Raw genomic sequence first — 42,785 nt, forward strand, 5'->3', positions numbered from 1 at the left:
AGCGCGTCGATCAGCAGTTCCGGTATGCCGCAAAGGCCAAAGCCGCCCGACGCAATCAGCATGCCGTCGAACAGCACGCCATCCAATGCCTCGGCAGCCGTGCCGTAGACCTTTTTCATGGAAAACTCCCCTGATATCTGGATCAAAGGAGTTTTCGCCGCCCTACAGGGAGAAGTCAACGCACCACCGGGGGTGTAAGCGCTAACATCAGATCAGGCGCACCTGTGTGCCGATTGGCGTAATCTCGAAAAGCTCGGCGATTTTCTCATTGTACAGGCCGATGCACCCGTCCGAAGACGGGCGGCCAATCTTGCGCGTGTCGTGCGTACCGTGGATCAGATAAGCCGGCCAATCCAGATACATCGCGTGCGTGCCCAGCGGATTGTCCGCCGCGCCGCCCTCGACGGGCTTCCAATCGGGAAAGCGTTCCATCTGCGACGCCGTGGGGGTCCACGACGGGCCAACTTTCTTGCGCACGATCTTTGTATAGCCACGCTTGGTCAATTCATCCGTTTTGGGCACCGAGGTCGGGTAGATCCGATAGTCGCTGCCGTCCGCGCTCCAGTAATGCAGGGCGCGGCTGGCGGTGTCGCAAACGATGCACCCCACGCCCAAGGCGTCAAAATGATCCCGCCAGTCCTGACTGGCAAAGCTCGACACGTTGCGACGGACGGCGGTTGCTTCCGCCCGCTCCTGCGCGCGCACCTGTCCCGGTACGATCCATGCCGCGCCGCCCGCCAGCAGCAGGCCGCGTCTGGAAAAATTGCCTGTCATGATGATCTCCATGCCTGTTTTCAGGCATGGATACAACTCGCTGCGCTGCGGCACCAATCACATATTATTTACAGGATGTGTCTCGGGCTCAGCCTGCCTCGCCAGAGGCCTTTTTCGGGGCTGCCTTCTTGGCGGCGGGCTTTTTGGCGGGGGCTTTTTTCGCCGTTGTTTTCTTGGCTGCGGCTTTCTTGGGGGCGGCCTTTTTCTTGCCGCCTTTTGAGGCCTTTTCATTCACCAGCGCCACCGCCGCCTCAAGCGTGATATCCTTGGGGTCGACGTCCTTGGGCAGGGTCGCATTGACCTTTTCCCACTTCACATAGGGTCCGTAACGCCCCTCAAAGACACTCAACGCGCCGCCGTCGGGATGTTCCCCCAACTCACGCAGGGCCTTGGCCGCCGACCCGCGCCCGCGTCCCGGATTGGCCCGCTTTTCCGCCAGCAATTCCACCGCCCGGTTCATGCCGATCTCGAAAACCTCCTGGAATTCCTTGAGGTTGACGTAGACCGGTTTCTCCTCATCAGGTTTCTGGTGCATGATGTAGGGACCAAAGCGGCCAAGGTTGGAACTGACGACGCCACCCTCGGGATGCATGCCGATTTCGCGCGGCATGGTCAGCAGGGTCAGCGCTTTTTCCAGCGTCATGCCATCCGGCTCCCAACCGGGCAGATATTGCCCCTTGGCCTTGGGCAGCGAGGCGCGCGGCGGTTTCTTGTTCTCGGGTGTCGGCTCGCCGCGTTGCACATAAGGACCAAAGCGACCGGCCTTGAGCCAGATCTCATCCCCTGCGTCTTCTCCCAGAACGCGCTCTTCCCCATCGGCCCCTTCCCCGGCAATCGGGCGGGTATAGGTGCATTCGGGATAGTTGCCACACCCGACAAAACCGCCGGTGCGCGACGTCTTGAGGTGCAGTTGCCCAAGGCCGCACTTCGGGCAGATGCGCGGATCGCTGCCATCCTCGCGCGGGGGATACAGTTGTGGCGCCAGCGCCTCGTCCAGCACGTCCAGCACTTCGGAAATGCGCAGGTCCGACGTCTCGCTGATCGCGGCGCTGAAATCGCGCCAGAACTTGGCCAGCAGGTCCTTGTAGTCGCTGTCCCCCGCGCTGACCTGATCCAGCTCGTTTTCCAACGCGGCGGTAAAGTCGTACTCAACGTAGCGTTTGAAAAAGTTGAGCAGGAAGATCGTGACGATCCGGCCCTTGTCCTCCGGGAACAGGCGGTTCTGTTCCTTGCGGACGTATTCGCGGTCCTGAATTGTGGTGATAACGCTGGCATAGGTCGAGGGCCGACCAATACCCAGCTCTTCCATCTTTTTGACCAGCGTCGCCTCGGTGTAGCGCGGCGGCGGGTTGGTATAGCTTTGCGTCGCCAATGTCGCGCCGTCGTCGGACATCACGGCTGGCAATCCGCGCTCGGTGCCCTTTTCCATCGCCTTGGCATGGTCAGATTTCAGGCTTCCGGCTGCAAATTTCGCCGGTTCGCCCTGCATGATCTGCGGCAGGCGCTTGTCGTCATCCTCTGCCGGTTCGTCGCGGCCTTCTTCGTAGACCTTGAGAAAGCCATCAAACAAAACGACCTGCCCGGTCGCGCGCAGGCCCACCTGACCGTCGTCGCTGCCGATGTCGACCGTGGTGCGTTCCAGCCGCGCGCCTTCCATCTGGGCCGCCAGCGTGCGCTTCCAGATCAGATCGTACAGCTTGCGCTGATCCGGTTCCGCCAGCCGCAGCGCCTCTGCGTCCTTGGTCATGTCGGTCGGGCGGATACATTCGTGCGCTTCCTGCGCGTTCTTGGCCTTGTTTTTGTAGATGCGCGGACTGCCCGGCACGTATTCCTTGCCAAAGCGGTCCTGAATCGCGGCGCGGCATTCCTGCACCGCCTCGGGGGCCATGTCGATGCCGTCGGTCCGCATGTAGGTGATGTACCCGGCCTCGTACAAACGCTGCGCCGTGTTCATCGTCGCCTTGGCGCCCATGCCGAACTTGCGGCTGGCCTCTTGTTGCAGGGTCGAGGTCATGAACGGCGCCGATGGGTTGCGTGAGGCCGGTTTTGCCTCGACGCTCATTACCTTGAGCGCGCGCTTTTCTATGGCGCTGACAGCCATTTCCGCGTCGGTCACATTAGAAATGTCGTAGCGGTCCAGCTTTTTACCGGCAAGATTGACAAGCCGTGCCTCGAACGTCTGCCCGCGCGGCGTGGTCAGCGCGGCGCGCACCTGCCAGTATTCACGCGGGTTAAACGCCTCGATTTCCTGCTCGCGCTCGACAATCAGGCGCAGGCAGACCGACTGCACCCGCCCCGCCGACCGCGCGCCGGGCAGCTTGCGCCACAGCACCGGCGACAGGTTGAACCCGACGAGGTAGTCCAGCGCGCGGCGTGCCAGATAGGCCTCGACCAGCGGCGCGTCGATGTCGCGCGGGTTCTTCATCGCCTCGGTGACGGCGGCCTTGGTGATGGCGTTGAAGGTCACGCGCTCCACCTTGGTGGTTTTCTTGATCGAGCGGCGCTTGGTCAGCGCCTCCTTGAGATGCCAGCTGATCGCCTCGCCTTCGCGGTCGGGGTCGGTTGCGAGGATCAGTTCGTCATCGGTCTTCAACGCTTCGGCGATGGCGGCAACGTGTTTGCGCGAATCGTTGGCGATCTCCCATTTCATGGCGAAATCGTGCTCTGTATCGACAGATCCATCTTTGGGCGGCAGGTCGCGGACGTGTCCGTAGGATGCCAGAACCGTGTAATCGGACCCCAGATACTTGTTGATTGTCTTGGCCTTGGCCGGGGATTCGACGACAACGACGGGCATGGGACTCTGCTACCTCGCGAATAAATACTCTGGCCTTGCGGGGCCTTGTCTGGGGCCGCGTATGGCGGCGCAACATGTGGGGTGCAAGGCCGTTTTGTCAATCAGGGGTGCCGCGAAGCGGCGGAACAGGCTTCTCGGCGGGTGGTTCTTGCGCTTACTGTGACAGCATTCCAAGGAGGATTTGCCGTGTTCCGATTTGCCGTGACGCTGACCGCCGCCACCCTGACACTTGTCCCGCTGACCGCCTCTGCATGGGAGACGCCAGCGCGGGGGTCTGCCCTGCGGACCCAGTTGATGGATTCGATGCGACCGATTGCCGAATGGACGCTGGGCGCGCCAGTGACCTTTGTCGTCTCCGATCTGCGGGTCAGCGGCGACGTCGCCTTTGCAAGCCTGCATCCGGTGCGGCCCGGCGGGGGCGAGATCACCGCAGACGAAATTCCGCAGCGACCGGGATGGGACAACCCCTTTGACTGGGATGGGGTCGATATTCAGGCGCTCTACCAGCGGTCCGGCGACGCATGGGTCGCGGTGCATCATGCGATGGGGGCCACCGATGTCTGGTGGGCGGACCCGCAGTTCTGCCCAATGTGGGGTTCGGTCATCCCCGAGGTCTGCTGACCCACGTCAGTTGCGCGGCACAAGCGACAGAAGGCCGCCGGGCTGTCGCCGGATCTGGCCGTCAAGCTCCAGATCGGTCAAGGCCGGAGAAACCTTGCCCGCCGATGCGCCAAGATCCCGGATCAGTTGATCCTCGGCCAATGGTGACGGCCCCAGCCGGTCGAGGATTTGCCGGTGCAGCGCCGCGGCTTCGCGTAGAGTGCCTTTGCCCGCGGGCGTGTCCGGCCTCGCGGCGGGCGGCGCGGCTTGCGGTTCGGGAAGGTCGAGTCGGGGTTGGCGATCAGGCGATGCGGGGGCCTCTGCTGGCGGCAGCGCCTCCAGGATGTCGTCTACATTGCGGATCAGCCGCGCGCCGTCCCGGATCAGGATGTTGCAGCCGCTGGCGCGGGCGTCCATCGGATGACCAGGTACAGCCAGCACCTCACGCCCCTGATCCAGCGCGGTGCGCGCGGTGATCAGGGACCCCGACTTGGCCGCCGCCTCGACCACCACAACGCCGCGCGACAGGCCCGAGACGATGCGATTGCGGGTCGGAAAGTGGCGCGCGACCGGTTGCATTCCAATGGGTTGTTCGCTGACACGGGCACCGCCATTGGCGGCGATCTCGTCGGCCAGCTTGGTGTTCTCCGAGGGATAAAGCACATCGACCCCGCCCGCCATGACAGCGATTGTGCCGGTGGGCAGCGCGCCCAGATGCGCAACCGTGTCGATCCCGCGTGCCAGCCCGGAGACCACCACATGGCCCGCAGCCCCCAGCCCCTCGGCCAGACGCCGCCCCATGCGGATGCCCAGCGATGACGCGCTGCGCGCGCCGACCAGCGCCACCTTGGCGCGGCGCAATACGGCGCGGTCACCGACCCCCCAGAGGATCGGGGGCGCGTCGGAAATATCTGCAAGGTCTTCGGGGTAGTCCGGCTCTCCCCGGCAGATCAGCCAGGCGCCGATGCGCCGTCCGGCGGCCAGCTCCGCCTCGACCACGCCAATTGGACAGCAGTCGTATTTGTCGACACCGGCCGCGCGGGCGACCTCGGGCAACGCCTCCAGCGCCGCCTTGGCGCTGCCGTGTTCGGCCAGCAATCTCCAGAACGTCGTCGGCCCAACCCGACGCGAGCGCAAGAGACGGAGCCAGTCCACACGATGATCTTCCGTGGTGGGTGGGAGTGGGGGGTGAGTGGAAGAGTGAGTTTCGTCGCGCATCCGGACCCCGTCGTCTTGCTTTACAAGTCATAGCGTCAGGCTGGTTAACCAGAGGTAAATCGTCCCACGATTTCCTTGAGAGCAAGGCGCAGCCCTACGAATTCTAGGAAAATCAGGTGAAAAGTCGTGGCGCATTGCAACATCCACCACGCAGCCGGCCATCGAATCGATGGCTTGCCCCCGGCCTCAAACCTGTGCGCCGCGCCACTTTGGGCCGATTGGCGGGCTTTGTGCCGGTGCCCGGCCTTGCGCCGACCCGACCGACCCGTCAGGCCTGCGCGCCGCCGACGGTCAATCCGCCGATCATCACCGTCGGCTGCCCGACGCCCACCGGCACCCATTGCCCCTGCTTGCCGCAGTTGCCCATGCCGGGGTCCAGCGCCATGTCATTGCCCATCGCCCGGATCTGTTGCAACGCGGTGGCGCCGTCGCCGATCAACGTGGCCCCCTTCACCGGCGCGCCGACCTTGCCGTTCTTGACGCGGTACGCCTCTGTGCAGCTGAACACGAACTTGCCGTTGGTGATGTCGACCTGCCCGCCGCCAAAGCCCACCGCCCAGATCCCGTCTTTGAGATCGGCGACAATATCCGCCGGATCGGCGTCGCCGCCCAGCATGTAGGTATTGGTCATGCGCGGCATCGGGATATGGGCAAAGCTCTGCCGCCGCCCGTTGCCCGTGGGCTGAACGCCCATCAGGCGGGCGTTCTGGCGGTCCTGCATATAGCCCACCAGCACCCCGTCCTCGATCAGCACGTTCTTGCCGCTGGGCGTGCCCTCATCGTCGATGGTGATAGAGCCGCGCCGGTCGGGGATGGTGCCGTCGTCCAGAACCGTGACACCTTTGGATGCAACCTGCTGGCCCATCAGCCCGGCAAAGGCCGAAGACCCCTTGCGGTTGAAATCCCCCTCCAGCCCGTGACCGATGGCCTCGTGCAGCAAGATGCCGGGCCAGCCCGGTCCCAACACAATATCCATGACCCCTGCCGGGGCTGGCTCTGCCTCAAGGTTCACCAGCGCGATGCGCAGCGCCTCGCGCGCCTTGGACTGCCAGTCCTGCGGGGCCAGCAAGCCGTCCAGCGAAACCCGACCGCCACCGCCCGCCGTCCCGGATTCGCGGCGACCGTTCTGTTCGACAATGACACTCACGTTGACGCGGGTCATCGGGCGAATGTCGCTGACAAGCGTGCCGTCCGCCCGCAGGATAGAGACCTCTTGCAGGGATGCGGCGATGGTCGCCGTCACCTGCACCACGCGCGGATCAAGATCGCGGGTATAGCCGTCGATCTCGCGCAGGGTCTCCAGCTTGACCGGAAAGCTCGCGCCCTCGATCGGGTCGGCGTCTGTATAAAGCGTGCGGTTGGTGCCCGCCGGGGGCGGCGACATGATCCCGCCGCCGTCCCCAATGGCAAGCCGCGCCGTGTCGACCGCACGTTTCAGCGCGCTTTCGCTGATTTCGGTGGCATGGGCATAGCCTGCCACCTCACCGCGCACCGCGCGCAGGCCGAATCCTTCGGACGAATCGTAACTGGCGGTCTTGACCCGCCCGTCGTCCAGCACCAATGATTCCGAGCGCGACCGCTCCAGGAACAACTCGCCATCCTCGGCACCGTTCAGCGCCTCACGGACCAGCGCGGTAGTGCTTTCAAGGTCCAGATGGGTGTCGAACGGGCGAAAGGCAGCGGGGGTCATGGGCGTCTCCGGCTTGATCTGGATCAAAAAAGCGGCGGTTTGCCGCAAGGGCCGAGCTTTCCCGGCATACCGGAATATGATTTTAAGCAGGGCAGAACGCAATGGGAGGTGCGTAGACCGTTCGGGTCTGCCGCCGTGGCCCTCCCGTGGACCACACTCGCAACCGATCAGGGTGAGACATGCAACGCAAATCGATGCTTCTGGGCCTTCTGAGTGCCTTCGTCGCGGCGCCAGCACTGGCGCAAGACCTTCCCGTGCTGGGCAAGCCGCACGCTGGCGGGATGGGCTTTCAGCTCGCCGCTACCGAACTGGCCGCCGATCTTCAGTGGCTGGACGGGATGGTTCTGGTGATCATCACCATCATCACCCTCTTCGTGACCGGGCTTCTGGCCTTCGCGGCCGTGCGCTTCAACCGCAAGGCCAACCCGGTCCCCAAGGCCTTTACCCACAACTCGCCGCTCGAAGTGGCCTGGACCATTGGCCCGATCGTCATTCTGGTTTTCATCGGCGCGTTCTCGCTGCCGGTGCTGTTCAAGCAGCAGGAAATCCCCGAGGGCGACATCACCATCAAGGTGACAGGCTACCAGTGGTACTGGGGTTACGAATACGTCGGCACCGATCTGGCCTATGACGCCTACATGATCGGCTCGCCCGCCACCGGCGGCGACAACCGGATGTCCCCGGATGTCGAAGCACAGCTGGTCAAGGCCGGCTATGACAAGAGCGATTTTCTGCTGGCCACCGATACCGCGGTTGTCGTGCCCGTGGGCAAGACGATCGTGATGCAGGTCACTGGCGCGGACGTGATCCACTCGTGGACCATCCCCGCTTTTGGCGTGAAACAGGACGCGGTGCCGGGCCGTCTGGCGGAACTGTGGTTCACTCCGCAAAAAGAGGGCGTTTACTACGGTCAGTGCTCTGAACTCTGCGGCATTGCCCACGCCTACATGCCGATCACCGTCAAGGTTGTCAGCGAAGCCGCCTATGAGGCATGGCTGGCCGCCTCGATCGAAGAAGGTGGTTACACCGATGTCCGTGCGGTGCTGACCAACTGAGCCTTGGTGGGTTGAAAACCCACCCTACGCCAAATCCGTAAGGTGCGCCGTAGCGGCGCATCTTTTGCCAAGGGACCCACAATGAGCGACGCAAGCCTGCATTCCGACGCCTATGAGAACGAGGCCCAGTTCGGCGATTATTTCGCCCTGCTGAAGCCGCGCGTCATGACGCTGGTGGTGTTCACGGCCTTCGTGGGCCTACTGGCGGCACCGGTCGCGGTGCATCCCTTCGTCGGCTTTTGCGCGGTGCTGTTCATCGCCGTGGGCGGCGGTGCCTCTGGCGCGCTCAACATGTGGTACGATTCGGACATCGACGCAGTCATGAAGCGCACCGCCAAGCGCCCGATCCCCGCGGGCAAGGTCACGCGGGACGAGGCGCTGGCCATCGGCCTGACGCTGTCGGCCTTTGCGGTGATCTTTCTTGGCCTCGCGACCAACTGGGTCGCGGCGGGCCTGCTGGCCTTCACCATCTTCTTTTACGTCGTGATCTACACCATGTGGCTCAAGCGGCTGACACCGCAGAACATCGTGATCGGCGGTGCCGCCGGGGCGTTTCCCCCGATGATCGGCTGGGCCGCCGCGACCGGCGATATCTCGACCGCCTCGGTGCTGATGTTCTGCCTGACTTTCCTGTGGACGCCGCCGCACTTCTGGGCGCTCGCCCTGTTTGTCCGCATGGACTACGACAATGCCACCGTGCCGATGCTGACCGTGACCCACGGCCGCCGCGCGACCCGCCGCCATATCCTTGCCTACACCGTCCTTCTGGCGGTCTTTGCCATCGGCCTCGGCTTTACCCAGGTCGGCGGGCCGGTCTATCTGGCCACCGCGCTGGTGCTGAACGCGCTTTTCCTCAAGGGGGCCTTGCGGATCGCACGCCGCGACGAAGACGCCGCAGAGGCGGATGGCTACAAGGTGGAAAAGAAATTCTTCAAACTTTCGCTGCTCTACCTCTTCGCCCACTTCGGTGCGATTCTCGTGGACGCGGGCCTTGACCGCATGGGGATCTGGGCATGAGCCTGAGCAAGCAACATGAGCTGCACAAGCGCCGTCAAGGCCGCAACACCGGTGTCGGTCTTGTGCTGGCCGCCTTTGTGGTGATCATCTTGGGATTGACCTACGTGAAAGTCACGCAGGGCGGCCTTCAGATGCAACCTCAGCAGGGAGTGTCCAGTGGCGATTGACGGAAAACAAAAGACCCTTTTTCAAACCGTTGGGGTTGTGGTCCTGATGGGCGGTCTGGCATGGGCCTCTGTCCCCTTTTACAACTGGTTCTGCAAAGTCACCGGCTTCGGCGGCACACCCAACGTGGCCTCCGCTGCGGGCGACATTCTGGACAAGACGATCAAGATCCGCTTTGACGCCTCGAAAGAGCGCGGCATGCCGTGGGAGTTCAAACCCATGGTCCGCGAGATGACGCTGCGCATCGGCGAAGAAGGACTTGCCTTTTACGAGGCGTACAACCCGACCGACCGCCCGGTCGCCGGGCAGGCCAGCTACAACGTGACCCCCTACGAGGCGGGCGGTTTTTTCTACAAGATCGACTGCTTTTGCTTCGAAGAACAGGTATTGATGCCCGGTGAGCGGGTCCAGATGCCGGTCAGCTTCTTCGTCGACCCGGAGATCGTGACCGACCGGGATGCCAAACATACCGGCCACATCACGCTAAGCTATACTTTCCACGAGATCGACCTGCCCGAAGAGGCGCAGGCCGCTCTTGACGCCAAAAGAGACGCGGACGCGTCCGTCAACTAACGCCAAACGAGGGAACGAACTGACATGGCGCATGCAAAGAACCACGACTACCACATTCTGAACCCCTCTCTCTGGCCGCTCCTGGGCGCAGTCTTCGCCTTTGCCATGCTGTTCGGCGCGGTGGCCTGGATGTCGGGTGAAATGACCATCCTGTTCAAGTCGATCACCCTGAGCGGCCCCTGGCTGTTCCTGATCGGCTTTGTTGGCGTGCTTTACGTCATGTTCGGCTGGTGGTCTGAAACCGTTGTCGAAAACAAGGTCGGCGATCACACACCGGTGGTGCTGATCGGCCTGCGTTACGGCTTTATCCTGTTCATCATGTCCGAGGTGATGTTCTTCTTCGCCTGGTTCTGGTCGTTCTTCAAACACGCCATGTACCCGATGGATCCCGCCGGCAACTCGCCCATCGTGGACGGTGTTTGGCCACCCGCCGGGATCGAGACGTTTGACCCGTGGCACCTGCCGCTGATCAACACCCTGATCCTGCTCTGCTCGGGTGCCGCGGCCACATGGGCGCACCACGCGCTGGTGCATGAGGACAACCGCAATGACGTCAAGAACGGCCTTATCATCGCCATCCTGCTTGGCATGCTGTTCACGGCGTTTCAGGCCTATGAATACAGCCACGCGGCCTTTGGCTTTTCGGGCAACATCTACGGCGCGAACTTCTTCATGGCGACGGGCTTTCACGGGATGCACGTTCTCATCGGAACGATCTTCCTGTTCATCTGCCTGCTGCGCGTTTACCGCGGCCACTTCACCCCCGAAAACCACCTCGGGTTCGAGGCGGCAGCATGGTACTGGCACTTTGTCGATGTGGTCTGGCTGTTCCTGTTCTGCGCCGTCTACATCTGGGGCGGCTGAGGGCTTGCACCCGCCGCGTCACGCGATAAACCAAGGCGCGCCCACTGGGGCGCGCCTTTTTCGTTCCGGAGGCTGGTCTTGAACCGCTACATCGCCCCCCTCGCCCTTGGCCTGACCGGCATCGCGATCCTCGTGTGGCTGGGGACATGGCAAATTCAGCGGCTGGAGTGGAAGCGCGGCATCCTCAACGAGATCGAAACTACCGTCTCCGGCGACCCACGGCCCCTGCCCCGCCTCATCGACCCGGAGGCGCAGCGCTATCAGCCGGTTGTCCTGACCGGTGAGATCGGCAGCGACGCTTTGGCCGTTCTGGTCTCCGTCAAGCAGCGCGGCGCTGGCTGGCGATTGATCTCGGCCTTCCAGACCGAAGACGGGCGGCGCATCCTGCTGGATCGCGGCTATGTGCCCGTCGAACAGAAAGGCCAGCCGCGCTACGCCGGTCCGGCCACGGTGCGGGGCAATCTGCACTGGCCGGATGATCGAAATTCCTCGACCCCCGACAACGACCCCGCCGTGAACATCTGGTACGCCCGCGATATCGGCCCGATGGCCGAGGCGCTGGGGACAGAACCGCTGCTGGTCATCACCCGCGATATGTCGCCCGCGGACACGGGCGTGACGCCCCTGCCCATCGACACCGGCGGCATTCCCAACGATCACTTGCAATATGCCATCACGTGGTTTTCGCTCGCCGCGGTCTGGCTCATCATGACAGGCGTCTGGATCTGGCGTCTCAAGACAGGCAAGGAGTCCTGACATGCGTTACATTTCGACCCGAGGACAGGCCCCCGCGCTGACCTTCGAAGAGGCCATGCTGTCCGGTCTGGCGCGCGATGGCGGCCTGTACGTGCCCGAAACCATCCCGCAGATGAGCGCCGCTGACATCCGCGCCCTGCACGGCCTCAGCTATGAAGAAACCGCTTTTCGCGTGATGCGGCCCTATGTGGGCGACGGCTTTACCGATGAGGTCTTTGCCGACCTGATCGCCAAGGCCTACGCCGGGTTTGACCACAACGCCCGCGCGCCCCTGGTACAGCTTGCGCCGGGGCATTTCCTGCTGGAGCTGTTCCACGGCCCCACGCTGGCGTTCAAAGACTTTGCCATGCAACTGATCGGTCAGCTGTTCCAGGAGGCGCTGGAACGGCGCGGCGAACGTGTGACCATCGTCGGCGCCACCTCCGGCGACACTGGCAGCGCCGCCATCGAGGCCTTCAAAGGCCTCGACAACGTCGATGTCTTTATCCTTTTCCCGCATGGTCGCGTGTCAGAGGTGCAGCGCCGCCAGATGACCACGCCGTCCGAGGCCAATGTTCATGCACTGGCGATGGATGGCCATTTCGACGACTGTCAGGCCCGCCTCAAGGACATGTTCAACCACTTTGAGTTCCGCGACACAGTGCGGCTGGCGGGTGTAAACAGCATCAACTGGGCGCGCGTTCTGGCGCAGGTGGTCTACTATTTCTCTGCCGCCGTCAGCCTTGGCGCGCCGGACCGCACCGTCAGCTTCACCGTGCCCACCGGCAACTTTGGCGATATCTTTGCTGGCTACATCGCCAAGCGCATGGGCCTGCCCATCGACCGGCTGGTGGTCGCCACCAACCAGAACGATATCCTGCACCGCTGCCTGTCATCGGGTGAATATGCCACGTCCGAGGTGCATCCCTCGATCAGCCCCTCGATGGACATTCAGGTCAGCAGCAACTTTGAACGCGCGCTGTTCGACGCCTATGGCCGCGATGGCAGCGCCGTGGCGCAACTGATGGACGAACTGAAATCCGGCGGCTTCAACGTCAGCCAAGGCGCGCTTCAGGCGCTGCGCGAACATTTCGACTCTGGCCGCGTGTCCGAGGAACAGACGCTGGACACTATCCGCAGCGCCAACGACTCGATGGGTGAACTGCTCTGCCCGCATTCGGCCATCGGCGTGCGCGTGGGTGAGGACATGCGCGACCCGGCAACGCCGATGATCACGCTGGCCACCGCCCATCCGGCCAAGTTCCCCGACGCGGTTGAAAAGGCCAGCGGCATTCGCCCGCCTCTTCCAAATCGCATGGCGGACCTTTATGAGCGTCCGGAGCGGGTGACACGGGTCGCAAACGACCTGACCGCCCTAGAGACCCTCATTCAGGAGCGTATTGCCAAGTGACTGTTAAACTCGCCACTCTCTCCAACGGATTGCGCATCGTGACCGAAGATATGCCCGGCCTGCAATCTGCGGCTGTCGGGCTCTGGGTCACGGCGGGTGGACGGCATGAGCGGGTCGAGCAGAACGGCATTGCCCATTTCCTCGAACACATGGCCTTCAAGGGAACCAAGCGGCGCAGCGCGTTGCAGATCGCCGAGGCGATCGAGGATGTGGGCGGCTATATCAACGCCTATACATCGCGTGAGGTGACGGCCTATTACGCCCGCGTTCTGAAAGCTGATGTCGGTCTGGCCGTCGATGTTCTGGGTGACATCCTGCGCAACCCGGTCTTCGATCCTTCGGAGATCGAGGTTGAGCGTCATGTGATCCTGCAAGAGATCGGTCAGGCGCATGACACGCCTGACGATGTGATCTTTGACTGGTTGCAGGAAAAGGCCTACCCCGACCAACCCATCGGGCGCACCATCCTTGGCGAAACGGCGCGGGTGCAGGGATTTGACCGCGACGATCTGGCCGCCTTTGTCAATGAACACTACGGCCCGGATCAGATGATCCTCTCCGCCGCCGGTGGCGTCGACCACGACGCGCTGGTGAAACAGGCCGAAGAACTGTTCGGCGACATGGTCCCGCGCAGCGCGCTCAGCGCCGATGCCGCCCGTTTTCACGGCGGTGAGGCGCGACGGACCAAGGACCTTGAACAGGCACATCTGGCGCTGGCCTTCGAAGCACCGGGCTATCGAGATCCGGATTTCTACGCCGCGCAAATCTATTCCGTCGCCCTCGGCGGCGGCATGTCCTCGCGCCTGTTTCAGGAAATCCGCGAGAAACGCGGCCTCTGCTACACCATCTTTGCCCAGAACGGGGCCTATGCCGACACCGGCATGACCACGATCTACGCCGGCACCTCGGGCGAGGAGATGCCCGAGCTGATCAACCTGACCATAGATGAGATGAAGCGCGCCACCGAGGACATGAGCGACGCCGAGGTCGAGCGCGCCCGCGCCCAGATGAAGGCCGGTCTGCTCATGGGTCTCGAAAGCCCGTCCTCGCGCGCCGAACGCAGCGCCCGCATGATCCAGATCTGGGGAGAGGTGCCGCCAATCGAAAAGACCGTGGCCAAGATCGACGCGGTCAGCCGCGCCGACGTGCTGCGCTTTGCCGAGGAACAGGCCGCAGAGGCCGCCGCCGCGCTGGCGCTTTATGGCCCGGTGGACAAGGCCCCCACGCTGGCCGAACTACAGGCGCGCCGGGCGGCATGATGCTGGCGTTCAGGCGCAAGGTGAGGCTTGAAACAGAGCGGCTGACCCTGCGCCCGCCGATCCATTCCGACTATACGTCGTGGTCGCTCCTGCGCCGCGAAAGCGAGGACTTCCTGACCCCGTGGGAGCCGTCCTGGGCGGCGGATCATCTGACGCGCAAGTCCTTTACCAACCGCGTCTACTGGGCCTCCCGCTCGATCGGGTCCGGCAGCGCCTTGCCCATGTTCATCATCCGCCGCGAAGATCAGGCGCTGCTGGGGGCGATCACGCTGGACAATATCCGCCGTGGTCCGGCGCAGGCCGGAACCCTTGGATACTGGGTCGGTGAACGCTACACACGGCACGGCTACATGACCGAGGCCATCGCCGCCATGGTCCACCATGCCTTTGAACATATGGGGTTGAGCCGACTGGAGGCCGCCTGCCTGCCCGAGAACGTCGCCTCGCGCGGGTTACTGGAGCAGTCGGGGTTCAAATACGAAGGCGTCGCGCAAAGCTATCTTCAGATCAACGGACGCTGGCGGACACATGTGCTTTACGCGGCGCTGCGGATGGATCGTCGTGGCCGTACCGACATCGGCTGACCCATCCGCCTGCCCCCGGCTGCGGCCCTGTCACGTCCCTTTTTCCGGTATCGTCAACCTGCCGTGGTGGGATCGATCATGGTCTTGATCTCGGTGATCGTGGTCGCGGGAAAGCCGCTGAGCTCCGCATGTTCCTTTACCGCCGTCTCGTCTTCGGCGAGGTAGACGCAAAACGTCTTGTTGTCGGCAACGTAGGAATGTTGCCATTGCACCCTCGGGGCCAGCTTGGCCAGAGCGTCGTTTGACGTGTTCGCGGCGCCGCACAGTTCTTCGCCGGACATACCGCCGACACCGGGCAGATCGCGTTCGATCACGTATTTCTTCATTTGTCACACCTCCTCGTGCGCAGGAACTGTAGCATCGGGACACAAACCGGGCCAGCGGACGGCCTGCGTGTTATGCGCACGGGCCGTCACACGCAGATGTGAGCGGACATCCCTGCCCGCCCGCGCCACGAATCGCGCTACGCTGGCCGGGGCTCAAACACGAGGTGCTCCGGTCATGCTTCGACTCGCCACGCTTTTTCTTCTGATTGCAACCGCGGCGGCCTACGCGCAGGACCAGCGCCGCCCCAGCCATTGCATCGCCATCGCCGACGCCGCACCGGGGCTGGAATACCTGCACAAGGCCAGCTGGACCGCTCCGATCCCGGACTACAGCGTGCGCATTCACTACATCGCCCACGCATCTTTCATGATCCAGACCCGTGGCGGGCTGGAGGCGGTGACCGATTTCAACGGCTTCATCGGCAACACGCGGCTGATCCCCGACATCGTGACCATGAACCACGCCCACACCACCCACTGGACCAATGCCATAGACCCGGCGATCCCGCACGTCCTGCGCGGCTGGGGGGCCGAGTTCGGCAGCGGGATCGAACACCATCTTGATCTGGGCGAAATGCTGATCCGCAACGTCTCGACCGACATCCGGTCGGCCTATGGCGGCGATGAGCCGAACGGCAACTCGATCTTCATCTTCGAGGTCGAGGGATTGTGCATCGCCCATCTGGGCCACCTGCACCACGAACCCACCTCCCGGCAATACGCCGCCCTCGGGCGCGCCGATATCCTGATGGTGCCGGTGGATGGGGGCATGACCATCCCGCTGTCGACCGTGGAACGCATCGTGGACCGGCTGAAAAGCTCCATCGTGATCCCGATGCACTGGTTCTCTGGCTACGCGCTGGACCAGTTCCTGACCAATGTGGACGACACCTTCGCCATCGACCGCCGCGACGGCGCCACGCTGGAGGTCTCGCTGCGCGATCTGCCCGCGCGGCCCACGGTGATCGTGTTGCAACCGCGCTATCTCAGCGATCCGGATTGACCGGGGCGCTTCCTTGCGCTTCTTCTTTGTCGAAATCCCCCGGGGAGTGTGAGGGGCTGGCCCCTCACCCCTGCGCGTGCCACAACCACGTCCAGTGATGCGAGGAGGATCCGATGCCGCTTGCCCCTGCCGATGACGCTTTCTCCGGCCGTCTGGCCCAGAGCGTGCCGACCGACACCCTGCGCCCGGCAGAGCCGCGCTTTCGCGAAGAGCCGCGCGGGCGCTGGACCGGCACCGCAGGATGGGTGGCCCTGCCGCGCAGCACCGAAGAGGTGGCAGTCATTGTCAGGGCCTGCGCCGCCGAAGGTGTCGGGATTGTCCCTTATGGCGGCGGGACCGGGCTTGTCGGAGGGCAGCTACAGCCCGACGGCCCCGCGCCTCTGATCCTGTCGCTGGAACGCATGGCCGCGATCCGCGCCGTCTATCCGCAGGAAAACGTCGCCGTGGTCGAGGCCGGAACCATCCTGACCGACGTCCAGCGCGCGGCAGAAGAGGCCGACCGCCTGTTTCCCCTGTCGCTGGCCTCCGAAGGGTCGGCGCGGATCGGCGGACTGCTGGGCACCAACGCGGGCGGCGTCAACACGCTGCGCTATGGCAACGCGCGCGATCTGGTGCTGGGGCTGGAGGCGGTGCTGCCCGACGGGTCGATCTGGCACGGGCTCAAACGGCTGCGCAAGGACAACACAGGGTATGATCTGCGCCACCTGCTGATCGGCTCTGAGGGGACCCTTGGGATCATCACGGCGGCCAGTCTGAAACTCGCGCCCCGGCCCGCCACCACCGGAACCGCGCTGATGACCGTGACCTCCCCCGAGGCGGCACTGGCGTTGCTGGCGCTGGCGCGCGGACACCTCGGCGAGACGGTCAGCGCCTTTGAGCTGATGCATCGCATGGGGTTCGACTTTCTGGCCGAAACCCTTCCCGACCTGCGCCAGCCTTGGGCCAGCCCGCCAGAATGGGCGGTTTTGATCGAGATCGGACTGGGTGTGGGGTCCGATGCGGCCACAGCCCTGGAGAGCCTCTTTGCCGAGGCCTTTGAGACCGGACTGGTGACAGACGGCATCGTGGCGCAATCGGTCGCGCAATCCCGCGACCTCTGGACCCTGCGCGAACACATCCCCGAAGCGAACCGGCGGATCGGCGCGGTGTCGAGCCATGACATCTCTGTCCCGCTGGGGCTGATCCCCGAATTCATCACCCGTGGCGGGGCCGCGCTGGCGACGCTGGGCGACTGGCGGATCAACTGCTTTGGCCACGTCGGTGACGGCAACCTGCATTATAACGTCTTTCCTGTGCCGGGGCGCAGCCGCGCGGATCACACCGATCAGCGCGACGCGATCAAGACCTGCGTGCATGACCTTGTGCATGACCTGGGCGGGTCGATCAGCGCCGAACATGGCATCGGGCGGCTGAAGGTCGACGATCTGGAACACTACGGCGACCCGGCCAAACTGGCGGCGATGCGGGCGATCAAGGCGGCGCTGGACCCCAAGGGCATCATGAACCCCGGCGCGGTGCTGCGGGCCTGAGCCAAGGCGAGGTCCCGGATCGTGTCCGGGACGGGGTCGCGCTACGGTGACATCACCCGAAAGACGCAGCCGTCCGAGATCAGTTCCGGCGGGGTCAGGCACAGGCCGCGCGCGACGCTGAAGGCGGCCAGCACCTTGGGCACATAGTCGCGCGTTTCGGCATAGGGCGGCACGCCGCTGTGCTGCCCGATGGAATTCTCACCGGCGTTGTACCCTGCCAGAACAAGGATCGGATCGCCCTCGAACTTTTCCATCAGGAAATCGAGGAACGCCACGCCGCCACGGATGTTCTGCGTCGCGTCGAAGGCATCCTTGACGCCGAAACGCTCTGCCGTGGCGGGCATCAGTTGCATCAGCCCCTGCGCGCCAGCCTTGCTCTTGGCGCGCGACTCTCCGGCGGATTCCACCGCGATCACCGCCAGCGCCAGCGCGGGCGACACGCGCGTCCCCACCGTTTCACGCAACAGGTCGACGCCGTGCGCCTGCGCGATCTCCTGCAAGCCTTGCAAACGCGGCGCGCCGACGCTTTGGCCCTCGGGGCCTTTTGTCAGGGTGGCCAGCGCCGGGCTCAGACGGCCCGGCCCCGTGGCCGTGACCTCGGGTGAGACCGTATTCCAGAACCACGCATAACTTCCTAGCGGGACCGCGGGCGCGCCAGCGATCGCGCCCGTGACCACACCGGCCTGTGGTGCGGGCTGCGGCGGCGGGGCAGAGGCAATCGGTGGCGCAACCGCTGGATTCGCGCGCGGCGCGATCTGCACGGTGATCCGTTTCTTGGTGCCGGATTCGGGTGGCTTGACCCGTTTAAAGGTAAAATCCTTGAAAGCCGGGGGGGAACTGCCCGCCTCCTGCGCCTGCGCGCCCGACGCACAGATCAAAATGGCCGCAATTGCGGCGCTCATACGTGTTCTGACGACCATGGGCCTGCTCGATCCCCGTTTTTCGGTCCTTATTATTCTTATTTTGGCACAATCCGGCCAAATTATCCATCAGTGTTGCGCATTGGAAAACCATCGTCACCCAAAGCGCGCAGCGCCGCGCCGAAACCCGGCCCCGCTTGCGTCCTGCCAAGAATTTTTCTCATTAAAAAGCAGCCGCTTAATCAATTCTAAGCCAAAAAAATGCAACGCTCCAAAATCACACCATTCGAGACACACTCTCGCCCCAAACCACCGGCAATTTACAGTCATACCGACGACGGACAGGGCAAGTTGAGAGAGGCCCGCTACGACCCCGAGACGGTGAATGTGAACAACGCACAGATCTACGGAGAGAGAACAATGATCAACTTCATCAAGAACTTCCGCAAGGACGAAGACGGCGCCGTTACAGTTGACTGGGTCGTTCTGACCGCTGCTGTCGTGGGTCTGGCCGTGGCCGCCTACTCGACCATCGAAACCAACTCGCAGGCGCTGATCGACGCAGCCGCCGCACGTGTGGCTCTCGAAAACGACTTCTAAGTTGTCTGATCGCTTGACGATCACCTGAAGACCAGGCGCGCGCTGCGGCGCGCGCCTTTTTCAAATCCGCATGTTTTTATGTGCGGCCCCCCAGCCCCGGAGTTTCACCATGCGCGTTCTGCTCAGTGCCTTTCTAACGAAGGAAGATGGTGCCGTGACCGTGGATTGGGTCGTTCTGACTGCTGCCATCGTGGGTCTCTGCATCGCTGCCTATACCGCTGCGGAAACCGCCACGCTTGGCCTGCGCGACGGCGTTTCCGCCGAACTGGTGCGCCAGAACGATTTCTGACCCCTGCTGCCACGCAAACCGTGGGCGGCCCGGACTCCGGGCCGCCTATCGGTGTGCAGGGCCGATGTGCCGTGTCGGCGCGTTGTGGTCCAATTGCCGGAACAGGGGCGGGCCGTCAAAGCGCCCCGCCCCTGTCCCGTTCTTGCCGCAATCACATGGCACTGTGATCCAAAGCCGGACCGCCGGCCAATGTCGTGACATTCCAAGTGAGGTGACCCATGCGACTCGTATTCGGACTTGTGCTCATCGCCGGCCTCGCCCTGGCGGGCTTTGCCGTCTACATGGCGCAGAACTATATCGGCGCCTACGAAAGCGCGCTGGCACAGGAACGCGCCAAATCAGGCACCTCGGTGCCGGTGGCCGAGGTCTATGTGACCACACGCGCCATCAGCTATGGCGAAGAAATCAAGAAAGAGGACGTGGTTCTGGCCCCTTGGCCCAAAACGGCCCTGCCAGAGACGTTCTTTGACGCGGAAAACCCCCTTTTCGTCAGCGGTGAGGGCGCGCGCCTTGCGATGCGCCCGATCGAAAAAAGCGAAGTGCTGATGGCCGTCAAGGTCTCAGAGCCGGGCGGCGATGCGGGCCTGACCTCGCGCCTGTCCCGCGGGCAGCGCGCCTTTGCCATCAAGGTCGACGTCGCCTCTGGCGTCTCGGGCTTTCTGCGTCCCGGCGACCGGGTCGACGTCTACTGGACCGGCCGTCTGCCCGGCGAGATTGGCGAACGGTCCTCTGGCGAAGTGACCAAACTGATCCAGACCGGAATCAATCTGATCGCCATCGACCAGACATCGGACACCGAATACAACACCGCCACCATCGCGCGGACCGTGACCGTGGCCGCCAGCCCGCAGCAGGTTGCGGCACTGGCGCAGGCGCAATCGACCGGAAAGCTGTCCCTGTCGCTGATGTCGCAACTGGACGATACGGTTGCCGAGGCCATCGAGGTCGATCAGCTCTCTCTTCTGGGCATCGTCGCCGAAGAGCAGGTCGAAAAGAAAGTGTCGAAGTCCTGCACCACCCGTGTGCGCCGCGGTGCCGACGTGGTCGAGATCCCGATCCCCTGCACCAACTGAGCGTCGTTTCAACGGGCGAATTCAACCGCTTGACTCACAGGGCCCCCGCCGGTGCGGGGGCCTTTTTGTTGGCGCTGAAATCCCGTCTGTTGCGGGTTATCCACATAAGTGCCCCCCCTGAAGCCATTGATTCTTGCATAAAAACAAGAAATGCCGCATGTTTGGGAAAAGGCAGGCGCTAGACCTGCGACCGAGGCGTGATCGAGAGGCAGGTCACATGAAAATTGACAGATTCCTTAAGGCGGCCCTGCTGGGCCTGTCGCTGACGGCCGCGCCGTTTGTCGGTGAGGTGCAGGCGGACACGCTGCGCATCCTGCGCAATGGCACGCAGCCGATATTGAATGTTCCGATGAACCGCGCGCTGGTTGTCGAAAGCGATCTGCCCTTTGCAGAGCTTTCCATCGCCAACCCCGCCATCGCCGACATTTCATCCCTGAATGACCGCAACATCTATGTGCTGGGCAAGTCGCCCGGTACAACGACGCTGACCATTCTGGATGCGGCAGGTGAGCTGATCACCAACGTCGATATCCGGGTGTCGCCGGATGTGTCCGAGTTCAAGGAACGTCTGCGCCAGATCCTGCCGCAGGAAAAAATCGAAGTGCGCACCGCCAACGACGGCATCGTCCTGTCGGGCACCGTCACCTCGACCGGGCGGATGCAGCGGGCGCTGGAACTTGCCGAACGCTATGCTCCGGAACGGGTGTCAAACCTGATGTCGGTGGGTGGCGTCCAGCAGGTGATGCTGAAGGTCCGCTTCGCCGAAATGGAACGCACGGCGGCCAAGATGCTGCGCACCTCGCTGGCAACTGGCGGCTCGGTGCTGGACGGCAATCTGGGACTGGAACTGGGTACCGGAAACGCCGCCTCTCTGGCGGATGTGGACGCGGTGGCCGACAAATTGTCGCCCAAAGCCCTCGATGTCGAGGGCGCGGTGCTCTTCGGGTTCAACGCGGGGGGCCTCGAAGTGGGCATCCTGCTTGAATCGCTGGAACGCAAAGGCGTTGTCCGCACCTTGGCAGAGCCGAACCTGACCGCCCTGTCCGGTCAGGAGGCCAAGTTTCTGGCCGGCGGCGAATATCCGATCCCGGTCAGCCAGCAGAACAACACGATCACCATCGAATACAAACCCTTCGGCGTTGAGCTGAACTTTATCCCGCGGGTGATTGACGGCGATCTGATCAACCTCGAACTCGAAGCGGCGGTCTCTTCAATCGACTCCGGCAACGCAATCGTCTTGTCGGACATCTCGGTCAACGCCTTCAAGCGGCGCGAGACCTCGACCACGGTGGAACTGCGCGACGGCGAAAGCTTTGCCATCGCGGGTTTGCTGATGGATGATTTCACCGACGCCAATGCCCAGCTTCCCTGGCTGGGGGACGTGCCGGTGCTGGGCGCGCTGTTCCGCAGCGCGGAGTTTGAGCGCTCGCAATCGGAACTGGTGATCATCGTGACGCCGCATCTTGTGACCCCGACTCGGGGCGAATATTTCGCCCTGCCCACCGACCGCGTTGTGCCACCGACCGAACGGGACTTGTTCCTGCGCGGCAAGGTGGCGGGCAAACCCGGTGGCGGCGTGCCGAAAACCGGGGCCGCGGGCGAAGTGGCCAAGCAGGACTTCACCGGGTCCTACGGATATGTGATGGACTGATGCAGAGGCGCAAGATGACCAGGTTACCGATAACCGCCGCCCTGGCAATGGGCCTTGTGATCGCCGGATGCAGCAAGACGCCGGACGGCTTTGACCGTCAGGCGGGCGCGCTGATCGACACAGGTCATTTTGGCAATGCCACGATGAACAACCACCAATTGATGACCGGCGAAAAGCAGATCATCTACGATCTCTCGCAGCGCTTCGCCTCCGAGGTGATGACAACGGTCAATTTTGCCTTCAACAGCGCCGAACTGGACCACGGGGCGCGCGACACCCTGCGCGAGCAGGCCCAGTGGATCCGGCAGTTCCCCGAAATCCGCTTTCGCGTCTACGGACACACCGACAAGGTCGGCGGCGACGCCTACAACAAGCGGCTGGGCCTGCGCCGGGCGCATGCGGTTGTGAACTATCTCGCCAGTCAGGGCATCAGCAAGTCGCGGCTGGAGGCGGTTGTCTCCTACGGCGAAACCCAGCCTTTGATCGTGACCGAAGGCCGTGAACGCCGCAACCGGCGCACCGTGACCGAGGTTTCGGGCTTTGTCGCCCGGCATCCCACGGTGATGGACGGCAAATATGCCGAAGTGATCTACCGCGAATACATCCGCAGCGCCGAACCCAAGACGGTGCTGACCGGCCAGCAGGGGCAAGATCTGGCCGTTACCCAGTAACGGACCCGACGGATCGCAGCACAAACGACAAGGGGCCTTCGGGCCCCTTTTTGGTGTTTGCCTCATTCCTGTCCGCACATGCCCCGATCCTTGCGCCAGTCCTGTGCTTTCCGGGGGATTCCCGCGCCCTGCGAAACGATACACGCCCAAATTGTTCCCAGATTTTGGTTGACCGCCAGAGGGTCACGTTTGCGCCGCAAGGCCCGGATTCGGTCGCCGTTCACCGCACAATTTCGGTTTTTTGGCCCAAATGTTGCCTCGATTGTGGGGGAATGTCCCCTTGGAGAACCAGTGCGTGCCGCGACCCGAGTCGCGCACCGCGGGACCGGGGGACACGTCTTCGCCACGTCACCCGAGCCGGCAAATTTAGAGGACGACAGGTATGACGAACGCGACATCACAGCAAATGGAGCCAGCGCCGATCGTGGCCTGCACGATCAGCCGCGATGTCCAGAACTTCGACCTGCTCATTGACGACATGGAGGCCCTGCTCGGCGAAGGCTGGGGCGATCTGGGGTTCGACGAGGCCGCGACCTTCCTGCGCCAGCCCGACGCCCGGTCGCTGGAATTTGTCGCCATGGCCATCGACGCCATAGATGAGCCGGACCTGCCCATGCTGACCAGCGTGATCCGGGCGGCCAAGGAAAACGGCGTCAAGGTGATCCTGATCGCCGAGGATGTCACCCCGGCCTCCCTGCACCACCTGCTGCGCGACGGCGCGGATGAATTTGTCCCCTACCCCCTGCCCGAGGGCGAACTGGCCGGTGCGCTGGAACGCCTGCGCAAACCCGCCCCGGCCCCCGCCACCGCCGAAGCCACGCCCAGCGCTGGCACCGAAGGGGTCAAGCTTTCGGGCGGCGGCGATGGCGTCCTGATCGGCGTCCACGGGCTGGCGGGCGGGGTCGGCGCGACCACGCTGGCGGTGAACCTGGCCTATGAACTGGCCATCGGCGGCAAGGACAAGCAACCAAAGGTCTGCCTGATCGACCTCGGCCTGCAATTCGGATCGGTCTCGACCTATCTGGACCTTCCGCGCCGCGAGGCGGTCTTTGAAACCCTGTCGGACATTGAATCGATGGACGGCGACGCCTTTGCCCAGGCGCTGGTCAGCTTCGAGGACCAGTTGCAGGTGTTCACCGCGCCCGCCGACATCCTGCCGCTGGACATCATCGGCCCGCCGCAGGTCAAGAAGCTGCTCGACATCACGCGCGAGCATTTCGACTATGTCATCGTCGACATGCCCACAACGCTGGTGCAGTGGACCGAAACGGTTCTGGCCGAGTCGCAGCTGTATTTTGCGCTGATCGAACTGGACATGCGGTCGGCCCAGAACACCCTGCGCCTGAAACGCGCGCTGCAATCCGAAGAACTGCCCTTTGAAAAGATCCGTTTCGCGCTCAACCGGGCGCCGAAGTTCACCGATCTTCAGGGCAAAAGCCGGGTCAAACGGCTCGCCGACAGTCTGGCCATCGCGCTGGACGTCCAACTGCCCGACGGCGGGCGGACCGTGATGCAGGCCTGCGACCACGGCCTGCCGCTGGCCAACCATGCCGCAAAGAACCCGCTCCGCCGCGAGATTGTCAAGCTTGCACAACAGCTTAATGCCATCGGTGCCAGCGATGCCGAGGCCGCCTGATTACGAGGACCGTGATGTTTTCGCGCTATAAAAAACCGTCCACACCCGATGCGACCCCTGTCAAAGCCGCGGCACCCGCCGCTGCCACGGCGGCCACCGCCGCCAAACCCGCCGCGTCGCGACGCAAGGTGGCGCCGAATCCCGCCGCTCAGGCCGGGCCGGTGGACAAGGAGAAAAAACGCAAGGAGCGGTTGGGCGAAATCAAGCTGGAACTGCACCGCGCGCTGCTGGAAAACCTCAACCTGTCGGCGCTGGACAAGGCGTCCGAGGGCGATCTGCGCGAGGAAATCAGCTCTATCGCTCAGGAAACCCTGCAAGACAAAGGCGTCGTACTGAACCGCGATGAGCGGCGCGCCATGATGGCCGACCTCTACGATGAGGTCAAAGGCCTTGGCCCGCTGGAACCGCTGCTCAAGGACGAGAACATCTCGGATATTCTGGTCAATGGCCCGCACCAGATCTTTATCGAACAGAACGGTAAGCTGACCCTGTCGGACGTGACGTTCAAGGATGAAAAGCACCTGATGCGGATCATCGACAAGATCGTCTCCGCCGTCGGTCGCCGCGTCGATGAATCCAACCCCTATGTCGACGCCCGTCTTCAGGATGGATCGCGTTTCAACGCCATGGTTCCGCCTGTCGCCATCGACGGCTCTCTGGTCTCGATTCGTAAGTTCAAGAAAGACAAGCTGGCCATCGACGATCTGGTGAACTTCGGCGCCTTCACCGAGGAAATGGCCGTCTATCTCCAGGCGGCCGTGGCCACGCGTCTGAATATCATCGTGTCTGGCGGTACAGGCTCCGGTAAGACAACGACGCTCAATGCGCTGTCCAGCTTCATCGACGACGCCGAGCGTATCCTGACCATCGAGGATACCGCCGAACTTCAACTACAGCAGAGCCATGTGGGCCGGATGGAAAGCCGCCCGCCCAACGTCGAAGGCAAAGGCGCGGTCACCCCGCGCGACTGCCTCAAGAACGCGCTGCGGATGCGCCCAGACCGGATCATCGTCGGCGAAACGCGTGGCGAGGAAGTCATCGACATGTTGCAGGCGATGAACACCGGCCACGACGGATCAATGACCACGATCCACGCCAACAGCGCCCGCGACGGTGTGGCACGTCTGGAAAACATGATCGCCATGGCCGGCATTGAAATGCCGCTCAAGGCGATGCGCAGTCAGATCTCATCGGCTGTGAACCTCATCGTGCAGGCCAGCCGCCTTCAGGACGGCTCGCGCCGGATGACCTCGATCACAGAGATCACCGGCATGGAAGGCGACGTGATCTCCATGCAGGAAATCTTTCGCTTTCAACGTGTCGGCCTGACCCCCGACAACAAGATCCTTGGCCATTTTACGGCCACCGGCGTGCGCAGCGCCTACGCGGAACGGTTCCGCATGTGGGGCTATGACGTGCCGGCCTCGATCTACGAACCCTTCAGACCGGAGTAAGGCAGATGCTCAGCGCAGAACCGATTATCTACGGGGGGATCTTTCTGGGGGTCCTTATTCTGGTCAACGGCGTCTATCTTGTCGCCTTCGGCAAGTCGATCAGCCTGTCCAGCCGCGTCAACCGCCGTCTTGAAATGCTCGACAAGGGCGAACGCCGCGAGGATGTTCTGGCCAAGCTCCGCAAGGAGATGGACCAGCACATGCAAAGCCGCTCGCTGCCCATCTACTCGATGCTGGCAAGCAAGGCGCAGAAAGCGGCGCTGGCCTTTACGCCGCAACAATTGATGATGGTCATGGCTGCGGCTTCGGCCTTTGCCTTCATCGGCCTGAGCGTCGGCACAGAGGCAGGCGTGGCCGTGCGGGGTCTGATGTCTGTCGGCATGGGTGTCGGCGGGGTCTATTTCTGGGTGAACCAACGCGCCAAGAAACGCCTTGGCATGATCGAGGAACAACTGCCCGATGCCGTCGAACTGATGGTGCGCTCGCTGCGCGTGGGGCACCCGTTTTCCTCGGCCATTTCCATCGTCGCCAAAGAGTTGAAAGACCCGCTTGCCACCGAATTCGGAATCATCGCGGACGAGTCCACCTATGGCCGCGACGTGGGCGAGTCGCTGAAACACATGGCCGAACGGCTGGACATGCAGGATTTGCGCTTTCTCGCCGTGGCCGTGGCGATCCAGCAGCAGGCCGGCGGCAACCTTGCCGAAATCCTCGAAGGTCTGTCCAAGGTGATCCGCGCACGTTTTCGCCTGTTCCGCCGGGTCAAGGCCATCACCGCCGAGGCACAGTGGTCGGGCAAGTTCCTGTCGGGCTTCCCCATCGGCGCGCTGATCTTCATTCAGGTGGCCAAGCCGGATTACTACGACGAGGTTCTGGACCACCCGTGGTTCATTCCCGCCTGCTTTATCGTGGGCATCATGCTGGTCGCGAACATGCTTGTCATGCGCTGGCTGGTGGACATCAAGGTCTAAGGAACGCTGCCAATGTTCGATAGTATCAATACGACGATCACAGAACTGCTTGGCCCCGCCGGGCCGCTGATCGTCGTCGCCGGACTGGCCGCTCTTTTGATCGTCGCCACCATTCCGATGCTCCTCAATTCCCGGCCCGATCCGCTCGACAAGCTGAAAGAGAGCGGCCAAAGGCGGATGGACGCCGAAACCCGTGCCGTCCTGCGCGAGAAAAGCAAGAACGACAAGCTTAACAAATACGCGCAGTTTCTGGAACCGCAGGACGCCAAGGAACTGTCCGAGATCCGCACCAAGCTGATGCAGGCGGGATACCGCTCCAAGGACGCGGTGCAGATCTATTACTTCACGCAATTCGCGCTGGGGATCGCGCTGCTTTGCGCTGGCGTAGCCTATTACCTGACGCTCGTCGATCCCGAAACGGCGACGATGCAGACCAAGGTCATGTCCATCCTCGGCCCCGGTGCCTTTGGCTACATGGCGCCGAAATACTGGGTGAACAAACGGGTCAAGAAACGTCAGGAACAGATCCAGCAAGGCTTTCCCGACAGCCTCGACATGATGCTTGTCTGCGTCGAGGCCGGTCAGTCGATGGACCAGTCCATCGTGCGCGTGGCCAAGGAACTGCGCACCTCCTTCCCCGATCTCGCCGACGAATATGAGATCATCAGCTACGAAATGAAGGCGGGCAAGGACCGGGGGCAGGTTCTCAATGACATGTCTGATCGCTGTGGCCTGCCGGATATCTCGTCCTTTGTGACCGTGCTGAACCAGGCCACCTCTTTCGGCACCTCGATTTCCGACGCCTTGCGCGTCTACTCTGATGAAATGCGTGACAAAAGAGTCATGCGCGCCGAAGAAGCGGCCAACAAACTGCCGACAAAGATGACGCTGGTGACTATGATGCTGACAGTGCCGCCGCTGTTGATTATCCTCGTGGGCCCGTCTGCGGTTGGCATCTCTGAAATGGGTTCGCTTGCCGTGGGTCAATGACCGTATGAAACAGGCTCTCCGGGCCATCCTGATCCTGACACAACTGGCCGCCTGCACCGCAGGCGGCCCGTCTGCGCTTGGGCCCGATCCGGATGCCTCGCCCTATGCGCCGGGGCTCGATCCGCGCGGCGAGGCGGTCGATGGCCTGACTGTCGGGCACCGGCTGATGGCCTCCGGACAATTCGAACTGGCGCTGGAGGCGTTTACCCGCGCCGCCGCCGATCAGGGGCTGACCGGCGAGGTGCTGATGGCGCTGGGGTCCGCAAACCTCGGGCTGGGGCGGCTGCACCAGTCCGAACCGCTGTTGCGCCGCGCGGTCAAGGCCGAGCCGGAATGGGCCGAGGCATGGAACAATCTGGGCATCGTGCTGATCGAAAAGGGTGAGACCGCCGAGGCGACAGAGGTCTTTCGCCGCGCCTATGCGCTCGACAATGGCCAAAGTGACTCAATTCGCGACAATCTGCGCTTGGCGCTCGCAAAATTGGAAAATTCCGTTTATGGTCCGGAGCTAGAGCAAGAATACAAGATCGTTCGCCGTGGTCACGGAGACTACCTTATCCGGAACACCGGCACCTGACGGTCACCCGTCCCGTAACATCGGGGCACAAAAACAACCGCCGAAAAGGCGGGACAGAGGCAGAGCAGCACAAGGACGCAGGCAAAATGCGCCATCCTATTCTCGTTTCCATATGCGCGGTCGGCGTGGTCGCGCTTTCGGCCTGTGAAAAAGACATCAAAAGCGCCGAAATGGACCGCAAGTTCCAAGGCGTGAACGTCGTCGATGAAAGCGACCTCAATGAGGTCATGCTGACCGTGGGCGACCCGAATGAGGCGGTTGCCTATTTCCAGCGCACCGCCTCTGAAAACCCCGACCGCATCGACGTGCTGCGCGGTCTGTCGCTCTCGCTGGTGCGCGCCAAGCGCATTCCAGAGGCCAAGGTGGCCTGGGCCAAGGTGGTCGACCACAAGGACAGCAACGATGGCGACAAGGTCCAGCTGGCCGATACGCTGATCCGCGCCGGGGACTGGGATGCGGCGGAAAAGGTGCTGGACGCCATCCCGCCGACCTTCGAGACTTTCAAACGCTATCGGCTGGAGGCGATGATCGCCGACGGCAACGAAGAGTGGAAAAAGGCCGACAGTTTCTATGAGGTGGCGGTTGGCCTGACCACCAAACCCGCCTCCGTTCTGAACAACTGGGGCTATTCCAAACTGGCACGCGGCGACTTGCCCGCCGCCGAAAAGCTGTTTGTCGAGGCGATCCGCCACGACGAAAAGCTGTTCACCGCCAAGAACAATCTGGTGATGGCGCGCGGCGCGCAGGGCAAATACGAACTGCCGGTGATCCCGATGACACAGGTCGAACGCGCCGAACTGCTGCACACCCTTGGCCTTGCCGCAGTCAAGAGCGGCGACGTCAAGACCGGCAAGGCGCTGCTGCGCGAGGCTCTTGAGACGCACCCGCAGCACTTTGACGCCGCAGCCCGCGCGCTGGCCGCTCTCGAAGAGGCCTGACCCGGTGTCGCTGAGCGTTCTTGCGGCTGCGTGGTTCCTGCCCTTCGCGCTGCCGATCTGCATCTATATTTGCTATACCGACATGAAGGGGATGCGCATCCCCAACCATGCGGTTGTAGCGCTGTTCATCGTCTATCTCTTTGTCGGTGTGATCGCGCTGCCGCTGGATGCCTATCTGTGGCGCTACCTGCATCTGTTGGTTGTTCTGGTGGCGGGAATTGCGCTCAACGCTGGTGGGGCGATGGGCGCAGGCGATGCCAAATTCGCCGCCGCCGCCGCCCCGTTCATCCACATCGGTGACCTGCGCTTTTTGATGGCGCTCTTTGCGGCCAACCTGCTGGCCGCCTTTGTCGCGCACCGGCTGGCCAAGCGGACGCCTCTGCGGCGTCTGGCCCCGGACTGGCACAGCTGGGACGTGGGCTCCAAGTTCCCGATGGGGCTGGCATTGGGCGGAACGCTGGCGATCTACCTCGGGCTGGGGTTGTTCTACGGCCAGTCCACGCCCTGACCCTGCGCCCGCCCCGGTCCGCGTCTTTCCTCACCGCCGCCGTTGTCGCGCCACAATCCCAAGGCACCCTTGACGCAAAGCAGTTGAGGGCAGACCCGACATGAACATGGAGACCGGCGCCGTCATGGCCCCGCCGCCACCCAAGCGCATCGAAGAGATGCAGCTTCCGCTGGTGATGATGCGCGATATCATCCTCAAGACGATGTTCCGCAAGAACACCAACATCGTGACCGATCTTGCGCAAACGGTCTGCCTGCCGGTGACCGTCACGCAGGAACTGATCGACATGTGCCGCGCGCAGGGCCTGCTGGAGGCCATGGGCACCATGGGCCCTGCGGGCGAGGTGTCTTCGGAGATGCCCTATCAACTGACCGACACCGGCAAGGCGCGGGCGCTGGATGCGCTGGCGCAGTCCGAATACTTTGGTCCGATGCCGGTGCCGCTGGACGTCTATGCCGAACAGGTCAAGCGCCAGTCGATCCGCAATATCCAGATCACCCGCGACCAGCTGACCGGCGCCATGGGCCACCTTGTGCTGCCCGACGATCTGATCTCGAACCTTGGCCCTGCGGTGTCCTCGGGCCGGTCGATCCTGATGTACGGCCCGCCGGGCAACGGCAAATCCTCTATCTCGAACGGCATCCGCGACGCGATGGGCGACCGGATCTATGTCCCGCGCGCCATCGAATATTCCGGTCAGGTCATCACCGTCTATGACCCGATCGTGCATTCCAAGGCCGAAGGCGACAATGAGAACCCCAATGCGCTGCGCCGCACCGCCCGGTTCGACCGCCGCTATGTGCTGTGCCAGCGGCCCACGGTCATCACCGGGGGTGAACTGTCGCTGAACATGCTCGACCTCGTCTACAACCCCACGGCGCGCACCTATCAGGCCCCGCTGCAACTGAAATCCACCGGCGGCATCTTCATCGTCGATGACCTTGGCCGTCAGGCCGAACCGCCGCAAAAGCTGGTCAACCGCTGGATCGTGCCGCTGGAGGAAAGCAAGGACATCCTTGCCCTGCAATCGGGTGAAAAATTCGAGGTGCCCTTTGACACGCTGGTCATCTTCTCGACCAACTTCCACCCGAACGAGATTTTCGACCAGGCCGCCCTGCGCCGGATCTTCTTCAAGATCAAGATCGACGGACCGCACCAGCAGGACTTCCTCAAGATCTTCAGCCTCGTGGCGCGCAAGAAAAAGATGCAACTGGATGAGGCCAGCCTCGTCCACCTGCTGCGCAACAAGTATCCGACGATCAAGAACATCTACGCCAACTATCAGCCGATCTTCCTGATCGACCAGATGATCTCTGTCTGCGACTTCGAGGGCATCCCCTACAAGATGACGCCGGAACTGATTGACCGCGCATGGGACAACATGTTCGTCAAGGATGAGCATATCGTGAAATAACGGATGGGGGCGCGGAACCGCGCCCTATCCCCCGCCAGACAGGGCGCTGTGCGCCTTGCTCTGCACCCATTGCGCCGCAGCCGGCCCGGCACATAGCGGCAACCATTGTAAAACGCTCAGGTGTGGTCTTTGCCTGATTTCCCCGGTTTCGACATACGGCGCTCTGCACTATACCCCCGAAAGGACGGTTTTTTTCGGAGGGTATCATGCGGGCAGTTGTTTTCCTTGGGCTTGCGCTTGCTGTCTTGGCCAGCCCTTCGGTCGCTGAGGATATCCGCTGGAAGCCGGAAACCCTCAAACCCGGTGACTATACCAGCATCAAGCAAAGCCAGGGCGGACTGATCCACCACGTTTTCCGGGGCAAATCCGGGCGCTTTTACGTTCTCGACAGCTATCGCGGTGCCGCGCCGTCAGGCAAACCGGTGTTCACCACCTACCTCGACAAAGACGGCAATCAGGTGCGCTGGGTCCGCAACGACGGCTTTGAGCTGAAATACCCCCCCCATGATTGCACGCGCACGCTGGGGCGGTGCCAATACACTCAGGTCGGCTCCGACAAAAAGAGGGAAACCCGGCTTCGGATAACAACCGCCACAGGGACCGGTTTCAAGTTCGACGAATACAACGCAAGTGGTCAGCGTCTATTTGGTGGCAAGATGGAATTGGACGCGCATGGCAACGCCGGCAGCGGCTTGATTTCCGGAAAGCAAGGCAAGCAAAGATTTCGCCTTGTCGGACACTCCTATCAATAGTCGACCACATCGTCGCAGACCGACCACAGCCCGGCAATCGCCCGCAACGCGCCGGAAATTCTCGCAGACCTTCGCGCGGGCGATGACCTCAGAACCCTCCGCTGCACCATGACTTTAGATACTGGCACAAGCGGCGCGGCTGCGGCTTTCAGATTCGTCACGCCTGCGCGCCGCTGACGGACGGCAGACCCGCCACCGAGGCGGTCATCGCCCGAGGCGTCAACACCTCGTCCGATTTCAACCGCAAGCACCTGCGCGTGACCGGTCGCCCGCCTCTGTCTGGCGTGACCGCCCTCCTCCCGCGACGACCTGCGCGTCACCTGCCGATTTTGGCGAAATACGGCTTGACGCCAGCCCGCAGCTTCCGTATCCGACCCCCCACTGCATGGCGCGGTAGCTCAGTTGGTTAGAGCGAACGACTCATAATCGTTAGGTCGGGGGTTCGAGTCCCCCCCACGCCACCACTCCTCCCTCTCACGCACGACAAACCGCCCGAAACCCCGCTCAGCGGCTGCCGGTGCCCCTGTGCCGACATGAAAAAAGGGAGGCGCAGCCGCGCCCCCCCCTGTCATTGCATCAATGGGATTGCCGCGCTCAGGCGGACAGGTCCATACCGTCCACTTCGGCCCAGATGTCGCCCCAGACCGCGTTGGCCTTGCCGCGATGCTTGACCGCTTTGGCCGCGTCCAGATTGTCCATCATGCCCTCGCCCTTGACGATGATCAGGCCAACCATGCCGATGGCATAGTGCGGCTGGCACTGGTAGCCGTAGAACCCCGGCGTATCCAAGGTCACCTCGATCTCTTCGTTGATCTTGCCCTTGAACTCGGCGGCGCCTTCCGGGGCCATGCCGTCGGACGACTGGGCGTTGTGGCCCTTGTCGGTCGCCAGAAAGCGGACCGTATCGCCCGGCGCGATCACCGCGATACGCGGGAAAAAGATCTGGCGCAGCTTGCGGTCCTCGGGGTGCTTGTTCAGCATCTGCACGTCATGGGTGGTCGCCGCCAGAACGCGGGCGGGCAGCGACAATGCAAGCGATGCGGTCGCGGCCGCTGAAAGCAGAGCGGTGCGGCGGGTGATGAATTGAGTCACGATTTCCTCCATCGGGTTTGCTGTCCGGTCGTAACTTGGGCCGGGGCGCGATAGGGTCAAGGTGGGGCATGGCGCGGCGGATTGTCCAGCGCGCGGCGGGCCGGTCAGGCCCGTCTGGCATTGCCATTTGGTCGTGGTTTAGCGCTAAACAGCCCCCATCGGGCCGCTTTGTCGCAGGTCCGTGTCGTCAGGGCCGGATCAGATCCGACGCAGCGCACGCAGCGCCACGAGGCCGGACAGGACAGCGGCGGCCAGACCGATAGCCCACAGCGGCAGCCCGCCTTGGCGACCAAGGATCAGCGGCTGACCGGAGTCCAGATGCAGGCGTGTCGGTGCGCCCGTGTGCCCCGGCCCGTACTCGCGGACCGTCACCGACAGCCGCTCACCCGGCGCTTCCGGCAGGTCGAACCGCAAAGGGGCATCGGCGTCCGGCGGATAGGCGACAAAGCCCGCATAAAGATACAGATCGTCCAGCGCGGGCGGCGTCTCCGGCTGGGCCACGCCGCAGACAGAGATCGCGGTCAGCCCGTCGAACGGGGTTTGGAACGGCAGTGGCTGGTCCTTGAGATGCACCATGAGGGAGGTCGCCTCAAACCCGGCGGGCGCATGGCCGATCCGGACATCGACGCCCGCCAGCAGCGCATCGCCAATGTCCCATGTGCCGCCGCTGAAGTCCGCGAAATTCACCTTTCCGTCCGGCCCGGTCAACAGCTCCGGGGTCAGACCAAAGCGGGTGACAGCGGTGCGGGCCGGCATGGCAAGGAACATCTCGATCCCGCGCATGCCGCGATCCACGATCACCTCGATCTGATCCGCCAAGGCCCCGGACGGCCCCGCGCCGCCAAGCATCGCACCCACAAGAGCCGCGCATAGCGCTGGCCATTTCCGCCACAGGCCGCTCATTCGTAGCCTGTCATTTCCAGATAGCCGCGCCCCGCGTGGCTGCCGCTGACCCGCACCGGACCTTCCCAATAGGCAATCGACAGGTCCATCCATGCATTGTCATTGACCGCCTCAACCGTCACCTCCAGCCCCTTGTCGGGCAGCGTCACCGCCCAGCGCACCGGCATCTTGCGCCCCGCCACCTCGGCCCTCTCCAGCGGCTCGGCCCGGAATGCGCCGTCGCCATAGGCCTGCGTCGCGCCATCGGGGCCAATCCATGTGGCCGAACTGTAGCTGCTGCCATCGGTCTGGCGCAGCAAAAACCCCATCAGCTTGGCCCCGTCATCCAGCGACAGCGAAAACCAGTCCCAGCCGGATTGCGTGTCCGACAACGGTTGCGAGGACCACTCCCGATCCAACCAGGCACGTCCCGTCACCTCAACCGGCCCCTCCGGCAGGTGCAGCGTCCCTGAGACGCTGTAAAAGGGTTGTGAATAATAGTAACTCGCCTGCCCCTCGGCGGATTTGACCGAAAAACCGCCGTCGCCGTGGAACACCAACGGTCCCTCCGCCGCCAGCCGCATGTCATAGCGAAACTCCGGTCCACTGGCACTCAGGTCCAAGGCATCGAACGTCGCCCCGGCCATCCGCCAGTCGTCGATCCATGCCTCGAACGGCGCGGCGTGCACCCCCGCCTGCCCGATCCCGCCACGGGCGAACCGTTCGGCGACGTGATGCGCATCCGGGGTTGTCACCGCCGCATGGGCAAACCAGACCTGCGGAGAGGACCAGCCCGCCGCCTCACCGGGGGCCAGCGCCGACCGGAACAGCGTCCATTGCAGCCCGTAGTCGGTGCCGTCCGCGCCCATCAGGTTGGCGGTCAAATACCACCATTCGATCCGGTAGTCCGGGTGCGGTCCGTGGTCGGCGGGAAAGTCAAAGACCGGATCGGGACGCGGCACGGCAAAGCCCTCGGCATCCGTGCCCAACCCGGCAAAGCCCTGCGCCAGCGCGCCTTGCGCCCACAGCAGCAGGATCAGCCCCCACCTAACGCTCATTGGCAAACACCCCCAGCAGTTGCGACACCGGCGTGCGCGCCATCCGCAGCGCGGGCCACAGCGCGGCCAGCCCGGCGGCGGCCAGTGTGAACAGCCCAAGCCGCGCGTAATCCAGCGGGAACAGATACATCGGCAACCGCCAGCCAAAGGCCTCGACGTTGACCACCGCCAGCAGCACCCACGCCAGCGCCAGCCCCAGGGGCAGCGCCAGCACCGCCGTCAAGGCCGCCAGCACCAGCGCGCGCAGCAGGTCGACTCGCGCCAGCGTGCCGCGCGTCAGCCCCATCGCCCAGACCGGCGCAAGCTGCGGCAGACGGATCGCCGCCAGCGTCAGCAGACTCATCAGGATCGCGAATCCCGCCACCGCCAGCGTCAGCACGTTCAGCGCCGCCGTCACCGTGAACGTCCGCTCAAACACGCCTAGAGAGAACGCCTTGACCACGCTCTGGTCGACGATGCTGCTGGCGGGCAAGTCGAACGCGGCCCCAAGCGCGCCGCGCAGCTCCTCTGCCGTGGCCCCCAGCACACCGAATTGCCGGGGGCGTTCCTCTGGAAACAGTCCGGTGAACAGCGTCTCTGACACAACGGCCTGACCAACCGGGTTGCCATAGTCGCCGTAGACCCCGGCCAGCGGCAGGCGTGTCTCGCCACCCAGATCCAGCACGTCGCCGACCCACAGGCCCGCGCGCCGCACCAGTTGTTCATTGGCAATAACCGCCTCGCCCGCCGCGACCTGCTGCCATGCGTCCGGCACCGCCGCGAAAAATGTCCAGTTGGCGACATAGGCCGGACCGACCCGCGCGCCCATCAGCTCGGACGGCACGCCCGCCAGCCGCGTATCGACGGACAATAGCGGCAGCACATCGTACCCGCCCGCCGTCAGAAAAGCCTCGATCCGGGGCGCGCCGTCGCGGTCCAACCCGCGCACATAGGCATCAGCAAACAGCCGTTGGTCGAGGAAATCAACAAAGGTCAGCCGAAAGCTGGACACCATGGTCGACACCCCCACATTCGCCGCCATCGCCAGCAGCAGCGCCATCAGCGCAAGGCTGAGGCCCGGCAATTGCTGCCGCGTATCGGCCCAGAACCAGCCCGAAATCACCCCGCGCGCCCGCGCCTGCCCCAAGGCCAGCACCGCGCCAAGGATCAGCGGCAGCGCCAGCGCGGCGCCGATCATCAGACAACCCAGCAAGACAAAGCTGGCCAGCAGGCCCAGATCAAGCGCCCCGATCAGCGCCGCCAGCGCCAGCAGCACCACCGCCAGACCGCCCTGCACCTGCCGTCCGCGCCCCGCCACCATGGCCCATGCACGGGGCCGCGCGCTGGCCAATATCGGCATCCGTGCGATCCGCCACAGCGCCCCCGCCCCGGCCAGACCCGCGCCCAGCACCGCAATCCCCAGCCCCGACAGCCACCAGATCGGGCGCAGTTGCAGCCCGCCCGCCACCTGCGCGCCGTAGAGCCCCTCCAGCGTCGCCGCCACATCCGGCAGCAACAGCGCCGCCACGATATAGCCCAGCACCACGCCGACACCGCCCGCCAGCAGCGACAGCGCCAGCAGTTCCGCCGCCATCAACACCATCAGCCGCCGCAACGGCACCCCCAGCGTGCGCAGCGTCCGCACCATGCCGCGCCGTTGTTCGAACACCAGCCCGATGGTGCCATGCACGATGAAGATACCGACAGCGAAACTCAGCAACCCAAAAGCGGTCAGGTTAAGGTGAAAACTATCCGTCAACTGCCCCACATCGCTGGAGCTTTGCGCCGCAATGCGCATCAGCCCCGGCGCAACATTGTCCAGCGGCGGCAGGTCCATCGGCTGCCCTGTCGCCACGATCAGACGGCTCAGCCGCTCGGGCCGGTCCAGCAGCCTCTGCGCCACCCCCACATCCGTCAGCACCGTATCCGGCGCCACCGATGTATCCACCACCACCGCTTGCGGAAGCTCCGCCAAGCGCGCCGCCGTGGTCGGATCGGCAAACAGCACGCCCACCGTCAGAAAGGCATCCAGATCAATGTCCCGCGTCCCCGCCACCGGGCTCAGCCCGCCGGGCGTTGTCAGCGGGTCCAGACCGATCACCCGCACCGCGCCGCCGTCCAGCCGCAAACGCCCCTCCACCACTGGCGACACCTGCCACCCCGCGCGGCGCAGCGCGATGTAGGTGTCCTGCGCAAACCCCTCACCGGCTTTGGGCAGCAACTGGTCAAACCGCCCCTCGCCCAGCGTCGCCGCCGCCGCATCATAGCTGGCCCGCGCCTCGGCGTTGATCGCCTGCACGCCGGACCACAGCGCCGTCGCCAGCGCCAGACCGGCCAAAAAGGTGAACAACTGCAACGGATTGCGCCGCCAGTGCGACCACAATGCCTGTAGACAGGCCCGCGTCATGCCAACCGCCCGCCACTCAGGTGCAACTGTCGGTCCATCCGCGCTGCCACGGCGGGCGAATGCGTGACCACCATCAGCGCCGCGCCGGTCGCCGCCACCAGCGACAGCATCTCGTCCAGCACATCCGCCGCCGTCGCCTCATCCAGATTGCCGGTCGGCTCATCCGCCAAAATCAGCCGGGGCCGCACCGCCAGCGCCCGCGCGATGGCGACCCGCTGTTGCTGACCGCCCGACAGTTGCTCGGGGTATTTGCGCGCGTGGGGGCCAAGGCCCAGCACCTCGATCAGATGCGCAACCCCTGCCGGGTCTTCACGCCCTGCCAGCCGCGCCTGAAAGCGGATGTTTTCCGTCACATCCAAGGACGGGATCAGGTTGAACTGTTGAAAGATCACGCCAACTTCGGACCGGCGCAGCGCCGCGCGCCCGCCCTCGTCCAAGGCCGCAATATCGCGCCCGTCAAACAGGATCTCGCCACTGTCCGCCGTGTCCAGCGCGCCGACGATATGCATCAAGGTGCTCTTGCCCGACCCGGATTCGCCCTGCAACGACAGCGTCTGGCCAAGGTCCAGCGCCATATCCACGCCCGTCAGCACCGGCACCGGCCCATCCGCCCCGGCAAAGCTTTTGGCCACATTCCTGACATCCAGCAGCATCCGTCGTCCTCCGTCCGGCGCACCACACCTGACAGGCAGGTAGCAAATCCGCCGACCGCGCAACAGATGGGTGGATCAATGGTCGCACTCCGTCGACCCTCCACCAAAACGCGGCCCCGGCCAACAGGACCGGGACCGCGCGCATCGCACAAACAGGCTCAGCCCGGCAGGACCTCACCCACCGCCTGCGCCACCTTGCCTGCGATCTCATCCGCCTCGGCGCGGGTCAGGCAGAAGGGCGGCGCAAAGCCCAGAATGTCGCCCTGCGGCATCGCCCGCGCAATCACACCCTTGGACAGCAGCGCCGCAGAGATGCGCGGCCCCACCTTGTCGCCCGCGTCAAAGAACGTGCGCGAGTCCCGGTCGGCGACAAATTCCACCGCCGCCAGCATCCCCTCGCCGCGTATCTCACCGACATTGGCATGATCGCCCAGCGCATCGCGCAGCGCACCTTGCAGATAGGCCCCCACCTCACCGGCGTTCTGGATCAGGTTCAGATCGTCCAGAAGCTTGAGGTTGGCCACCCCCGCCGCCGCCCCGATAGGATGCGCCGAATAGGTCCAGCCGTGGCCGATGGGGCCGTTCTCATCCGTCCCCTGCTCCAGCACCTTCCACATGCGGTCACCCACGATGGACCCGGACAAGGGCGCATAGGCCGATGTCAGACCCTTGGCGATGGTGATCAAATCCGGCGTCATGCCATAGTGATCGGAGCCGAACATGCTGCCCAGACGGCCAAACCCTGTGACCACCTCATCCGCAACCAGCAGGATGTCATGCTTGCGCAGCACCTCCTGAATGGCGGCCCAATAGCCCGGCGGTGGCGGCACAATCCCGCCCGTCCCCAGCACCGGCTCACCGATAAAGGCCGCGATGGTCTCCGCGCCCTCACGCGCAATCAGCGCCTCCAGCTCGGCCACGCAATGCGCGGTGAACTGCTCCGGCGTCTGGTCCAGATCATCGCGGCGATAGTAATACGGCGCCTCGGTGTGGACCACCTGCGCCAGCGGCAGATCGAACTTCTTGTGGAACAGCTCCAGCCCCGTCAGCGAACCTGTCACCAGACCGGACCCGTGATACCCGCGCCAGCGCGAGATGATCTTTTTCTTCTCGGGCCGGCCAAGGATGTTGTTGTAATACCAGATCAGCTTGACGTTGGTCTCATTCGCATCCGACCCCGACAGGCCGAAATAGACCTTGGACATGCCCGCAGGCGCGCGGTCGAGGATCATCTTGGACAGGGTGATCGATGCCTCTGTCCCGTGGCCCACATAAGCATGGTAATAGGCCAGTTCCCGCGCCTGTTCGGCAATCGCCTCGGCAATCTCGGGGCGACCATAGCCCACGTTCACACAATACAGACCCGCAAAGGCATCCAGCAGCCGGGTGCCGTCGCGGTCGGTGATGTGACAGCCCTCGCCGGTCTTGATCACACGGGTCGGCGTTTCGCCCCGCGCGTGCTGCGCCAGATGGGTCGAGGGGTGAAAGAAATTCTCGCGGTCCCATTCCGCCAGTTGGTCATTGGTCTTCATCCATGGCTCCTGTGTCGCGGCGGCGCGCCGCTGTTGTCTGGAAAGGAGGCCCCGGGTCACGCGCGGATCGGGTGCCAAAGGCTCCTCGCCCCCCGGCAGCAGCGCGCAATGCCTTTATTGCAGGGGGTAGCGCCTGCGTAACGGATTCCGGACGCCGCGACCAGTGGTCAAGGCGACGGCAAAGCGTCGTTTTCCGCCATTTGCCTGCCGGGAATCTGGCTGCACGAAAATCTTGCGCCGCGTAAGACCTTAACCTGTTCCACCCCGAAAACTCTTGAAGTCCCCGCCCCCCCGCACCTAGGGCTGGAGGGATCACCACACAGGCAGCAAGACCATGACCGCACCGCATCTCCCCTTTACGATGGCCGAATACGCCCGCCGCATGGCCTTGGTCGAGGCGCGGATGCAGACCCTCGGGCTGGACGCGCTTTACGTGCAAGACCCGTCGAACATGGCATGGCTGACCGGCTATGACGGCTGGTCCTTCTACGTCCATCAAGGTGTGATCGTCATCCCCGGAGAGCCGCCGCTGTGGTGGGGCCGCGCGATGGACGCCAACGGCGCGCTGCGCACCGTCTGGATGGAACCGGAGCGCGTGCTGGGCTACGCCGACGACTTTGTCCAATCGACCGAGGTGCACCCGATGCAGGATCTCGCCGCCCACCTGCGTGCGCGCGGCGTCGGCACGGGCCGCATCGGCGTCGAGATGGACAATTACTACTATTCCGCCCGCGCCCATCAGACCCTGCTGACCGAACTGCCCGACGCCACCTTCCACGACGCCACGGCGCTGGTGAACTGGCTGCGCGCGGTCAAATCCGGTGAGGAAATCACCTTTATGCGCCGCGCCGCGCGGATCTCGGAAAAGATGGTCGATGGCATTCTGGAGCGGGTCGAACCCGGCCTGCCCAAGAACGAACTGGTGGCACAAATCCTTGGCGACGCGGTGCGCGGCGCGGATGGCCACTGGGGCGACTATGCCGCCATCGTGCCGCTGCTGCCCTCGGGCGTTGACGCCTCTGCCCCGCACCTCACATGGGATGGCCGCCCGTTTGAGACCGGAGAAGCGACATTCTTCGAACTCGCAGGCTGTTACCGCCGCTATCACACGCCCTTTTGCCGGACCGTCTTTCTAGGCAAACCGCCGCAATACTTGCTGGACGCTGAAAAGGCACTGGTTGAGGGGCTCGAGGACGGGTTGCAGGCCGCCCGCGCGGGCAACACCGCTGGCGACGTGGCCCGCGCGCTCTACGCGGCGCTGGCCAAGGGCGGCATCCAGCGCACCGGGCGCTGCGGCTATTCCATCGGCCTCAGCTATCCGCCCGACTGGGGCGAACGCACCATCTCGATCCGCACCAGCGACGACACGATCCTGCAACCGGGCATGTGCTTTCACTTCATGCCCGGCCTCTGGATGGACGACTGGGGGCTGGAGATCACCGAATCCATCCTTATCAAAGAGGAAGGCGCCGCCGAATGCCTCTGCGACCGGCCCCGCAAGATGTTCGTAAAGGACTGATATGGAACTGCTCTACCGGACTGAGGGCCTGCTGGGCGAATTGATCGGCTTTCCCACCGTGTCAGCAGACGGCAACCTTGACCTGATCGGCTGGGCGTCCAACTACCTCAAGGGGCTGGGCGCGGTCTGCGACGTGTCGCTGGACGAATCCGGGACCAAGGCCAACCTCTTTGCCAGTTTCGGGCCAGAGGGCGACGGCGGGCTGGTGCTGTCGGGCCATTCCGATGTGGTGCCGGTCGCCGATCAGGACTGGTCCTCCGACCCCTTTGTCATGGAAGACCGGGAGGGCCGCCTGTACGGGCGCGGGGCCTGCGACATGAAGGGGTTCATCGCCTGCGTTCTGGCCCTCGCCCCCGAGATCGCGCAATGGCCGCTGAAACGCCCCGTCCATATCGTGCTGACCTACGACGAAGAGGTCGGCTGTTTCGGGGCCCGCGCGCTGGTTGAGGAACTGCGCGCTCGCGAATTACGCCCCGCCACCGCCATACTGGGTGAGCCGACGATGATGCGCGTCATCGACGGGCATAAGGGCTGTTTCGAATACACCACCCGGATCACCGGCTGCGCGGGCCACGGCTCTGCCCCCGATCAGGGGGTCAACGCCGCCGTCTGCGCCTCGCGCTACGCCGGTCGCCTGATGGAACTGGAAGCAGACCTGCGCCGCCGCGCGCCCGTGGACAGCCCGTTTACGCCGCCGTGGACCACGCTCAACATTGGCCGCATCCAGTCGGGCCACGCGCACAACGTGATCCCAGACCATGCCGAGATCGACTGGGAAATGCGCCCGGTGCAACGCTCTGACGCCGACCATGTGCTGACCGAAATCGACCGCTACGCCGCCACCCTGTTGCCATCCATGCGCGCCGTCCACACAGAGGCCACCATCACCCGCGAGGTGATCGGAGAGGTCGCAGGCCTGCACCCGGTCCCGCACAACGCCATCGCCGAAATCGTGTCGGAACTGACCGGGGCCAACGGCACGGATGTGGTGGCCTTCGGCACAGAGGCGGGGCTGTTCCAATCGCTTGGCATGGATTGCGTGGTCTGCGGCCCCGGCTCTATCGAGCAGGCGCACAAACCCGACGAATATGTCAGCCGCGACCAGCTTGCCGCCTGTCTGGAGATGCTCAAGGGGTTGGAACGGCACCTGACCTGAGCGCCCCGCCGGTTTGCCGATTTTCGGAACGGCTTAACAACGTTTAACACCCGCTTCAGGACCGCACAGGCCCCTGCGTGACAGGATCACTCCACCGATCCCCTCAGCCGCAGGAGCACCTCATGGCCTTTCTTCAGATCCAGACCCACCCGACAACTACCGCCCCCGTCACCTTTTCCGGACTGATCCGCGCCATCCTGACCCGCCAGACCAACCGCCAAAGCACCCGCCCGCGCAAATCGCCCGAACAGATCCTCGCCGCCCAGACCCGCCGCGCCGAGGCCCGCGCCGCCGTCGACCGCCTGCTGCGCTAAGGCGGAAAGCCGTTGCCCTCCAGCGCGGCGGCGATCGCCTCGATGTAGGTGGCACTGTCCTGTGGCCGGTTCTTGCGAAAATTGGAAATCGTCGTGTCCGGTGCCTTGCGGCGCAGGATCTCTGCCATCCGGGCCGACTCTTGCTTGCGGCCCAGCGCCCAGTAGATCCCCATCAGACCCAGATGAATGGTCGCAAACTCGGGGTATTC

The 42,785-nt window shown here is 63.8% G+C and carries 43 protein-coding genes and 1 tRNA gene; 30 read left to right on the forward strand and 14 right to left on the reverse strand.

Translation table 11 applies throughout. The features are described 5' to 3' along the window. The 3 genes from ACN0S5_RS20495 to topA all read right to left on the reverse strand — a co-directional run. Positions 1 to 119 (reverse strand): CoA-transferase (locus ACN0S5_RS20495; RefSeq protein ID WP_417210876.1); only part of this gene is annotated, 119 nt, incomplete at its 3' end. Between the two features lie 88 nt (positions 120 to 207). Next, positions 208 to 786, reverse strand: a complete 579-nt coding sequence (locus ACN0S5_RS20500; protein ID WP_417210810.1) for a L,D-transpeptidase — start codon at positions 784 to 786, stop codon at positions 208 to 210. Between the two features lie 76 nt (positions 787 to 862). Further along, complete coding sequence (topA, locus tag ACN0S5_RS20505; protein ID WP_417210811.1) at positions 863 to 3,571, reverse strand: type I DNA topoisomerase; 2,709 nt, start codon at positions 3,569 to 3,571, stop codon at positions 863 to 865. 186 nt (positions 3,572 to 3,757) lie between these two features. Between topA and ACN0S5_RS20510 the strand changes: the two genes are divergently transcribed. Then, the gene (locus ACN0S5_RS20510) at positions 3,758 to 4,192 is read left to right on the forward strand and encodes a hypothetical protein (protein WP_417210813.1); all 435 of its coding nucleotides are present in this window, start codon (positions 3,758 to 3,760) and stop codon (positions 4,190 to 4,192) included. 6 nt (positions 4,193 to 4,198) lie between these two features. Here the strand turns inward: ACN0S5_RS20510 and dprA are convergent, their stop codons facing one another. Further along, on the reverse strand, positions 4,199 to 5,389 hold the full coding sequence (dprA, locus tag ACN0S5_RS20515) for a DNA-processing protein DprA (protein WP_417210815.1): 1,191 nt from the start codon (positions 5,387 to 5,389) through the stop codon (positions 4,199 to 4,201). Between the two features lie 268 nt (positions 5,390 to 5,657). Next, a complete protein-coding gene (gene tldD / locus ACN0S5_RS20520; RefSeq protein ID WP_417210818.1) occupies positions 5,658 to 7,079 on the reverse strand; it encodes a metalloprotease TldD in 1,422 nt (473 codons plus the stop codon). 179 nt (positions 7,080 to 7,258) lie between these two features. Here tldD and coxB point away from each other — a divergent pair, with 179 nt between their 5' ends. The 9 genes from coxB (at position 7,259) to ACN0S5_RS20565 (ending at position 14,742) form a co-directional block, all read left to right on the forward strand. Then, positions 7,259 to 8,134, forward strand: a complete 876-nt coding sequence (coxB, locus tag ACN0S5_RS20525; RefSeq protein WP_417210820.1) for a cytochrome c oxidase subunit II — start codon at positions 7,259 to 7,261, stop codon at positions 8,132 to 8,134. An 81-nt stretch (positions 8,135 to 8,215) separates the two neighbouring features. Further along, the gene (cyoE, locus tag ACN0S5_RS20530) at positions 8,216 to 9,151 is read left to right on the forward strand and encodes a heme o synthase (protein ID WP_417210821.1); all 936 of its coding nucleotides are present in this window, start codon (positions 8,216 to 8,218) and stop codon (positions 9,149 to 9,151) included. Beyond that, positions 9,148 to 9,318, forward strand: coding sequence for a cytochrome C oxidase assembly protein (locus ACN0S5_RS20535; protein WP_417210823.1), 171 nt, complete (start codon positions 9,148 to 9,150; stop codon positions 9,316 to 9,318). Before cyoE ends, ACN0S5_RS20535 begins: the two co-directional genes overlap by 4 nt. Continuing rightward, positions 9,308 to 9,889, forward strand: coding sequence for a cytochrome c oxidase assembly protein (locus ACN0S5_RS20540; protein ID WP_417210824.1), 582 nt, complete (start codon positions 9,308 to 9,310; stop codon positions 9,887 to 9,889). The genes ACN0S5_RS20535 and ACN0S5_RS20540 overlap by 11 nt, the downstream gene beginning before the upstream one ends. 24 nt (positions 9,890 to 9,913) lie before the next feature. Further along, positions 9,914 to 10,753: a cytochrome c oxidase subunit 3 gene (locus ACN0S5_RS20545; RefSeq protein ID WP_417210826.1), complete on the forward strand. Its 840-nt coding sequence runs from the start codon at positions 9,914 to 9,916 to the stop codon at positions 10,751 to 10,753. Positions 10,754 to 10,831: 78 nt separating this feature from the next. After that, positions 10,832 to 11,509 carry an SURF1 family protein gene (locus ACN0S5_RS20550; protein WP_417210828.1) on the forward strand — a complete coding sequence of 226 codons (678 nt, stop codon included), beginning with the start codon at positions 10,832 to 10,834 and terminating at the stop codon, positions 11,507 to 11,509. A gap of 1 nt (position 11,510) precedes the next feature. Beyond that, positions 11,511 to 12,899, forward strand: coding sequence for a threonine synthase (gene thrC, locus ACN0S5_RS20555; protein WP_417210829.1), 1,389 nt, complete (start codon positions 11,511 to 11,513; stop codon positions 12,897 to 12,899). Next, positions 12,896 to 14,158 (forward strand): M16 family metallopeptidase, encoded by a 1,263-nt coding sequence (locus ACN0S5_RS20560; protein WP_417210831.1) that lies wholly within the window; start codon positions 12,896 to 12,898, stop codon positions 14,156 to 14,158. The genes thrC and ACN0S5_RS20560 overlap by 4 nt, the downstream gene beginning before the upstream one ends. Beyond that, a complete protein-coding gene (locus ACN0S5_RS20565; RefSeq protein WP_417210832.1) occupies positions 14,158 to 14,742 on the forward strand; it encodes a GNAT family N-acetyltransferase in 585 nt (194 codons plus the stop codon). Before ACN0S5_RS20560 ends, ACN0S5_RS20565 begins: the two co-directional genes overlap by 1 nt. A gap of 53 nt (positions 14,743 to 14,795) precedes the next feature. Here ACN0S5_RS20565 and ACN0S5_RS20570 read toward each other — a convergent pair whose 3' ends face one another. After that, a complete protein-coding gene (locus tag ACN0S5_RS20570) occupies positions 14,796 to 15,068 on the reverse strand; it encodes a DUF4242 domain-containing protein (protein WP_417210833.1) in 273 nt (90 codons plus the stop codon). A gap of 175 nt (positions 15,069 to 15,243) precedes the next feature. On the opposite strand from ACN0S5_RS20570, the gene ACN0S5_RS20575 reads away from it, so the two are divergent. Both ACN0S5_RS20575 and ACN0S5_RS20580 read left to right on the forward strand, forming a co-directional pair. Continuing rightward, positions 15,244 to 16,071 (forward strand): MBL fold metallo-hydrolase, encoded by an 828-nt coding sequence (locus ACN0S5_RS20575; RefSeq protein WP_417210835.1) that lies wholly within the window; start codon positions 15,244 to 15,246, stop codon positions 16,069 to 16,071. Positions 16,072 to 16,184: 113 nt separating this feature from the next. Then, a complete protein-coding gene (locus tag ACN0S5_RS20580) occupies positions 16,185 to 17,600 on the forward strand; it encodes an FAD-binding oxidoreductase (protein WP_417210837.1) in 1,416 nt (471 codons plus the stop codon). Positions 17,601 to 17,641: 41 nt separating this feature from the next. On the opposite strand, the gene ACN0S5_RS20585 is transcribed toward ACN0S5_RS20580, so the two are convergent. Continuing rightward, positions 17,642 to 18,502, reverse strand: coding sequence for a lytic transglycosylase domain-containing protein (locus ACN0S5_RS20585; RefSeq protein ID WP_417210839.1), 861 nt, complete (start codon positions 18,500 to 18,502; stop codon positions 17,642 to 17,644). A 378-nt stretch (positions 18,503 to 18,880) separates the two neighbouring features. Here ACN0S5_RS20585 and ACN0S5_RS20590 point away from each other — a divergent pair, with 378 nt between their 5' ends. The 15 genes from ACN0S5_RS20590 (at position 18,881) to ACN0S5_RS20660 (ending at position 32,448) form a co-directional block, all read left to right on the forward strand. Further along, the gene (locus ACN0S5_RS20590) at positions 18,881 to 19,060 is read left to right on the forward strand and encodes a hypothetical protein (protein ID WP_094036710.1); all 180 of its coding nucleotides are present in this window, start codon (positions 18,881 to 18,883) and stop codon (positions 19,058 to 19,060) included. A 109-nt stretch (positions 19,061 to 19,169) separates the two neighbouring features. Continuing rightward, positions 19,170 to 19,349, forward strand: coding sequence for a hypothetical protein (locus ACN0S5_RS20595; RefSeq protein WP_417210840.1), 180 nt, complete (start codon positions 19,170 to 19,172; stop codon positions 19,347 to 19,349). A gap of 218 nt (positions 19,350 to 19,567) precedes the next feature. Then, positions 19,568 to 20,422: a Flp pilus assembly protein CpaB gene (cpaB, locus tag ACN0S5_RS20600; RefSeq protein WP_417210842.1), complete on the forward strand. Its 855-nt coding sequence runs from the start codon at positions 19,568 to 19,570 to the stop codon at positions 20,420 to 20,422. Between the two features lie 217 nt (positions 20,423 to 20,639). Continuing rightward, the gene (locus ACN0S5_RS20605) at positions 20,640 to 22,073 is read left to right on the forward strand and encodes a type II and III secretion system protein family protein (RefSeq protein WP_417210843.1); all 1,434 of its coding nucleotides are present in this window, start codon (positions 20,640 to 20,642) and stop codon (positions 22,071 to 22,073) included. Positions 22,074 to 22,087: 14 nt separating this feature from the next. Next, the gene (locus ACN0S5_RS20610; protein ID WP_417210844.1) at positions 22,088 to 22,744 is read left to right on the forward strand and encodes an OmpA family protein; all 657 of its coding nucleotides are present in this window, start codon (positions 22,088 to 22,090) and stop codon (positions 22,742 to 22,744) included. Positions 22,745 to 23,126: 382 nt separating this feature from the next. After that, positions 23,127 to 24,380 carry an AAA family ATPase gene (locus ACN0S5_RS20615; protein WP_417210846.1) on the forward strand — a complete coding sequence of 418 codons (1,254 nt, stop codon included), beginning with the start codon at positions 23,127 to 23,129 and terminating at the stop codon, positions 24,378 to 24,380. Positions 24,381 to 24,394: 14 nt separating this feature from the next. After that, on the forward strand, positions 24,395 to 25,834 hold the full coding sequence (locus ACN0S5_RS20620) for a CpaF family protein (protein WP_417210847.1): 1,440 nt from the start codon (positions 24,395 to 24,397) through the stop codon (positions 25,832 to 25,834). A 5-nt stretch (positions 25,835 to 25,839) separates the two neighbouring features. After that, positions 25,840 to 26,805 (forward strand): type II secretion system F family protein, encoded by a 966-nt coding sequence (locus ACN0S5_RS20625; RefSeq protein WP_417210849.1) that lies wholly within the window; start codon positions 25,840 to 25,842, stop codon positions 26,803 to 26,805. 12 nt (positions 26,806 to 26,817) lie between these two features. Next, positions 26,818 to 27,795: a type II secretion system F family protein gene (locus ACN0S5_RS20630; RefSeq protein ID WP_417210851.1), complete on the forward strand. Its 978-nt coding sequence runs from the start codon at positions 26,818 to 26,820 to the stop codon at positions 27,793 to 27,795. A 4-nt stretch (positions 27,796 to 27,799) separates the two neighbouring features. Further along, complete coding sequence (locus ACN0S5_RS20635) at positions 27,800 to 28,372, forward strand: tetratricopeptide repeat protein (RefSeq protein WP_417210852.1); 573 nt, start codon at positions 27,800 to 27,802, stop codon at positions 28,370 to 28,372. An 86-nt stretch (positions 28,373 to 28,458) separates the two neighbouring features. Then, positions 28,459 to 29,310 carry a tetratricopeptide repeat protein gene (locus ACN0S5_RS20640; protein WP_417210854.1) on the forward strand — a complete coding sequence of 284 codons (852 nt, stop codon included), beginning with the start codon at positions 28,459 to 28,461 and terminating at the stop codon, positions 29,308 to 29,310. Between the two features lie 4 nt (positions 29,311 to 29,314). After that, positions 29,315 to 29,818: a prepilin peptidase gene (locus ACN0S5_RS20645; RefSeq protein ID WP_417210856.1), complete on the forward strand. Its 504-nt coding sequence runs from the start codon at positions 29,315 to 29,317 to the stop codon at positions 29,816 to 29,818. Between the two features lie 100 nt (positions 29,819 to 29,918). Then, the gene (locus ACN0S5_RS20650; RefSeq protein ID WP_417210858.1) at positions 29,919 to 31,232 is read left to right on the forward strand and encodes an ATPase; all 1,314 of its coding nucleotides are present in this window, start codon (positions 29,919 to 29,921) and stop codon (positions 31,230 to 31,232) included. 206 nt (positions 31,233 to 31,438) lie between these two features. After that, a complete protein-coding gene (locus tag ACN0S5_RS20655; protein ID WP_417210859.1) occupies positions 31,439 to 31,984 on the forward strand; it encodes a hypothetical protein in 546 nt (181 codons plus the stop codon). A 387-nt stretch (positions 31,985 to 32,371) separates the two neighbouring features. Beyond that, a tRNA-Met gene (locus tag ACN0S5_RS20660) sits at positions 32,372 to 32,448 on the forward strand. Positions 32,449 to 32,578: 130 nt separating this feature from the next. Here ACN0S5_RS20660 and ACN0S5_RS20665 read toward each other — a convergent pair. The 6 genes from ACN0S5_RS20665 to ACN0S5_RS20690 all read right to left on the reverse strand — a co-directional run bounded on the left by ACN0S5_RS20665 (position 32,579) and on the right by ACN0S5_RS20690 (position 39,587). Next, positions 32,579 to 33,076, reverse strand: coding sequence for a pseudoazurin (locus ACN0S5_RS20665; protein WP_417210860.1), 498 nt, complete (start codon positions 33,074 to 33,076; stop codon positions 32,579 to 32,581). Between the two features lie 198 nt (positions 33,077 to 33,274). After that, entirely contained in the window at positions 33,275 to 33,979 is a 705-nt protein-coding gene (locus tag ACN0S5_RS20670) for a hypothetical protein (protein ID WP_417210862.1), read from the reverse strand. Beyond that, positions 33,976 to 35,016, reverse strand: coding sequence for a lipocalin-like domain-containing protein (locus ACN0S5_RS20675; RefSeq protein WP_417210864.1), 1,041 nt, complete (start codon positions 35,014 to 35,016; stop codon positions 33,976 to 33,978). The genes ACN0S5_RS20670 and ACN0S5_RS20675 overlap by 4 nt, the downstream gene beginning before the upstream one ends. Further along, complete coding sequence (locus ACN0S5_RS20680) at positions 35,006 to 37,402, reverse strand: FtsX-like permease family protein (protein ID WP_417210865.1); 2,397 nt, start codon at positions 37,400 to 37,402, stop codon at positions 35,006 to 35,008. Before ACN0S5_RS20680 ends, ACN0S5_RS20675 begins: the two co-directional genes overlap by 11 nt. Continuing rightward, positions 37,399 to 38,055, reverse strand: a complete 657-nt coding sequence (locus ACN0S5_RS20685; protein WP_417210867.1) for an ABC transporter ATP-binding protein — start codon at positions 38,053 to 38,055, stop codon at positions 37,399 to 37,401. The genes ACN0S5_RS20680 and ACN0S5_RS20685 overlap by 4 nt, the downstream gene beginning before the upstream one ends. A gap of 158 nt (positions 38,056 to 38,213) precedes the next feature. Then, positions 38,214 to 39,587 carry an aspartate aminotransferase family protein gene (locus ACN0S5_RS20690; RefSeq protein ID WP_417210869.1) on the reverse strand — a complete coding sequence of 458 codons (1,374 nt, stop codon included), beginning with the start codon at positions 39,585 to 39,587 and terminating at the stop codon, positions 38,214 to 38,216. Positions 39,588 to 39,921: 334 nt separating this feature from the next. Here ACN0S5_RS20690 and ACN0S5_RS20695 point away from each other — a divergent pair, with 334 nt between their 5' ends. The 3 genes from ACN0S5_RS20695 (at position 39,922) to ACN0S5_RS20705 (ending at position 42,576) form a co-directional block, all read left to right on the forward strand. Continuing rightward, entirely contained in the window at positions 39,922 to 41,106 is a 1,185-nt protein-coding gene (locus ACN0S5_RS20695; protein ID WP_417210870.1) for a M24 family metallopeptidase, read from the forward strand. A 1-nt stretch (position 41,107) separates the two neighbouring features. Beyond that, positions 41,108 to 42,262: an acetylornithine deacetylase gene (argE, locus tag ACN0S5_RS20700; protein WP_417210871.1), complete on the forward strand. Its 1,155-nt coding sequence runs from the start codon at positions 41,108 to 41,110 to the stop codon at positions 42,260 to 42,262. 122 nt (positions 42,263 to 42,384) lie between these two features. Then, positions 42,385 to 42,576 (forward strand): hypothetical protein, encoded by a 192-nt coding sequence (locus ACN0S5_RS20705; RefSeq protein WP_417210873.1) that lies wholly within the window; start codon positions 42,385 to 42,387, stop codon positions 42,574 to 42,576. Here ACN0S5_RS20705 and ACN0S5_RS20710 read toward each other — a convergent pair. Continuing rightward, on the reverse strand, positions 42,573 to 42,785 hold a 213-nt coding region (locus tag ACN0S5_RS20710), incomplete at its 5' end, for a hypothetical protein (RefSeq protein WP_417210875.1). The genes ACN0S5_RS20705 and ACN0S5_RS20710 overlap by 4 nt on opposite strands.

The sequence above is a fragment of the Antarctobacter sp. genome (genome assembly GCF_048262615.1).
GTDB lineage: Bacteria > Pseudomonadota > Alphaproteobacteria > Rhodobacterales > Rhodobacteraceae > Antarctobacter.

Excerpts from the sequence above, each read along its gene's own strand:
- ACN0S5_RS20500 (WP_417210810.1), bottom strand. The coding sequence starts at position 786 with ATGGAGATCATCATGACAGGCAATTTTTCCAGACGCGGCCTGCTGCTG.
- topA (WP_417210811.1), bottom strand. The coding sequence starts at position 3,571 with ATGCCCGTCGTTGTCGTCGAATCCCCGGCCAAGGCCAAGACAATCAAC.
- dprA (WP_417210815.1), bottom strand. The coding sequence starts at position 5,389 with ATGCGCGACGAAACTCACTCTTCCACTCACCCCCCACTCCCACCCACC.
- tldD (WP_417210818.1), bottom strand. The coding sequence starts at position 7,079 with ATGACCCCCGCTGCCTTTCGCCCGTTCGACACCCATCTGGACCTTGAA.
- coxB (WP_417210820.1), top strand. The coding sequence starts at position 7,259 with ATGCAACGCAAATCGATGCTTCTGGGCCTTCTGAGTGCCTTCGTCGCG.
- cyoE (WP_417210821.1), top strand. The coding sequence starts at position 8,216 with ATGAGCGACGCAAGCCTGCATTCCGACGCCTATGAGAACGAGGCCCAG.
- ACN0S5_RS20535 (WP_417210823.1), top strand. The coding sequence starts at position 9,148 with ATGAGCCTGAGCAAGCAACATGAGCTGCACAAGCGCCGTCAAGGCCGC.
- ACN0S5_RS20545 (WP_417210826.1), top strand. The coding sequence starts at position 9,914 with ATGGCGCATGCAAAGAACCACGACTACCACATTCTGAACCCCTCTCTC.
- thrC (WP_417210829.1), top strand. The coding sequence starts at position 11,511 with ATGCGTTACATTTCGACCCGAGGACAGGCCCCCGCGCTGACCTTCGAA.
- ACN0S5_RS20565 (WP_417210832.1), top strand. The coding sequence starts at position 14,158 with ATGCTGGCGTTCAGGCGCAAGGTGAGGCTTGAAACAGAGCGGCTGACC.
- ACN0S5_RS20570 (WP_417210833.1), bottom strand. The coding sequence starts at position 15,068 with ATGAAGAAATACGTGATCGAACGCGATCTGCCCGGTGTCGGCGGTATG.
- ACN0S5_RS20575 (WP_417210835.1), top strand. The coding sequence starts at position 15,244 with ATGCTTCGACTCGCCACGCTTTTTCTTCTGATTGCAACCGCGGCGGCC.
- ACN0S5_RS20580 (WP_417210837.1), top strand. The coding sequence starts at position 16,185 with ATGCCGCTTGCCCCTGCCGATGACGCTTTCTCCGGCCGTCTGGCCCAG.
- ACN0S5_RS20585 (WP_417210839.1), bottom strand. The coding sequence starts at position 18,502 with ATGAGCGCCGCAATTGCGGCCATTTTGATCTGTGCGTCGGGCGCGCAG.
- ACN0S5_RS20590 (WP_094036710.1), top strand. The coding sequence starts at position 18,881 with ATGATCAACTTCATCAAGAACTTCCGCAAGGACGAAGACGGCGCCGTT.
- ACN0S5_RS20595 (WP_417210840.1), top strand. The coding sequence starts at position 19,170 with ATGCGCGTTCTGCTCAGTGCCTTTCTAACGAAGGAAGATGGTGCCGTG.
- cpaB (WP_417210842.1), top strand. The coding sequence starts at position 19,568 with ATGCGACTCGTATTCGGACTTGTGCTCATCGCCGGCCTCGCCCTGGCG.
- ACN0S5_RS20605 (WP_417210843.1), top strand. The coding sequence starts at position 20,640 with ATGAAAATTGACAGATTCCTTAAGGCGGCCCTGCTGGGCCTGTCGCTG.
- ACN0S5_RS20610 (WP_417210844.1), top strand. The coding sequence starts at position 22,088 with ATGACCAGGTTACCGATAACCGCCGCCCTGGCAATGGGCCTTGTGATC.
- ACN0S5_RS20615 (WP_417210846.1), top strand. The coding sequence starts at position 23,127 with ATGACGAACGCGACATCACAGCAAATGGAGCCAGCGCCGATCGTGGCC.
- ACN0S5_RS20620 (WP_417210847.1), top strand. The coding sequence starts at position 24,395 with ATGTTTTCGCGCTATAAAAAACCGTCCACACCCGATGCGACCCCTGTC.
- ACN0S5_RS20625 (WP_417210849.1), top strand. The coding sequence starts at position 25,840 with ATGCTCAGCGCAGAACCGATTATCTACGGGGGGATCTTTCTGGGGGTC.
- ACN0S5_RS20630 (WP_417210851.1), top strand. The coding sequence starts at position 26,818 with ATGTTCGATAGTATCAATACGACGATCACAGAACTGCTTGGCCCCGCC.
- ACN0S5_RS20635 (WP_417210852.1), top strand. The coding sequence starts at position 27,800 with ATGAAACAGGCTCTCCGGGCCATCCTGATCCTGACACAACTGGCCGCC.
- ACN0S5_RS20640 (WP_417210854.1), top strand. The coding sequence starts at position 28,459 with ATGCGCCATCCTATTCTCGTTTCCATATGCGCGGTCGGCGTGGTCGCG.
- ACN0S5_RS20650 (WP_417210858.1), top strand. The coding sequence starts at position 29,919 with ATGAACATGGAGACCGGCGCCGTCATGGCCCCGCCGCCACCCAAGCGC.
- ACN0S5_RS20655 (WP_417210859.1), top strand. The coding sequence starts at position 31,439 with ATGCGGGCAGTTGTTTTCCTTGGGCTTGCGCTTGCTGTCTTGGCCAGC.
- ACN0S5_RS20670 (WP_417210862.1), bottom strand. The coding sequence starts at position 33,979 with ATGAGCGGCCTGTGGCGGAAATGGCCAGCGCTATGCGCGGCTCTTGTG.
- ACN0S5_RS20675 (WP_417210864.1), bottom strand. The coding sequence starts at position 35,016 with ATGAGCGTTAGGTGGGGGCTGATCCTGCTGCTGTGGGCGCAAGGCGCG.
- ACN0S5_RS20680 (WP_417210865.1), bottom strand. The coding sequence starts at position 37,402 with ATGACGCGGGCCTGTCTACAGGCATTGTGGTCGCACTGGCGGCGCAAT.
- ACN0S5_RS20685 (WP_417210867.1), bottom strand. The coding sequence starts at position 38,055 with ATGCTGCTGGATGTCAGGAATGTGGCCAAAAGCTTTGCCGGGGCGGAT.
- ACN0S5_RS20690 (WP_417210869.1), bottom strand. The coding sequence starts at position 39,587 with ATGAAGACCAATGACCAACTGGCGGAATGGGACCGCGAGAATTTCTTT.
- ACN0S5_RS20695 (WP_417210870.1), top strand. The coding sequence starts at position 39,922 with ATGACCGCACCGCATCTCCCCTTTACGATGGCCGAATACGCCCGCCGC.
- argE (WP_417210871.1), top strand. The coding sequence starts at position 41,108 with ATGGAACTGCTCTACCGGACTGAGGGCCTGCTGGGCGAATTGATCGGC.
- ACN0S5_RS20705 (WP_417210873.1), top strand. The coding sequence starts at position 42,385 with ATGGCCTTTCTTCAGATCCAGACCCACCCGACAACTACCGCCCCCGTC.